The following is a 56,195-nucleotide window of genomic DNA, read 5'->3' as shown; positions in this document are numbered from 1 at the left end:
CAACGATCCGACCCTGCACGCGGCGATCGCCGAGCGCGACGCGGGTGTCGAGAACCTCGCCATCGGTCGCGCGGGGCTGTTGCCGAATCTTTCCTACCGCTACAACCGTGCCCGCAACGACTCGGAAGTGACCCAGCGCAGCCAGCTCGGTGATGTCACCAGCCAGCGCGATTACCGCAGCTACAGCTCGACCCTGACCTTGCAGCAGCCGTTGTTCGATTACGCCGTATGGAGCGACTATCGCCGCGGCGTGGCCCAGGCTGCGCTGGCCGACGAGCGCCTGCGCGGTCGCGGCCAGGAAATGATGGTGCGGGTGTTTTCGGCCTACAGCGAAGCATTGTTCGCCGACGAGCAGATTGCCCTGGCCCAGGCCCAGCGGCGCACCTACGCCGAGCAACTGCAGCTCAACGAGCGCCTGCTCAAGAATGGCGAGGGCACCCGCACCGACGTGCTGGAAACCCGTGCCCGCTACGAGTTGGCCCAGGCCCAGGAGATCGAGGCTGGCGACAACCTCGACGCGGCGCTGCGCAGCCTGCAGGCGATCACCGGCGAGGCGATGAGTGCCGAAGACCTTGCGCCGATGTTGCCGTCACTCGCCGTGCAGCCGCTGGTACCGGCGCGCTTCGAGCCCTGGCGCGACCTGGCCGTGGCGCATAACGCCGAGCTGGCCAGCCAGCGACATGCCCTGGATGTCGCTGACCAGGGTGTGGAGAGTCAGCGTGCAGGGCACCTGCCGAGCTTGAGTGCCTACGTGAGCAAGGGCATTTCCAGTTCGAGCTCGGAAAGCACCTACAACCAGCGCTATGACACCGACAGTGTTGGCATCCAACTGAGTGTGCCGCTGTTCGCCGGTGGCGGTGTATCGGCGCGGGTGCGCCAGGCACAGGCGGAGCGAGATGGCTTGCAGTTCCAGGTCGATGCGCAGGTCAGCGACACGCTCAATCAGTTGCGTCGCCAGTTCAACCTGTGCGCCAGCAGCACCGCGAAGATCCGCGCCTACGGGATGGCGGTGAATGCGGCCAGTGCGTTGGTCGAGGCGACTCGGCGCAGCGTGCAGGGGGGAGAGCGGGTCAACCTCGATGTGCTCAATGCCGAGCAGCAGCTGTACGGAGCGCGGCGTGATCTGGCCCAGGCCCGGCATGAGTACCTGCGGGCCTGGGTGCAGTTGCGCTACTTGGCGGGAGTACTGGATGCCAAGGATGTGGAGATATTGAACGGGTACTTCGTGGCGCGCGGTTGAAGGCGGTGCCGCCTTGATGGCTGCCCCGCTTCTACAGGCTTTGCATCCTGGTCAGTGCTCCGCCACCGCCTTGCGCCTGAGTACCTGTTCGCCATGTTCATCGATGTCCATCACCGGCACTTCATTGCCATCGGCATCGAACAGCTTGCCATCCTTGAAGTAGTCGCCATCGCGCAGCACCGAGATGTCCGAATACTGGATGGTGCGCTCGTACCCGGCGGCGAAGACCGACTGCTGGTCGGAATTGCCGGCCTTGAAGTGGTTGAAGATCAGGTTCAGCAGGATCGCCATGATCGCCGCCGAGCTGATGCCCGAGTGGAAGATGGTCTCGAACCAGTTGGGGAACTGATGGTAGAAGCTCGGCGCGGCGATGGGGATCATGCCGAAGCCCAGCGAGGCCGCCACGATGATCAGGTTGACGTTGTTCTTGTAGTTCACCTTCGACAGGGTACGGATGCCGCTCGCCGCCACGGTGCCGAACAGCACGATGCCTGCGCCGCCCAGGACCGGAGTGGGTACTGCGGCGATGATCCGGCCCATGATCGGCAGCAGGCCAAGCACCACCAGGATCACCCCGCCCGTGGCCACCACGTAGCGGCTCTTCACCCCGGTCACGGCCACCAGGCCGACGTTCTGGGCGAACGCGCTCTGGGTGAAGGAGCCGAAGATCGGCGCCAGGATGCTCGATGCCATGTCGGCGCGCAGGCCGTCGCCCAGGCGCTTGGAGTCGACCTTGGTGTCGATGATCTCACCGACCGCGAGGATATCCGCCGAGGTCTCCACCAGGGTCACCATGATCACGATGCACATCGACAGGATCGCCGCGATGTGGAACGTCGGCATGCCGAAGTGGAACGGGGTAGGGAAGGCGAATATCGGGCCTTCGCCGACCTTGCTGAAATCGGCCATGCCCAGTGCCCAGGCGATCAGCGTGCCGGCAACCATGGCCAGGAGGATCGACAGGCGCGAGATGCTGGCGCTGCCCAGCTTGCTCAGCAGCAGGACGATGGCGAAGGTCAGCGCCGCCAGGCCGATGTTGGCCATGCTGCCGAACTCCGGCGAGGCGCTGTTGCCACCCATCACCCAGCGTGCGGCCACCGGCATCAGGGTCAGGCCGATGGTGGTGATGACGATGCCGGTCACCAGCGGCGGGAAGAACTTGGTGATCCGCGAGAACACCGGAGTGATCAGAAAGCCGATCAGCGATGCCGCCATGACTGCGCCCAGCACCGCCGGCAGGCCCCCGCCGCCCTGGCTGCCGAGAATCGCGCCCATGGTGGCCACGCCAGCGAACGACACGCCCTGCACCAGTGGCAACTGGCAGCCGAAGAAGGGTAGTCCGAGTGTCTGCAACAGGGTGGCCAGTCCGCCAGCAAACAACGATGCGGCAATCAGCAGGCCGATCTCCGCCGGGGCCAGGCCGGCGGCCTGACCCAGGATCAGTGGCACGGCGACGATCCCTCCGTACATGGTCAGGACATGCTGCAGGCCATAAGCCAGGTTGGCACCAAGCCCGAGGTTTTCGTCCTCGGGGCGCTTGGCAGGAGACGTGCTGGTGGACGTAGTCATTGGAGCAGGCTCTCTGTTTATTGTTGTGCCGATACTGTAGACAGCTCCGACAAAATATTGCCAGATAAATTGTATACAATAATTTGATCTGGGCAGCCGCAGATCCGGCAGGGCGGTGTCTCTGACCGCAATGCAGATAGCGTTCCAACATGGGAAGGGCGGTTTAGAAGGGTGTGTACAAAAAGCTCGGCAGCCCGTGAAAAGCTGTCTAGGTAGGCAGGAAATGCGGGTGGGTCATGTTCTTAGCAAGCTAAAAGATTTCAATCTTCGATAAGTTCGCGCAGCTCGCGCATCATTTCAGTGCTGTCGGCCACGTTCAGTTCCACAAGACGGTGCAGATGGGTCATCGACTCAACGTCTATATAGAGGCAGACGAAACCCAGCCGAGTGGGTTCTTCGTGGCGTAATTCCACCTGCATGCGGACTTTGACCTCTTTGTCGAGGTGGATGAGCGCATCGAAATCCTGCGTCAGGTCGGCGTCCCAGGGCGCTGGCCGTTCGATCAGCAGGCCTTTAAGCGACAGGTCGAGCAGTTTCACTGGCCAGTGCCGGTCGCCCTGGCGCAGTTCGGTGGGGGCGTCGAAGTCGATGCGCTGGAAGCGCCTGCGCTCGTCAGTTCCAGAGGGATGGGTCATGGCGGATCCTCGTCAGTTGATCTGACTATAGACCAGCCACGCTTGTTGCGGCCTGGCGGCGACTGATGCGATTCAGCCTGCGTGCCCTACCGGGTGCTGGGTTGTTCTGCGTGCTGGCGCGGCGTGGGGGTGACCAGCGGCTCCTTGCGGGCCTGCAGCGCGAACAGAATCCCTGCCGCCAACAGCACGAGCAAGCCGATTTGTATGGCCCGGATACGGTTCTTCATTGCGACATCTCTGTCTGATCAGCGATGTCGAAATATTCGGGCGGCCTGGGCCACGGCACAACTGGTAGAAATATCAGGTCGCTTTTCGCACCCTGCCCGCGCCGCTCTAGGGCGGCGCGGGCAGGGTGCAATTCAATATGGTAAAGCTGGCAAGCAGGCCCTAGACTCAGGGAGCTGTCTATTCCAACCACTTAGCTGGAAGCATGCCATGAATAACAATAACAGCCTGCTACGTCACATTCCGTGGCTGGCGCTGGCAGTCATAGGAGCCTGTGCGCTGGGTGTGGTCGCCCTGCGTCGCGGTGAAGCCATCAACGCCTTGTGGATCGTGGTTGCGGCTGTGGCCATCTACCTGGTCGCCTACCGCTACTACAGCCTGTTCATCGCCACCAAGGTGATGCAACTCGATCCGCGCCGGGCTACTCCGGCGGTACTCAACAACGATGGCCTGGACTACGTCCCGACCAACAAGCACATCCTCTTCGGTCACCATTTCGCCGCCATCGCTGGCGCCGGCCCGCTGGTCGGTCCGGTGCTCGCCGCGCAGATGGGCTACCTGCCCGGTACGCTCTGGCTGATTGCCGGCGTGGTACTGGCAGGGGCCGTGCAGGACTTCATGGTCCTGTTCCTCTCCACCCGCCGTAACGGCCGTTCGCTGGGCGACATGGTGCGTGAGGAAATGGGCCGCATTCCAGGCACCATCGCCCTGTTCGGCTGCTTCCTGATCATGATCATCATCCTCGCGGTGCTGGCGCTGATCGTGGTCAAGGCCCTGGCCGAGAGCCCGTGGGGCATGTTCACGGTGATGGCGACCATCCCGATCGCCATGTTCATGGGCATCTACATGCGCTTCATCCGCCCGGGTCGCATTGGCGAGATTTCGCTGATCGGCGTGGTGTTGCTGCTGGCATCGATCTGGCTGGGTGGCGTGATCGCGGCCGATCCGGTGTGGGGCCCGGCGTTCACCTTCACCGGCGTGCAGATTACCTGGATGCTGGTCGGCTATGGCTTCGTCGCCGCCGTGCTGCCGGTGTGGCTGGTGCTGGCACCGCGTGACTACCTCTCGACCTTCCTCAAGATCGGCACCATCATTGGCCTGGCCATCGGTATCCTGATCATTGCGCCTGAGCTGAAGATGCCGGCCCTGACCCAGTTCACCGACGGTACGGGGCCTGTGTGGAAGGGCACCCTGTTCCCGTTCCTGTTCATCACCATCGCCTGCGGCGCGGTGTCCGGCTTCCATGCCCTGATCAGCTCGGGCACCACGCCCAAGCTGCTGGACAACGAAACCAACGCCCGCTACATCGGCTACGGCGGCATGCTGATGGAGTCGTTCGTCGCCATCATGGCCATGGTCGCTGCTTCGGTGATCGAGCCGGGTGTGTACTTCGCCATGAACAGCCCGGCCGCCGTGGTCGGTGCCGACGTCGTGTCGGTGGCGCAGACCGTCAGCAGTTGGGGCTTCACCATCACCCCCGAGCAGCTCGAGGCCACTGCCCGTGACATCGGCGAGCACACCATCCTGGCGCGTGCCGGTGGTGCACCGACGCTGGCGGTGGGGATCGCGCAGATCCTCCACCAGGTACTGCCGGGTGAAAACACCATGGCCTTCTGGTACCACTTCGCGATTCTGTTCGAGGCGTTGTTCATCCTGACCGCCGTGGATGCCGGTACCCGTGCCGGGCGCTTCATGCTGCAGGATTTGCTCGGCAGCTTCGTGCCAGCGCTCAAGCGCACCGAGTCGTGGACGGCCAACCTGATCGGCACCGCCGGTTGCGTGGCGCTGTGGGGCTACCTGCTGTACCAGGGTGTGATCGACCCGTTGGGCGGTATCAACACCTTGTGGCCGCTGTTCGGTATCTCCAACCAGATGCTGGCCGGTATCGCGCTGATGCTCGGCACCGTGGTATTGATCAAGATGAAGCGCGAGCGCTATATCTGGGTCACCTTGCTGCCGGCGCTGTGGCTGCTGATCTGCACCACAACCGCAGGCCTGATCAAGCTGTTCGACCCGAACCCTGCGGTCGGCTTCCTGGCCCTGGCCAAGAAGTACAGCGCCGCGCTGGATGCCGGTCAGGTCCTGGCACCGGCCAAGGACATCGGCCAGATGCAGCACGTGATCTTCAACGCCTACACCAACGCCGGTCTCACTGTGCTGTTCCTGGTGGTGGTGTTCAGCGTACTGTTCTTCGCCATCAAGGTCGGCATCGCCGCCTTGGGTCGCAAGGAGCGCAGCGACAAGGAAACCCCGTTCCAGGCCCTGCCTGACGCTTGAGAGGATTGCAGCGATGTTCAACGACCTGGGTCGGCTGGGTAAGTATCTGGGGCAGGCTGCCCGACTGATGGTTGGTATGCCCGACTACGACACCTATGTCGAGCACATGCAGAACAAGCATCCGGACAAGCCGGTGATGAGCTACGAGGACTTCTTCAAGGAGCGCCAGGAAGCTCGTTATGGCGGCAAAGCCGGCCCCAAGTGCTGTTGAACCTGCACCCTGCTTGAACCTGTGGGAGCCCGCGCAATCGGGCTCCCACAGTCATTTTCGGCTTCAATGGAGGCAAACGCGTGCATACCCCCATTCCCGTCACCGTGCTCACTGGCTTTCTCGGTGCTGGCAAGACCACCCTGCTCAAGCACATGCTCAAGGCCGAGCATGGCCTGAAGATCGCCGTGATCGAGAACGAATTCAGCGAGGCGGGCATCGACAGCCAGCTGCTGGGCGACGAACCGGTACAGGTGATGACCCTGGCCAACGGTTGTGTGTGCTGCAGCATCCATGGCGACCTCACCCGTGCCCTGTATCTGCTGCTCGAACGCCTGGATGCCGGTGAAATCGCCTTCGATCGTCTGGTGATCGAGTGCACCGGCCTCGCCGACCCGGCGCCGGTGGCGCAGACCTTCTTCATCGACGAGGAGCTGCGCGAGCGCTATATCCTCGACGGCATCATCACCCTGGTGGACGCCAAGCATGCCGAGTTCCACCTGACCCAGACCATCGCCCAGGCCCAGGTCGGGTTTGCCGATCGCCTGCTGCTTAGCAAGACGGACCTGGTCGAAGCAGACGTGGTCGACGCGCTGCGCGAGCGTTTGGCACGGATCAATGGCCGTGCACAGATTCGCGTGGTCGAGCATGGCCGTATCGACCTGGCCGAGCTGCTCGATGTGCGCGGTTTCAATCTCAACCCGGACTTGGGACTGAGCCCGAGGCCGACCCTGCGCCCGGTGCTCAAGCCCGAGACCCCGGACCGTATCTCCACCCTTGTGCTGCGCACGGAAAACCCGCTGGATATCGATCGGCTCAGCGACTTCATGAACGAGCTGCTGGAAGAGCACGGCAAGCAATTGCTGCGCTACAAGGGAGTACTGAACATCGCAGGCGAGGACCGCCGGCTGGTGTTCCAGGGCGTGCTCAAGCTGTATGGCTTTGACTGGGATGCCGAGTGGAAGGAGGGCGAGGCGCGCGAAAGCGTGATGGTGTTCATTGCTGATGAACTGCCAGAAGAGACGATCCGGGCGGGTTTCGGGACGTTGGCCGGTCAGGCTGAGTAAGGCGGACCAGGCCTGGTGCCCGGTCCGGATTGCGGGTATCAGCGCCTTGACCAGTCGACGCCGCGTCGCAGAATGTTCAGTCGTAGTTTGGCTTTGGGGCTGGAGCGGCGAGTGGCCAGGTAGGCACCTTCGCCTTGCGCGATCAGCTCGTTCGCTAGACAAATGCCGGTGTGCGGACATGCCAGATTGATGATGGCGAAGCTAGTCGCCAGGTCCTCCAGGGTAATTTGCTTGCCAGTGTGGTCATGGTGTATGAGCCAGGCTGAAGGGGCGCCGTCTGTTTCAGAATGCGCCATCGCTACGCCGTACTTACTCTTGCGGATGTGTTGGCCCGCATGGCTGCCATCACGCACGTACATGTAATAGCCTTCGCTGCCATGACGGAAGTAGAACTCGGTCGCGGTGGTTTCGCCTGTTACATGGAAGTCGACGAGTTTTTCCTCGCGGGCGTTATCCCATGCATCGTCCGGTGTACTTAACACGCCAAGGCTGCTGGAGACATCCAGGGTACCCAGGCTGGAGTCAGGATGGGGCACTAGAATGGGCTGGTCGGTGGCCTGTCGCAGGATGATAAGTGGAAAGCCATTCACCAGGAGTGTGGCAGTGAAGGAGAGGGAGACATCGTCGGTCATGGGGGGGTCTCGATTGGGAGCGAAGGCGTCACCTTGCCTAGACCAGTGCTCCGTACAAAGTCGGAAAAACTTACCCAGTGTGCCTGAGTGCAAGCATGTTCAGGCAAGCTAGTGGCCCATGAAAAAGCCCGGCACAAGGCCGGGCTTTTTCACATCAGGCGATTGCCAATCAGTTGCCGTACACCGGCAGCTTCTTGCAGATGGCCTTGACCTTCTCGCGAACGGCGTCGATCACCGCTTCGTTGTTCAGGTCGGCGAGGATGTCGCAGATCCAGCCGGCCAGCTCGCGGCACTCGGCTTCCTTGAAACCACGGGTGGTGACGGCTGGGGTGCCGAAGCGCAGGCCCGAGGTGACGAACGGCGAACGTGGGTCGTTCGGGACCGAGTTCTTGTTCACGGTGATGAAGGCTTTGCCCAGTGCGGCGTCAGCGTCCTTGCCCGAGATTTCCTGCTTGATCAGCGACAGCAGGAACAGGTGGTTTTCGGTGCCGCCGGAAACGACGTCGAAGCCACGCTCGATGAACACGCTGGCCATGGCCTGGGCGTTCTTCACCACTTGCTGCTGGTAGGCCTTGAACTCAGGCTGCAGCGCTTCCTTGAAGCAGATCGCCTTGGCGGCGATGACGTGCTCCAGCGGGCCACCCTGGGCGCCCGGGAAGACTGCGGAGTTCAGCTTCTTCTCGATGTCGGCGTTGGCGCGGGCCAGGATCAGGCCACCACGTGGACCACGCAGGGTTTTGTGGGTGGTGGTGGTGACCACGTCGGCGAATGGTACTGGGTTCGGGTAGACGCCAGCGGCGACCAGGCCTGCGACGTGGGCCATGTCGACGAACAGGTAGGCACCGACTTTGTCGGCGATTTCGCGGAAGCGGGCGAAGTCCAGGACCTGCGAGTAGGCGGAGAAGCCGGCGACGATCATCTTTGGCTTGTGCTCGACAGCCAGGCGCTCGACTTCGTCGTAGTCGATCAGGCCGTTGCCGTCTATGCCGTACTGGACGGCGTTGTACAGCTTGCCCGAGGAGCTGACGCTGGCGCCGTGGGTCAGGTGACCGCCGTGGGCCAGGCTCATGCCCAGGATGGTGTCACCAGCCGACAGCAGGGCCAGGTAGACAGCAGCGTTGGCTTGCGAGCCAGCGTGCGGCTGGACGTTGGCGTAGTCGGCACCGAACAGTTCCTTGGCGCGGTCGATGGCCAGCTGCTCGACGACGTCGACGTACTCGCAACCGCCGTAGTAGCGCTTGCCTGGGTAGCCTTCGGCGTATTTGTTGGTCAGAACCGAGCCCTGGGCCTCCATGACCGCTGGGCTGGTGTAGTTTTCCGAAGCGATCAGCTCGATATGCTCTTCCTGGCGCAGGGCTTCTTGCTGCATGGCTTCGAAGAGCTCGGCGTCGTACTTGGCAATGGTCAAATCACGGCTGAACATGGCGGTCCTCAAGGATCGGGGCTGAATTGGGATGGCATTCTAACCGATTGGGTCGGGGCTGGCATATGAAGTGGCATCAAGTCGCGGACCAATGGGCTTCATGTTGCAGGCCGCACCGGGACTGGGCTGAGACGGGGCGCTAGTTGACCCCGAAGTCCGTTTTTCGATGCCTGGTGGAGGCTGGATTGGTGTCCAGCTTCTTGGGGGCGGTCCACCCTGTGGGAGCGGGTTTACCCGCGAACACGGGCGTAGCCCGTGCCAGGCGGCGCGGTGTCCTTTTCGCGGGCAAGCCCGCTCCTACAGGGACTGCGTGGCGGCACGATCACTGGAACATGAACAAGGTTTCGTTGCTGAACTGCGCCTCGAACTGGTTGGCCGGCATCGGGCGGCCGAACAGGTAGCCCTGGACTTCGTCGCAGCCGTGCTCGCGCAGGAACTCCAGCTGTTCATGCGTCTCCACGCCTTCGGCGATCACCGCCAGGTTGAGGCTGTGGGCCATGGCGATGATCGCCCGTGCGATCTGCGCATCCTGCTCGCCTTCGGGCAGGCCGTCGACGAAGGTACGGTCGATCTTCAGCACGTCGATAGGGAACTGCTTGAGGTAGTTGAGCGATGAATAGCCCGTGCCGAAGTCGTCCACCGCGATGCTCAGCCCCAGGTTCTTCAGGCTGTCGAGGATCTGCATGGCCTCGTTGACCTCGCGCATCAGGATACTCTCGGTCAGTTCCAGCTCCAGGCACGCCGGCGGCAGGCCGGTCTCCTCGAGAATAGTGGCGATCCGCTTGCCCAGCTGGCCGTCGGAGAATTGCCGGGCCGAGATGTTCACCGACACCTTCGGCACCCGCACCTTGGCCTTGTGCCAGGCCTTGAGCTGGCGGCTGGCCTCGCGCAACACCCAGTCGCCGACGTCGACTACCAGGCCCAGTTCCTCGATCACCGGGATGAAGTCGCCCGGCGGCACCAGGCCGCGGCGTGGATGGCGCCAGCGCAGCAGCGCCTCGGCGCCGGTCAGGCGCTTGCCGTCGCCGCTGAACTGCGGCTGGTAGTAAAGAATGAACTCGTTCTGCTCCAGGGCGTGACGCAGGTCGCTTTCCAGCTCCAGGCGTTCCAGGGCGCTGGCGTTCATGTCGGCCTGGTAGAACTGGAAGTTGTTCTTGCCGCGCTCCTTGGCGTGGTACATCGCCGTGTCGGCGTTCTTCATCAGCTGGCTCAGCTCGTTACCGTCCTGCGGGCTGAGGGCGATGCCGATACTGGCGGTGACGAAGAACTCGCGACTCTCCAGCACGAATGGCCGCACCAGGCTGGCGAGGATATTCTCGGCGACGTGAATGGCGCGGTTCAGCGCCATTTCACGGCTGGTACGCGACTGCAGCAGCAGGGTGAACTCGTCGCCGCCCATGCGCGCCACGGTGTCGTCTTCATCGACACAGGCCAGCAGGCGCTCGGCCATGTCCTTGAGCATGCGATCGCCGGCGGCGTGGCCGAGGGAGTCGTTGATCGGCTTGAAACGGTCAAGGTCGAGGAACATCAGCACCACCCACGACTTGTGCCGCTCGGCCTGCTGCAATGCCGTGTGCAGACGGTCCTGGAACAGGGTGCGGTTGGGCAGGTGGGTGAGGGCGTCGTAGTACGCGAGGCGGTGGATGCGCTGCTCGCTGGCCTTGCGCTCGCTGATATCGGTGAAGAAACACACATAGCTGGCAAGGTCGCGCTCATCGTCAAGCACCGCGGTGATGCCGACCCAGGCCGGATAGTGCTCGCCGCTGCGGCGCTTGAGCCACACTTCACCTTCCCAGGTGCCGCGTTGGTTCAGTTGCTTGAGCACATAGCCCAGGTGCGCGTCCTGCTGGCCTTCGACGGTGAGCATGTTCGGGCGCTGGTCGAGTACGTCATCGGGCGCATAGCCGCTGACCCGGCTGAAGGCCTCGTTGACCTGGACGATGTAGCCCGCCGGGTCGGTGATCAGGATCGCCGAGGTCGAGTGCTCGAATACCGTCGCGGCCATGCGCAGGTCTTTCTCGGCGCGTCGTTGCTGGCTGATGTCGCGCGCTACCCCAAGGACGCCTTCGAAGCGCTCGTGGTCGTCCCACACCAGCACCAGGCGCAGCTCGATGGGTATCTTGCGACCGTCGGCACGCAGGCAGTCGAACAGGAACACCTGGGTCGGCAGCTGGCTGCGCAACTGGCGCAGTTGCTCGCGGTCGTCCAGTGCCTTGCTGACCCGCTCCATGAGCGTCTGCATGCCGCTGAGCTGGGAGGGGGTGGCGATGATCGATGGCCAGCCGTTGTCGAAGATGTAGTCCACCGAGTAGCCCAGCACCGTCTGCACCGAGGGGCTGATGTAGTTGAGCTGCAGTTGGTTGTCGGTGGAGAAGATCACGTCACTGATGCTTTCGGCGAGCATCCGGTAGCGCTGCTCGCTGTCACGCAGCGACTGGCTGGCCTCGATCTGCACCGTGACATCCTTGCCCACCCCGATGATCCGCGTGACCTGGCCTTCGCCATCACGGGCCAGGACCTGTTCGCGGATGTCGTAGCAGCGCCAGCCGCCGTCGCGGTGGCGGAAGCGCAGTTGGCAGTGCAGTGATTGGCTGTGACCGCTGTCGCGCTGTTGCTGGCGCAGGCTGCGGTAGTGCTCGGCATCCTCGGGGTGCAGCAGCAGCTCCCAGAAGTGATCGCCCATCTGCGCAAGTTCCGAGCGGTCGTAGCCCAGGGTTTGTCCCAGGTGGCGGTTGCTGAAGATCATGCGTCGGTTGTGCACGTCCTGAACGTAGAGCTGGTCGGGTACGGTACGCACGACGTCCGACCAGAAGCTTTCACGTTCGAGCAGCGACAGTTCGACCTGCTTGCGGCTGGTGATGTCGCTGATGCTGAGGATCACGGCCTGGTAGTCGCGCCGCTGCTGGGGCAGGCGGGCCATCAGCCACAGGTGCAGCTCGCCACCCAGTGGCGCGGGCAGGCGTACTTCGAGCTCGAACTGTGCGCGCTGCTCGATCAGCGCGTCCAGCAACTGCATGCCGATGCTCTCGCGGCCGTCGCCGCTACCCTCGATCAGCCGTTGCCAGGCACCCTCGTTGCAGGTCACGTTGAGCAACTGGCGTGCAACTTCGTTGATCTCGGTGATCTTCAGTTCCTGCAGCAGGTTGCGCCGCAGGCCCGGTTCCAGTGCCAGGCTTTGCTTGAGTGCGGCGAGGTTGCGCAGGTGGTAGCGATCGAGCTGGCCGGGCAGGCTCGACAGGTCGAGCACGCACAGGGCCACGCCGGTGCTCTCGAAGATATCCTGATAGCGCCGGCGGTCTTCCTGCAAGGCACGCTGGCGACGGCGCATGTTGATCAACGCCAGGCCCGGCAGCAGGGCGCAGAACAGCACCAGCAAACTCTTGCCCAGCAGCGCGGGCAACAGTTTCTCGCGGGCCGAGGTCGGGTCGTACAGGCCGCGGACCTGCCAGGTACTGTTGTCGATGAAGGCCAGCAGCACGCTGTGCAGCGCCGATGGGTTGGCGTGGGCGACACCGCTGCGCTCGATCACCGTGCCGTCACGGCTGTTTTCCAGCAGCCAGAGCGGGTGGATTGGCGTGTTGAGCTTGCTGGTCAGCTCCTGGTAGTAGTCGGTGGACAGGCGCAGCAGCCAGTAGCCGCGGTCCTGTTCGGCGGGCTGGCGCAGCAGCAGGTAGACCAGCTGGTTGTCGCTCGAATTGCCATAGAAGTAGGCATTACCCTGATTCAGGCGCACCAGGCCGTCGATCGTTTGACGGTCTGGGCTGTCGCGCAGGCTGTCGCCGCGGATCTGCCCATTGCTGTCCAGCCAGGCCAGGCCGCGCAAGGCCGGCAAGCGTCCCCTGAGGGTCTGCAGCAGCGCCGGCAACGCCGCCGGTGACGGTGGCTTGACGTAGGGCTGCACCAGATTCATGGCTTGCTGCGCCTTGAGCGCCATGTTCAGGGTGAGGTGGTCGGCCAGTTCCGCGCTCGTCGCCACGCTTTGCTGGCGCAGGTCGGCCTGTGTGTGGCGGAACTGCGAGAACAGTTGCCAGAACAACAGACCCAGCAGGACCAGGGCCAGCAGAGCAAGCGCACCCTTGAGCGAGCCTCGCAACGAAGCAGACGGCGCAGGGCGCTGGATGGGCGGTTGGGTGAAGTTGGTCAAGCGTTGGTCCTGCGATTGGGCTGGCGAAGGCAGGGGAGATCATGCACGCGGCATGCCGCCGTGGCGCACTATAAGGCCGGACATACGAAAGCGGCTAGGTTCAACCTCATATGTATCTGCACTCGCCCATACTGCGTTGAAACGGAGCGAGCAATGCGCATGTACTTCAGTACACTGCGCTTGCTCGCTCCGTTTCGCCTTGTCTGGCCTTCGCGCAGACACATTTTCAGACTGACCCTAGCATGCCTTGGATTATGGCAAAGTGCCAGTCCATATGTCGCCGATCCAGTGCTGACCGTGCATTCGGCAACCCGCTTCCACCTGTGCGAGAATGCCGGCCGTTTCATAGTCAATGCATCGGAGAAGTACGGTTTGGTTACTCACTATTCCACCAATGGCCTCGATTCCGCCTGTGGGCGCAGCAGTCAGACCCTGGTCAGCACTGCCGTGGCCGACGACGTATCCTGCAAGTCCTGCCAGCGCTCGTTCACCAAGCCCGACGCCGCGGCTGCGCAGCGCAAGACACCCTCGCTGGCCGAGCTGCGCAAGTCGGCCAAGGTTGCTGTCGAGCCTGTCGCGGCGGCGGTCGTCACGGCCGATTTGGAGCCCGCTGCCAAGGTTGTGAACAAGTCGGCGAGCAGGTCCGTCCAGACTCCTGCCCGTGCCGGCGGTTTCAGCGCCAAGGCTGCCTGGGCTGCGCGCCTGGCCGAACAGAGCGGGCAGTCTCGCCTGCCGCGCGGCATGGGCAAGCAACGCCACGTCTGACCCACGCTGCTTGTGGTGGCGAGGCTTGCCTGCGAAAAAGCCCCTGCGCTGTCTGGCACCCGCCAAGCCGGTGTTCGGGGCCAGGCCTATCGATCTGTTACCCGTTCGTCATTGAACGCCTGGCCCTCGATCGCGATGCGCCTGGCATACCCGACGCCCCATACCAACGCCCGGCTCATGTTTTCGCCCGGGCGTTGGACATAGGCTTGTTCGTATAACGCCGAGCCATCGGCGCGATAGACACCGATGAACAACTGTGTCGCCCCCGTACGCGACAAGCGTGCCTGCACTTCAAGGCAGGCTCCGGTGTTCAGTGTCTCCTCATGGATTTGGTGGTGCAGGATCGGGTCGTACCACTGTCGATAGGTTTTGCCTCTTTTTTTCATGTGTCTACCCTCTGCATTGTTGTCAGCGGTAGATCACTTCCTGTGCGTATTCCGTCCAATTCAAACGGCACCATCGGACAGTCGGCAGACTTGTACAAATAGTCCTTGTTTGTACACCTAAGTTGTCGTCAATCCATAAATCCAAACCCATTCCTGATTGTCATTGGACAAGACTTTCGGGCCGTTGATAAGCGTGGCTGATATGCCCGCTCGCCAGGTTTGTGTCTACAAGATTAAAGACTCAAGTTCATTAGAGCCTTTCGTCCCCGCATTCAAAATCTTTTGCACAATGAGCCGGTTGCCCCCGGTCACTCATTTACACAGACCGTTCTGTGTAACTAACGACATGAGGTGTCAATCATGGCTAACAATCAAGACAATCGTGGCAATCAGGGTGGTAATGCCAACACCAATCCGGGCAACTTCGCCAACGATCGCGAAAAAGCCTCCGAAGCGGGACACAAAGGCGGCCAGGTGTCTGGGGGCAACTTCAAGAACGATCCGGAACGCGCTTCCGAAGCAGGCCACAAAGGTGGACAAGCATCCGGTGGCAACTTCAAGAACGATCCTGAACGTGCCTCCGAAGCTGGCCATAAGGGAGGCCAGGTGTCGGGCGGCAACTTCGCCAATGATCGTGAGAAAGCCTCCGAAGCGGGGCGTGTCGGTGGACAGCATAGCCACGGCGGCGGTCGCAAGAGTGACGACAACCGCTAGCCATCCGTGAAAAGCGCAAGGGCAGCCGAGCTGCCCTTATGCGTTGATGAGGACCCGCTTATGTTCATGCACAACAAACGATTGCAGTACACCGTGCGCGTGGCGCAACCCAATCCCGGCCTTGCCAATTTGCTCCTGGAACAGTTCGGAGGCCCACAGGGTGAGCTGGCTGCAGCCATGCGCTATTTCACCCAGGCTGTCAGTGAGGACGATCCAGGACGCAAGGACATGCTCTATGACATTGCGACCGAAGAACTCAGCCACCTGGAGATCATCGGTTCGATCGTGGTGATGCTCAACAAGGGGGCCAAGGGCAACCTGGCCGAAGGCATAGAGAGCGAGGGCGAGCTTTACCGCTCGCTGACCGGCGCCGGCAACGACTCCCACATCACAAGCCTGTTGTATGGGGCTGGGGCGCCGCTGGTGAATTCCGCCGGCGTACCCTGGAGCGCAGCCTACATCGATACCATTGGCGAACCGACTGCCGACCTGCGTTCGAACATTGCCGCCGAGGCTCGCGCCAAGATTGTCTACGAACGGCTGATCAACGTCACCGATGATCCTGGCATCAAAGATGCGCTGGGTTTCCTGATGAGTCGCGAGATCGCCCACCAGATGTCGTTCGAAAAGGCGTTGCATGCCATCCAGCCAAACTTTCCACAAGGCAAGCTGCCGGGAGACCCTGAACTCAATCGCACCTACTTCAATCTGTCCAAAGGCGGTGAAATGCGCGGGGCGTGGAACGAGGGACAAGACTGGGTCTACGTCGACGAACCCCAGCCTGCAGTGGACGGCGGCGATGGATCGGCCAGTGTCCAGCTCGACGAAACCAGTGCGCAGATTGTCGAGGCAATGAAACTCCGTACTCAGTCGAATCCAGAGGCGCAACCTTTGACCGGGGCGGAGCTCGGCAAGGTCAACAATGGACAGCAATGAGAACACCCCGCGCCGGAGATGATTCGGCGCGGGGCGCTGGTCAACGCTTGGCTTCGGTGTCTGGGGGGGTGATCGGGCCGGGAACGCGCGGGTCACCTTTGGCAAGTGGTCCTTCAGCCATTCAGTCATGGCCACTTCTTCCTTGAGAGTTGAGCAGCAGGCTTGCGCAGTGGCTCTCTCTTCGACCGCAACCCTATGTGGGCCGCCCCGCAAGCGCTGCCGCGGGCGTTTGGCCAGCGACATGAGACCTCTTTTCAGACAGGGCACATCGTACCCAGCAAGCGAATTTGCGCTGAACGCCCTTAAAGCTCGACAATGGCCCATTTTGCAAAGCTGGCCAGGTAGTTGTCAGTTTTATTCACGTTTGTGCAAGAGGTCCTCAGAATGGCTCAATACGTCTACACCATGCATCGGCTGAGCAAGGTCGTGCCGCCGAAGCGGGAAATTCTCAAGAACATCTCCCTGTCGTTCTTCCCCGGCGCCAAGATCGGCGTACTGGGCCTGAACGGCGCCGGTAAGTCCACGCTGCTGCGGATCATGGCGGGTGTCGACAAGGAATTCGATGGCGAAGCCCGTCCGATGCCCGACATCAATGTTGGCTACCTGCCGCAGGAGCCCCAGCTGGACGCGAGCAAGACCGTGCGCGAAGTGGTCGAGGAAGCGGTCAGCGTGATCAAGGATGCCCAGGCGCGCCTGGACGAGGTCTACGCGGCCTACGCCGACCCGGATGCCGACTTCGACAAGCTGGCCGCCGAGCAGGCCAAGCTCGAAGCCATCCTGCAGGCCGCCGACGGCCACAACCTGGAGCGTCAGCTGGACGTCGCCGCCGATGCCCTGCGCCTGCCGGCCTGGGATGCGAAGATCGAGCACCTGTCCGGTGGCGAGAAGCGCCGTGTGGCGCTGTGCCGCCTGCTGCTGTCGGCCCCCGACATGCTGCTGCTGGACGAACCGACCAACCACCTGGACGCCGACTCGGTAGCCTGGCTGGAGCGCTTCCTGCACGACTTCCCCGGCACCGTGGTGGCCATTACCCACGACCGCTACTTCCTCGACAACGTCGCCGGCTGGATCCTGGAACTGGACCGCGGCGCGGGCATCCCGTACGAAGGCAACTACTCGGGTTGGCTGGAAGCCAAGTCGGAGCGTCTGGCGCAGGAATCCAAGCAGCAAAGCGCCCACGAGAAAGCCATGAAAGAGGAACTGGAGTGGGTGCGCAAAGGCGCCAAGGCTCGCCAGTCCAAGTCCAAGGCCCGTCTGCAGCGTTTCGAAGAGATGCAATCGCAGGAATTCCAGAAGCGCAGCGAGACCAACGAGATCTACATCCCGGCAGGTCCGCGCCTGGGCGACAAGGTCATCGAGTTCAAGAATGTCTCCAAGGGCTATGGCGATCGCGTGCTGATCGACAACCTGTCGTTCTCCATGCCAAAAGGCGCCATCGTCGGCGTTATCGGTGGTAACGGTGCCGGTAAGTCGACCCTGTTCCGCATGCTGATGGGCAAGGAGCAGCCGGACTCGGGCAGCATCGAGATCGGTGAAACCGTGCAACTGGCCTGCGTCGACCAGAGCCGCGAGGACCTGGACGGCAGCAAGACCGTGTTCCAGCAGATCTCCGACGGTTCCGACCAGATCCGCATCGGCAACTACGAGATCCCGTCGCGTACCTACGTGGGCCGCTTCAACTTCAAGGGCGGCGACCAGCAGAAGTTCGTCAAGGACCTCTCCGGTGGTGAGCGTGGCCGTCTGCACCTGGCGCTGACCTTGAAAGAGGGCGGCAACGTCCTGCTGCTCGACGAACCGTCCAACGACCTCGACGTCGAGACCCTGCGTTCGCTGGAGGAAGCCCTGCTGGACTTCCCGGGCGCCGCCATCGTGATTTCCCACGACCGTTGGTTCCTGGACCGTGTGGCGACCCACATCCTGGCCTACGAAGATGATTCGAACGTGGTGTTCTTCGAGGGCAACTACACCGAGTACGAAGCCGATCGCAAGAAGCGCCTGGGCGATGCTGCTGCCCAGCCGCATCGGGTACGGCACAAGAAGCTGGCGCAGTAAGCCGGTTTCAGTTGCACAAGGATGGGGCCCTCAGGGGCCCCATTTTTGTGCCTGGCTGGGAGCGGTGGTGGCTTCATTCGCGGGCAAGCCCGCTCCTGCAAGGGCTTGGAACTGCAAGCTTCCCTGTGGGAGCGGGCTTGCCCGCGACTGCCACACCGCGGTGACAATTTGTATACATTTATATAAAACGCACCAAAAAAATTCAGAAAAACGACATTTTGCCCTGTTCCAGTGCGATTGCTTCTTGATAGAGTCCGGAAAAAATCAATAAGTCCAATCCTCTTGGTGAGATGTCTACCATGATCGAATCCGTCGACCATTTCCTTGCACGCCTGAAGCAGCGTGACCCTGCCCAACCCGAATTCCACCAGGCCGTCGAAGAGGTGCTGCGCAGTCTCTGGCCATTCCTCGAAGCCAATCCCCACTACCTGCAGGCCGGCATTCTCGAACGCATGGTCGAGCCGGAGCGTGCGGTACTGTTCCGTGTGTCGTGGGTCGATGACCAGGGTAAGGTCCAGGTCAACCGCGGCTATCGCATCCAGATGAGCAGCGCCATCGGCCCGTACAAGGGCGGCCTGCGTTTCCATCCGTCGGTGAACCTGGGTGTGCTCAAGTTCCTGGCCTTCGAGCAGGTGTTCAAGAACTCGCTGACCTCGCTGCCCATGGGGGGCGGCAAGGGCGGCTCGGACTTCGACCCCAAGGGCAAGAGCGACGCCGAAGTCATGCGCTTCTGTCAGGCGTTCATGAGCGAGCTGTACCGCCACATCGGTGCTGACCTCGACGTGCCGGCCGGCGATATCGGTGTGGGCGCCCGTGAGATCGGCTTCATGTTCGGCCAGTACAAGCGCCTGGCCAACCAGTTCACCTCGGTGCTGACCGGCAAGGGTATGACCTACGGCGGCAGCCTTATCCGTCCTGAGGCCACCGGCTACGGCTGCGTGTATTTCGCCGAAGAGATGCTCAAGCGCAAGGGCCTGCGCATCGACGGGCGTCGCGTGGCCATCTCCGGTTCTGGCAACGTCGCCCAGTATGCGGCGCGCAAGGTCATGGACCTGGGCGGCAAGGTGATCTCGCTGTCCGACTCCGAGGGCACGCTGTTCTGCGAGGCCGGGCTGAACGACGAGCAGTGGGATGCGCTGTTGCAGCTCAAGAACGTCAAGCGCGGCCGCATCAGCGAGCTGGCCGAGCGTTTTGGCCTGGAGTTCCGCAAGGGCCAGACCCCGTGGAGCCTGCCGTGCGACATCGCCCTGCCGTGCGCCACGCAGAACGAACTGGACCTCGAGGATGCCCGCACACTGCTGAGCAACGGCTGCATCTGCGTGGCCGAAGGCGCCAACATGCCGACCACGCTCGAGGCGGTGGACCTGTTCATCGAGGCGGGTACCCTGTTTGCACCGGGCAAGGCGTCCAACGCCGGTGGCGTCGCGGTGTCGGGCCTTGAGATGTCGCAGAACGCCATGCGCCTGCTGTGGACGGCGGGTGAGGTGGACAGCAAGCTGCATGCGATCATGCAGTCGATCCACCATGCGTGCGTGCACTATGGCGAGGAGGCCGATGGGTCGGTCAACTACGTCAAGGGCGCGAACATCGCCGGCTTCGTGAAAGTGGCGGATGCCATGCTGGCGCAGGGCGTGGTCTGATTCGAGATCGTCGGGGCCGCTTTGCGGCCCAATCGCGGGACAAGCCCGCTCCCACAGGGATTGGGCTGGTCTTTAGATTTTGAGCAAGACAGTTGCTCGTACAGGAATCGCGATTGGGCTGCGCAGCAGCCCCTAACCCTCTCCCAGGATCTCGACCACCTCGATGGACAGATCCCCTGCAGGCCGCCGCCATACCACTTCATCCCCAGGCCCCGCGCCAAGCAGCGCCCGCCCCAGCGGTGAGCCCCAGTTGATCAGCCCCCGCGCTGCATCGGCCTGATCTTCCCCGACCAGCTGCACCCTGTGCTCCTCATCCTGCTCATCGACGAACCTCACCCGGCTACCGATCTGCACCTTGTCCTGCGAGGTTGCAGGTGGCACCACCTGGGCGCTCTGTACGCGTGCCCGGAAATAGCGCAGGTCGCGCTCGGTATCGGCCAGGCGCTGTTTGTCGGCATGCTCACCCTGGGCTTGCAGATCGCTGTGCAGGGCAATGAGCGCCGCCACGCGTTGCTGCAACTGTGCAAGCCCGCTGGCGGTGACGTAGTTGGGCTGGTCGCTGACCCGTCGCTCCACCGGCTGGCTGGCCTGGGCGGCGGCCTGGTCTTCGTTGACGAATGCTCGGCTCATGAACGGCCTCCTTGTTTCTGGAGACCATGGTGAGGGCTGTCGGGTTTCCCTGAATGTCTGGCTGCGACCTAATTGTGGCGATAGGCGCGCGCGGCACCGCGGTTTTTTTCCTGTTGCCAGTCGCGGTCACGCTCGTCCCAGTAGCGCTCTCGGTACTGGCGCGTGTCTTCGCTGTTCTGCATGGCATGGCACTGGCGAAAGCCGTCGTCCCAACCGCTTTCGTAGCGGCGGTCGTGGAGGTAGCGCGGCACGTCCTTGCGAAAATCACCGACCATCAGCCCGGCTGCCTGGCGGCCGCTGCTGCAGCCGTCCTGGAATCCATCGGCGTAGGCCGGTGGATAGCCCTGGTCGAGCATCTGCTCGTGGGTGGACTGGCAGCCGACCAGCAGCAGGGTTATCCACAGGGCGAACGCGTACCGCAACATAGACTCTGGACCTCCGGGTGATAGGGGAAGTCTAGGTCGCGAATTGTCGTGGCGATGTCAAAACGCCGTCGAAGGATTGCGCGTCATGATGCGAATCCCTGTGAGTGGTATCAGTACTGATACCACTTCAATTCGAGCATCACCTCGTTCTGCGCGGTGGCCAGGTGGCTGAACTCGCGCTTGGCGCTCAACCGCAGGCCCAGGTTCTGCGAAATCTCCCACTGCTGGTTCAGGCTCAGGCTGCGCCGCACTTCGCCATTGGTGAAGTAATCGCCTTTCGCCTCCAGGGTCATGTTGCCCAGCCCGTTGCGCCACAGCAGGCCGCCATTAAAACCGGCTGCCGGCGAGATGAACTCGGCGAAGTCGTTGTGGTGTTCGACCCGCACCGTACCGAGAGCGAAGCCCAGCAGGCCGTCGGCGAGCTGCCAGGTGCCACCGCCGCCACCGTTGACGTGGCTGACCAACACTTCGTCGTCATGCTTGCCCGGCACCCGCTCGAGGCCGCCGGCCACCTGCCACGACCAGGGTTTGAGCAGCTCGTTGCGCGGGGTCAGTGAGCGGATGGTGGCCAGGTCGAGGCGTTGCACCTGCCAGTCGTTGCCCTCGTACTGGCGCAGCTTGAGCTGGAGAATCTCGATCTGTGCGCCGAGCGGGAAGCCGTAGGCGTTGTCGTTGAGGTCGTGGTAGGCCATGCGCAAGCCATACTCGGCGAAGGCGCGGTCTTCGCGGGTGCCGACACCCAACTGCCAGGTCCGCGACTGGTGACCGTCTTCAGGCAGGCCGGGGCGTTCGATCTGCAGCGGTGGCGGCGGGTTGCGGTTGATTGCCCGCAGCAGCTCGAAGCTGCGCCTGGCCTGTTCGGGGTCACGCTCCTGGCCGGTGGCGCGGTAGCGTTCCAGGCGATAGGCGGCATCTTGTACCAGGGCCTGGCGTTCGCGGGGCAGGGCGGTGAACGCGGGGCTCTGCAATTGCGCGGTGTCGGCGCTGACGGCCAATACCTGCTGTTTTTCGTGATGGTCCAGTGGCTCGGCGCGGGCCAGCAGCTCGCGTTCGCGCGATGGCCGGTAGCGCACATCGGACACCAGCCCCGACTGCTTGACGGCCTTGACCGTGTCGGTGGGGATGGCGGTGAGCGGGAACTGCGAGGTCAGGTCCAGCCCGGGGCGGGCGACCTGCAGCAGCTCCAGCAGGCGGTAGGAGCAGTTCTCGTCGAAGAAGAAGTAGTCGAACTGCACCTGCTTGAGTTCCCAGACGTGCTCGACCATGCGCCCGGTCTCTTCAGGCGTCAGGTCCAGCTGGTACTCCCACAGGTCGCGGTTCTCCAGGCTGCGGTATTCGGAGAGTTTCTCCTGGTACGGCATCATCGCGAACAGCCCGGGGTAGCCGCCCATCAGGCCTTTCCAGGCGTAGAGGATGCTGTTGTCGCTGCCTTCGATATAGGCGCCGAAGTTGATCGCGTAGCTGAGCAGCGTGGTGTCGTTGCTGCGGGTGTCGGCCTTGTCGATGCGCAGCAGGGTATGGCCGAACATCGAGGACGGGCTGTTGAGGTAGGCCGCCGGGAAGATCAGCACTGCGCTGTGCGGTGCGACGTCGGCGTACCAGCGGCTGTATTCCTGGCAGTCCGGGGTCGGCAGGTCGCTGAGCTGCAGTTGCTCGCGCAGCCAGCGGGTGCGCGCCGGAAAGACGCATTGGGCGTGTTTGTCGCCCAGGCTGGCCGGGGCATACAGCGCATCGACCGTGGCCCGCAGTTCGCGATCCGGATGATGGGCGCCGTCCTCTGCGAGAAAGAATTTGTCGTCGTCCACATAACTGCGCCAACCGCCCAGCTTGGCGGTTTCGTAGTGACCCAGTGCGATCCAGTAGCGGTCGGCGGCCAACTGCTGCACGCGCGCCTCATCCAATGAAGGTGTCGCGTAGGCAGGGGCGCAGGCGCATAACGTCAGGTAGGCGAAGCGTTTGAGCATATCGGGCAACTACTTCTGAATGATGCCGAAGGGAGGCGGGCGAAACCCGCCCCGCAAGCGGGGCGGGCAGGGTCGAACTTACGCTTCGGTAGCGTATTTCGCCAGTTGCGGATCTTTTTTCAGGACCGCGATGGTGTTGTTGTGGACATCTTCGGCAGTGACGTTGGCGCTGCTGAAGATCTGCTGGAAGTGGTCGTGGGTGACCGAGGCGAAGTGCGCGCGGTCTTCGGGTTTGACGCCCAGTACCACGGCGTAGGTGGTCAGGGCTTCGCCCTGGCCCTGGGCCATGTCTTCGGACAGTTCGTTCATGGTGCCATTCATGGCCAGCCACGATTTACCGCCGTAGGTGAGCGCGGCCTTGGTGGAGCAGCCGTTGGTGCCGGAGGTCATGCCGAAGGTGGCGTTACCGGAGGTGCCGTTGGTGGTGGAGGCCAGGAAGTGCGCCGGAGTGCCGCGCTGGCCTTCGAACAGCAGGTTGCCCCAACCGCAGTTCGGGCCGCCTGGCGCTTCGGCCATGGCATTGATCGAAACCGCGGCGAACAAGGTACCCAGAAGAATCCGTTTCATAGCGTTATTCTCTTTTTCGATACGTATCAATGATCAGGGTTGTCTGGCAGTTCACTGCCAGGACGGGGAAGCGTTTTACCCACCCGCGCAGTTTGGAGTTTAGGCACGATCCAATAGTTGCGTAGTTGATTGCGAAAAAATCTTGGACAAACCTTTTTAACGCCTGCGACATAAAGTCCCGCGGAGCCTTGCAAGGCGCGCGCCCCCGGCGCCAGAATGCTGCGTATCCGCCCCGCCGAAGTAAGGAAACCCAATGCCCGATCCTGTTGCTGCGCGCCTGCGTCTCGCGCCCGAAGCCCTGACCCGGCGTTTTTCCCCCGAGCAGTTTGCCTTCACCAACACCGATGATCTGGAGCCGTTTCGCGGAGTACTGGGCCAGGAGCGTGCCGTCGAGGCCCTGCAGTTCGGCGTGGCCATGCCACGCCCTGGCTACAACGTCTATGTGATGGGCGAGCCGGGCACCGGCCGCTTCTCCTTCGTCAAGCGCTACCTCAAGGCCGAGGGCAAGCGCCAGCAGACCCCGGCCGACCGGGTCTACGTCAACAATTTCGAAGACACCCGCGAGCCGCGTGCGCTGGAGTTGCCGGCAGGCACTGCTGGCGAGTTCATCGCCGACATGAACGGTTTGATCGGCAACCTGCTGGCGACCTTCCCGGCGGTGTTCGAGCACCCGTCCTACCAGCAGAAGAAGGGCGCCATCGATCGCGCCTTCAACCAGCGTTACGACCGTGCCCTGGATGTGATCGAGCGCGCGTCGCTGGAAAAGGACGTGGCGCTGTACCGCGACGCCAGCAATGTCGCCTTCACCCCCATGGCCGACGGCAAGGCGCTGGATGAGGCCGAGTTCGCCCAGTTGCCTGAAGAGGTCCGCGAGCAGTTCCACGAAGACATCGCCGAGCTGGAGGAGCGTCTCAACGAGGAGCTGTCCAGCCTGCCGCAGTGGAAGCGCGAGTCGAACAATCAGCTGCGCGAACTGAACGAAGAAACCATCACCCTGGCCCTGCAACCGCTACTGGCCCCTCTGTCGGAGAAGTACGCCGAGAACGCTGCGGTGTGCGCCTACCTGCAGTCGGTGCAGTTGAACCTGCTGCGCACCGTGGTCGAGCAACTGGTCGACGATGCCAAGACCGACGCGGTGGCGCGCAAGATGCTCGAGGAGCAGTACGCGCCAAGCCTGGTGGTGGGGCATCCGGTCAATGGCGGCGCGCCGGTGGTGTTCGAGCCGCACCCGACCTACGACAACCTGTTCGGTCGTATCGAGTACAGCACTGACCAGGGCGCGCTTTCCACTTCCTACCGCCAGCTGCGTCCCGGTGCATTGCACCGCGCCAACGGCGGCTTCCTGATCCTGGAAGCGGAAAAAATGCTGGGCGAGCCCTTCGTCTGGGATGCACTCAAGCGCGCGCTGCAGTCGCGCAAGCTGAAAATGGAGTCGCCGCTGGGCGAGCTGGGTCGCATCGCCACCGTCACCCTGACGCCGCAGATGATCCCGCTCAACGTCAAGCTGGTGATCATCGGCTCGCGTCAGCTCTACTACGCGCTGCAGGACCACGATTCGGACTTCCAGGAGATGTTCCGCGTCCTGGTCGACTTCGACGAAGACATGCCGATGGTCGACGAGAACCTCGAGCAGTTCGCCCAGCTGCTGCGTACGCGTACCAATGAAGAGGGCATGGCGCCGCTGACTAGCGATGCCGTGGCGCGCCTAGCGACCTTCAGCGCGCGCCTGGCAGAGAACCAGTCGCGGCTCTCGGCGCGTATCGGCGACCTGTTCCAGCTGGTCAGCGAGGCTGACTTCATCCGCCAGTTGGCCAACGACGAGATGACCGACGCAGGCCACATCGAGCGTGCGCTCAAGGCCAAGGCGACCCGCACCGGGCGGGTGTCGCAGCGGGTGCTCGATGACATGCTCGCCGGCATCATCCTGATCGACAGCGAAGGCGCTGCCATCGGCAAGTGCAACGGCCTGACGGTACTGGAGGTCGGCGATTCGGCATTCGGCATGCCTGCGCGGATCTCCGCCACGGTCTACCCGGGTGGCAGCGGCATCGTCGACATCGAGCGTGAGGTCAACCTCGGCCAGCCGATCCACTCCAAAGGCGTGATGATCCTCACTGGGTACCTGGGCAGCCGCTACGCCCAGGAATTCCCCCTGGCGATCTCGGCGAGCATTGCCCTGGAACAGTCCTATGGCTATGTGGATGGCGACAGTGCCTCGCTTGGCGAGGCCTGTACGTTGATCTCGGCGTTGTCGCGCACGCCGCTCAAGCAGTGCTTCGCCATCACCGGTTCGATCAACCAGTTCGGCGAAGTGCAAGCGGTGGGCGGGGTCAACGAGAAGATCGAAGGCTTCTTCCGCCTGTGCGAAGCGCGTGGCCTGACTGGCGAGCAGGGGGTGATCATCCCGCGCGCCAACGTTGCCACGCTGATGCTCGACGAGCGCGTGCTGCAGGCGGTTGATGCCGGGCGATTCCATGTCTATGCGGTGAGCCAGGCCGATGAAGCGCTGAGCCTGCTGGTGGGCGAGGATGCCGGGACGCCGGACGAGAAGGGCGAATTCCCTGAAGGCAGCGTCAACGCGCGGGTGGTCGAGCGTCTGCGGGTCATCGCCGAGATGATCAGCGAGGAAGAGATCAAGGAGGCCGAGAAGGAACGGCTGGAGGAGATGGTGGCCCAGGCCAAGCCGGCCTGAGTCAATAAACCGGCGCTGGCGGCCAAGTGCTACCGTTCAGCGCCGGTTTTCCAGCAATGCCCACCTGTCATCTATGCTGGAACTTAAGGAGTTTTCAGGGTTCAGGATGGAAACAGCCTGTCTTGCAGGTTGAACAGGGCTTCTCAGAGGGGACGCCGCCATGCGCAACCTCAGCCTCACCCGCCAGTGCCTTGGCCTGGTGACCCGCATCGAGTGCAGCATCCGTCCGCTGGCCGGCGACAACGGCATGTGGACCTTGCTGTTTGCCGCCGGCATGTCCGGTGAACAGCCTTCGGCGATCAAGGCACAAGGGCCGTTTCATGGGCCGATGGTGGCCGAATCGGTGATGAACGCCGTTGTCGACAGCTTGACCCTGCACGGCTACCAGGTGGCTGAAGACCCGCAGATTTGGTGCCTGCACCTGCAGGCGCAATTGCGGCGGATCAACGGAGAACGTTGCCGCAATATCGGGGACTACCAGTTCCGTCCGGATAATTGAAGAGGACTCTGCGGCAACCCGCCGCAGACTTTTGCTGTCATTGATGGCTGGCTATACTCGCGCACGCTTTTCCAGTCATCTCATGAGTCCCTATCCTCCATGGAACGTATTCTCGAAAACGCGATGTATGCCTCTCGCTGGCTGCTCGCACCCATCTATTTCGGCCTGTCGCTGGGCTTGCTGGCGCTGGCGCTGAAGTTCTTCCAGGAAGTGGTCCACGTCCTGCCCAACGTCTTCGCGCTGAGCGAAGCGGACCTGATCCTGGTGATCCTGTCGCTGATCGACATGTCGCTGGTCGGCGGCCTGTTGGTGATGGTGATGATCTCCGGCTACGAGAACTTCGTCTCGCAACTGGACATCGACGAGAGCAAGGAGAAGCTCAACTGGCTGGGCAAGATGGACTCTTCTTCGCTGAAGATGAAGGTTGCGGCGTCGATCGTGGCTATTTCCTCGATCCACCTGCTGCGCGTGTTCATGGATGCGCAGAACATCTCCACCGACTACCTGATGTGGTACGTGATCATCCACATGACCTTCGTGGTCTCGGCCTTCTGCATGGGCTATCTGGACAAGCTGACCAAGCATTGAGTCGGTGTCGCCCTTCTCGCGAGTTCGCACGCGAGAAGGGCGACGTGCTTCCGACCGACGAGTGGCCCCTTGTCTAATCCCGGCTTCTGTACAAAAAATGAGCAATTATGTGGGCTTCCCACAGCGAGGTGCATCCATGAACCTGCATCAGCTCAATACCGAGGCCAGGGCCGGCCACGTCGATGAACTCAACCTGATCGCCATCGAAGGCGGCGATTACTTGCTCGAGGCCCGGATCAAGGGCCGTGCCCATCCGTTGAACGATCCCCGTGGCGAGCGCCTGCGGGTGCACTCGGTCGAAGATGCTCGCTTGCTCCTGCAAGCCCTGCCCATGCTATCGATGAACCTGGTGCACTGGTCGGTGCAGGATGAGATGTGCGGGATGGGCAGCCACCCGGAGGAAGACCTCAAGGTCCCGATATCCCAGCGTTCGGCCTGGTAGCTGCTTAGCGCGGCCCCAGTGTGCTAGGCTGCTTGCCCTTTTGACCAAGGGCGCGGATGCAGTGCGCCCTTAAGCGGAGCAAGCCAATGTCCGAACTCAACCTGTCCACCGACGAATCCCGCGTCAGCTACGGCATCGGCCGTCAGCTGGGCGGCCAGCTGCGCGACAACCCACCACCAGGCGTGAACCTGGAAGCGATTCTCGCTGGCCTGACCGACGCCTTCAACGGTGCCGACAGCCGTGTCAGCGAAGCCGACCTGTCTGCCAGCTTCAAGGTTATCCGCGAAGTGATGCAGGCCGAAGCTGCCGCCAAAGCCGAAGCTGCTGCCGCCGAGGGCAAGGCCTTCCTGGTCGAGAATGCCAAGCGTGACGGCATCACCACCCTGGCTTCGGGCCTGCAGTTCGAAGTGCTGACCGCTGGTAGCGGCGCCAAGCCGAGCCGCGAAGACAACGTGCGTACCCACTACCACGGCACCCTGATCGACGGCACCGTGTTCGACAGCTCCTACGAGCGTGGCCAGCCTGCCGAATTCCCGGTAGGTGGCGTGATCGCTGGCTGGACCGAAGCGCTGCAACTGATGAACGCTGGCAGCAAATGGCGCCTGTACGTGCCGAGCGAGCTGGCCTATGGCGCGCAAGGCGTTGGTAGCATCCCGCCGCACAGCGTGCTGGTGTTCGACGTCGAGCTGCTCGACGTTCTGTAAGACTGCGTTGTCTTCATCGCGGGACCAGCCCGCTCCCACATGTGCCCTGCAGGCTCTAATGCGCAGGTTTACTGGTGGGAGCAACTGTCTTGTTCAAAATCTAAAGACCAGCCCAATCCCTGTGGGAGCGGGCTTGTCCCGCGAAGAGGCCGGTAATGCCGGCCTCAATTCCAATCCGTTCCCCCTGGGCGCAACGCCCGCGCATAGCAGAACAGAAACAGATTCCTCACCAGCTCCTTCAGTACTCCAGGCTCACTCGAGTTCAGGCCGTTGAGGTCCAGGTCGCCCTGGTCACGCAGTTCGTCGAGCGCTTCTTCCTCGAGTACGGCACAGACTTCGCCGGTCTCGCGATGGAGGATGCGCAGGTAGGGATGGGGGCGGTCGAGCCAGGCGTCGATCAGGTAGGTCATGGCTATTCTCCTTGGAAAGCGTTCCAATGAGAATAATTCTTATTATCAAAATAGCAAGTGACTATTGGATTAATTCTGCCGAAGGGTGCAGATGATCCCGTTGCAGGATCTGTCAGGGCCACCCGAGGGCAGCCCTGCAAATAGCCTCAGACCTTGCGCACGAACTCGGACTTGAGTTTCATCGCGCCGATGCCGTCGATCTTGCAGTCGATATCGTGGTCGCCGTCGCACAGGCGGATGTTCTTGACCTTGGTGCCGACCTTGACCACCAGCGACGAGCCCTTGACCTTGAGGTCCTTGATCACGGTGACGGTGTCGCCATCCTGCAGGACGTTGCCGACCGAATCTTTTTTCACCACGTCATCGCTGGCCGTCTCGGCGTCGCCGCTGGCCGACCACTCGTGGGCGCATTCGGGGCAGATCAGTTGGGTGCCATCCTCGTAGGTGTATTCGGAGTTGCAGGCGGGGCAGGGCGGCAGAGTGCTCACTTCGTTTCCTTGGTGTACAGAGGTTTAAAGGCGCACATTGTATAAGGTTTTGCCACGAAAATGTTTTTTGTCCGCACAAAAGCATTCGCGGGCAAGCTCGCTCCCACAAAAGGCCTGATGTACTCGGGCCTTGTGGGAGCGGGCTTGCCCGCGAATGAAGACGACTCGATCTATCAGTGCGTACGCGCGACCGCAAACTCGCTCAGCTCGACCAGTGCATCACGGTATTCGCTTGCTGGCAGCACTTCCAGGCAGGCGATGGCGCGGGCGACGTAGTCGCGGGCCATCCGTGCGGTGTAGTCGAGTGCGCCGGAGGCTTCGACGGCAATGCGGATCTGCTCGAGGTCTTCCAGGCCGCCCTTCTGGATGGCCTGGCGCACCAGCGCCGCCTGCTCTGGTGTGCCTTCGCGCATGGTGTAGATCAGTGGCAGGGTGGGCTTGCCTTCGGCCAGGTCGTCGCCGACGTTCTTGCCCAGGGTTTCGGAGTCGCCCTTGTAGTCGAGCAGGTCGTCGACCAGCTGGAAGGCCACGCCCAGGTGGTCGCCGAAGGTGCGCAGGGCCTCGCGCTGTTCGTCGCTGGCGCCGGCCAGCGCTGCGGCGCTGTGGGTCGAGGCTTCGAAGAGCATGGCGGTCTTGCCGCGGATGACGTCCATGTACACCTCTTCGGTGGTGCTGGCATCACGCACGCGCGACAGCTGCAGCACTTCACCCTCGGCGATCACCCGGGTGGCCTTGGACAGGATCTGCATGACCGGCATCGAGCCCAGTTCGACCATCATTTCGAACGAGCGCGAATAGAGGAAGTCGCCGACCAGCACGCTGGGGGCGTTACCCCACAGGGCATTGGCAGTGGAGCGGCCGCGGCGCATGCCGGACATGTCGACCACATCGTCGTGCAGCAGGGTGGCGGTGTGCAGGAATTCGATGGTCGCGGCCAGCAGGCGCAGGTCGTCGCCTTCACGGCCCAGGGCCTTGCCGCACAGCAGCACCAGCAATGGGCGCAGGCGCTTGCCACCCGCGGATGTGATATAGTCGCCGATCTTCGATACCAGCGGCACGCGCGAGGTCAGCTGCTTCTTGATGATCTCGTCGACGGCGCTGAAATCGTCAGCTACCGCGCGGTAGAAGGATTGGGGTTGCATCGGCTGCTCCATTGAGGTTGCGCGGCATGCTAGGTCGCGGGTCCCGGTGTGTCAAGGCGCGCTGCCTGCACCCTCGGGGCGGCACTTGCAAGGCTTTACCGGGTTGCGTACAATCGCGCACCCTAACTTCCTGGGCAGCACCTGCCTTACGCAATTGCACCGGGCCGTTCCAGCCTTGTGCAGCCATGCCAGCCAATACTCATCATATAAAGCGCTGGGTGAGCAGGATTATCGGAGATTCAAAATGTCCTACGCAGTAATCGTTACCGGCGGCAAGCAGTACAAAGTCGCTGAAGGTGAATTCCTCAAGATCGAAAAACTGGAAGTCGCCACTGGCGAATCCGTGACTTTCGATCGCGTTCTGCTGGTCGCCAACGGTGAAGAAGTCACCATCGGTGCTCCAGTCGTTGCTGGCGCCAAAGTAGTGGCCGAAGTTGTTTCGCAAGGCCGCCACGACAAGGTTCGTATCATCAAGTTCCGTCGTCGTAAGCACCACATGAAGCGCATGGGCCACCGCCAGTGGTTCACCGAGATCAAAATCACCGGTATCCAGGCTTAATCCCCTAGGTCCCCTGAATTTATTTGGAGAATTGAACCATGGCTCACAAGAAGGCTGGTGGTAGTACTCGTAACGGTCGCGACTCAGAATCGAAACGCCTTGGCGTGAAGATGTATGGCGGCCAGGTTATCAAGCCGGGCAACATCATCGTCCGTCAGCGCGGCACCGAATTCCACGCTGGCTACGGCGTTGGCATGGGCAAGGATCACACCTTGTTCGCCAAGATCGACGGCGTGATCAAGTTCGAGAAGAAAGGCGAGTTCAACCGCCGTTACGTGAGCATCGTCGCCGCTTAATCGCGACGTCGCTCCAGAAGCCCCGTCATGCGACGGGGCTTTTTCGTTTGTGGTGAGCCTCTTGCAAAGCTGTTTGTCTGGGCTGCCGGCGTTGGTTTCTGATGATACGGGGCCGCCGCGCTCATTTTTGCAAGAGCCTCAGGGTTTTCTGGTTTTCAGCTCGTCGTCCGACGAGAGGCGGTTTTGAATGAAGTTTGTTGACGAAGTATCGATCCGGGTAAAAGCCGGTGACGGCGGTAACGGTTGCATGAGCTTCCGCCGCGAAAAATTCATCGAGAACGGTGGTCCCAACGGCGGTGACGGTGGCGACGGCGGCTCGGTGTACATGGTGGCCGACGAGAACCTCAACACCCTGGTCGACTACCGCTACACCCGCCACCACGAGGCCCAGCGCGGCCAGAATGGCGGCAGCACCGATTGCACCGGCAAGAAGGGCGAGGACCTGTTCCTGCGCGTGCCGGTCGGCACCACGGTGATCGATGCCTCCACCCAGGAAGTCATCGGCGACCTGATCACCCCGGGTCAGAAGCTGATGGTCGCCCAGGGCGGCTGGCACGGCCTGGGCAACACCCGTTTCAAGTCGAGTACCAACCGTGCGCCGCGTCAGACCACTCCTGGCAAACCAGGCGACCAGCGCGACCTGAAGATGGAATTGAAAGTGCTGGCCGACGTCGGCCTGCTGGGCTTGCCGAACGCTGGCAAGAGCACCTTCATTCGCGCCGTCTCTGCCGCCAAGCCGAAGGTGGCCGACTATCCGTTCACCACCCTGGTGCCGAACCTGGGCGTGGTCAGCGTCGACCGCTGGAAGAGCTTCGTCATCGCCGACATTCCCGGCTTGATCGAGGGCGCCTCCGAAGGTGCCGGTCTGGGTATCCGCTTCCTCAAGCACCTAGCCCGTACCCGTGTGCTGCTGCACCTGGTCGACCTCGCGCCGCTGGACGAGAGCAGCCCGGCCGATGCCGCCGAAGTGATCATCAACGAGCTGGCGCAGTTCAGCCCGGCGCTGGTCGATCGCGAGCGCTGGCTGGTGCTGAACAAGGCCGACATGCTGATGGAAGACGAGCGTGACGAGCGTGTGAAGGAAGTCGTTGATCGCCTGAACTGGGATGGCCCGGTCTACGTGATCTCGGCCATCTCCAAGCAGGGCACCGAGAAGCTCAGCCACGACCTGATGCGCTTCCTCGAAGACCGCGCCGACCGCCTGGCCAACGACCCGGCCTACGCCGCCGAGCTCAACGAACTCGACCAGCGCATCGAAGACGAGGCCCGTGCCCAGCTGCAGGCCCTGGACGACGCTCGTACCCTGCGTCGTACCGGCGTCAAGAGCGTCCACGACATCGGCGACGATGACGACTGGGATGACTTCGAGGACGACGAGGACGGCCCGGAAATCATTTACGTGCGCGACTGACCGGTTGCAGTACACTGGACGCCGCTCTTCGAGCAGTGTGCCGTGATCAGGCTTGGGCGTTGAGCCCATCGCGGGACGAGCCCGCTCCCACAGGTCCGCTGCGATCCTTGTGGGAGCGGGCTTGTCCCACGATGGCCTCAACACCCTCTCACGGTACGCCGCTCAAATGAGCGGCGTTTTGGTATCTACAGATTCGACATAGGTTGGAAGAGAAGATGCGAAGCAAGGTGACGGGCGCCAAGCGCTGGGTCGTGAAGATCGGCAGTGCGCTGCTGACCGCCGATGGCAAGGGCCTCGACCGTGGTGCGATGGCGGTCTGGGTCGAGCAGATGGTCGCACTGCGTGAAGCGGGCGTGGAACTGGTATTGGTCTCCTCCGGGGCCGTGGCCGCAGGCATGAGCCAGCTGGGCTGGACCACGCGACCGAGTGCGATGAACGAGCTGCAGGCGGCCGCCTCGCTCGGCCAGATGCGCCTGGTGCAGGCCTGGGAGTCGAGCTTCGGCGAGCACGGCAAGCACACCGCGCAGATCCTCCTGACCCACGACGACCTCTCCGACCGCAAGCGCTACCTCAATGCCCGCAGCACCCTGCGCACCCTGGTCGACCTGGGCGTGGTGCCGGTGATCAACGAGAACGACACCGTGGTCACCGATGAGATCCGTTTCGGCGACAACGACACCCTGGCCGCGCTGGTGGCCAACCTGGTCGAGGCCGACCTGCTGGTGATCCTCACCGACCGCGACGGCATGTTCGACGCCGACCCGCGCAACAACCCTGAAGCCCAACTGATCTACGAAGCCCGCGCCGACGATCCGTCGCTCGACGCCGTAGCGGGCGGTACCGGTGGCGCCCTGGGGCGCGGTGGCATGCAGACCAAGCTGCGTGCCGCACGCCTGGCTGCGCGCTCCGGTGCCCACACCATCATCATCGGTGGCCGTATCGAGCGTGTGCTCGACCGCCTGAAGGCCGGTGAGCGCCTGGGCACCTTGCTGTCGCCTGAGCGCGGCATGCTCGCTGCGCGCAAGCAGTGGCTGGCTGGCCACCTGCAGACCCGCGGCACCCTGGTGCTCGATGCTGGCGCTGTGAAGGCCCTGCGCGAATCGAACAAGAGCCTGTTGCCGGTCGGCGTGAAGACTGTGCAGGGCAGCTTCCGCCGTGGCGAGATGGTGGTCTGCGTCGGACCCGATGGCCTGGAAGTGGCCCGTGGCCTGGCCAACTACAGCGCCCTGGAGGCGCAGAAGATCATCGGTCAGCCGTCGGATGCCATCGAAAGCCTGCTGGGCTACAGCGCCGAGCCCGAGCTGGTGCACCGCGACAACCTGGTCCTGGTCTGAAGGAGACGCCCATGCTGAAAAGGATGTTTGCCGTGGCAGCGCTGATGCTGCCGATGCTGGCCGGCGCCGAGGAAATCGGCCAGGTGTCCACCGTGTTCAAGTTCCTTGGGCCCAACGACCGCATCGTGGTCGAGGCGTTTGACGATCCCAAGGTCGAGGGTGTGACCTGCTACCTGTCGCGAGCCAAGACCGGCGGCGTGAAGGGTGGGTTGGGGTTGGCGGAGGACCGCGCAGAGGCATCGATCGCCTGCCGTCAGGTTGGGCCGATCAACTTCAAGGGTGAGCTCAAGGATGGCGAGGAGGTGTTCAAGGAGCGCACCTCGCTGGTGTTCAAGACCATGCAGGTTGTGCGTTTTCTCGACAAGAAACGCAACACGCTGGTGTACCTGGTGTACAGCGACCGGATAGTCGAAGGTAGCCCGCAGAATGCGGTGACGGCGATTCCGATCCTGCCTTGGGCTCACTAAAACTTCAGTAGGTTATTACGAGGGTTTCGCCCTCGTTCGCGGGCAAGCCCGCTCCCACAGGTACAGCGCAGTCCGTGAATGCGGCGCGGTTCCTGTGGGAGCGGGCTTGCCCGCGATTGGGCCGCAGAGCGGCCCCTTGTTGCCTCAGGCCAATTCCTCGGCCTGATCCTCACGCACGATCGCCTTCACTTCATCCCGGCGGCTGATGTACTTCCAGTCCGCCTCGTCGATGTAGATCCCGTTCGGCCCGCTGCCGCCTTCCAGGTCGATCGCCACGCGCGCCGACACCTGCGGCTTCACGCTCGCCAGAATCGGCACGAAGCCCAGTTGCTGGCTGGTCTCCAGCAGCGCCGCCTGGTTGCGTTCGTCGATGTCCGCCGCTTCGTCGAGGTAGTAGGGCAGGCGGATGCGCCCGGCCAGGTCGCGGTCCATCAGGTGCAGCAACAGGTACATGTTGGTCAGCGCCTTGATGGTCATGGTGGTGCCGTTGGATGCGGCGCCGTCGATGTCGGCGTGGATCACCGGCTGGCTGTTGATCTTGGTGATCTCGAAGGCCAGCTCGAACAGGTCTTTCAGGCCCAACTGGTTGTGGTTGGCCGCTACTAGCCGCGCCAGGTACTCCTTGGCCTCTTCGTTCTTGTGATCCTGCTCGGCGCTCTGCGTGAGGTCGAACACCGACAGCGTTTCGCCTTCCTCATACTGGCCGGCACTGTGGATGATCTGGTCGATGTGCTTGAGCGCTTCCTTGTTCGGCGCCAGCACCACGCGGAAGCTCTCCAGGTTGGACACCTGGCGCTTGTTGATCTCGCGGTTGAACAGCGCCAGCTGGTGCTCGAGGCTGTCGTAGTCGCTGCGGATGTTGCGCAGGGTCCGGGCGATGTCGGTGACCGCCGCGCGGCGCGCCTTGGCCAGAGTGAGAGCTTCCTCGGTGCGGTGCGAGTAGGCGTTGATCAGCAGCATCAGGCGACGTTCCATGTCGTCTTCGCTGTCGAACTTGGCCACACCTTTGAGGCGCACCTGGGCGTACAGCGCCTCGATCTGGTTGTCGACGCGCTGCAGCGCCTGCCAGCTGTCCTGGTAGTCGTTGAGCAGCGGCAGCAGGTTGTCCATCGAGTCGTCGACCGGCTCCATGAACGGCGTGCCGAACGGCAGGTCGGCCGGCAACAGCTGGCGGCGGCGCAGGGCGTCGTCCAGGGTGCGCTGCTTGGCTTCCATGTCGGCGATCTGGCGGCCGACCAGTTGCAGCTTGGCCGACAACTGCTGGACGCGTTCGGTGAAGGCGTCGCTGGAGCGCTTGAGCTCGTCCTGGGCGGCTTCGAACTGCGCTAGTTGCTCCATCTTCTCTGGCTCTTCGGCGCTCAGGGTCTCGGTGCGGCGGAAGTCCTCAAGGGCCTTCTGCGCATCCAGCACCTGCTGGTACAGCGCCTCGGTCTGGGCCTTGCTCGCGGCGCGGTCCAGGGCCACGGCCTGCTGGGTCTTGAGCTGCTTGAGCTCCTTTTCCAGGCGTTCTTTCTGGTCGCGCAGGGCCGCACGGTCGGCCAGTGCCTGCAGCGCTGGCGGCTCGATGTGCGACAGGTCGATGGACAGGCCCGGCACTTCGAAGCGCTCGCCCTTGAAGCTGTCGAGCACGCCTTCAAGCGTCTTGACCCACAGGTCGCTGTCGTCCAGTTCGATGCCCCGATCGCCCAGCGGCAGGCTGAACAGCGCGCCATTGAACAGGCGCATCAGGCGATCGACGTCCTGTTGCGAGAACTCTTCGCGCAGGCGTGCGTAGCTGTTGTTGTCGGCGTGTTCGAGCTGCTGCTTGACCGCCTTGACGCGTTTTTCCAGGTCGCGCACGCGTTCGTCGAGGTCTTCGGCGGAGAACTGGCGCGACTGCGCCAGGGCGCCGGCCAGTTCGTCGTGGGCGTCCTTGGCGGCGAGCAGTTGCTGCTCCAGGACCTTGACGTCATCGACCAGGGCGAAGCGGTGCTTGAGCACCGACAGCTCGCCGAGCCAGCGCTGGATGCCGGTGATCTCGCGTTCCAGGCGCATCAGCTCCTGGGTGCCGCCACGCTGGTCGTTCTGCAAGCCATCCTGCTCGGCGCGGTAGTGCTCGGCCTGGATCACCAGCTCTTCCTTGCGCGCTACGGCGTAGTCCTGCCAGGTGCCGAGCAGGCTGTCGAGCAGGGGGGAGAGACGGTGCAGCTTGCCGCGCAGGATGTCGCGCTGGGCCACGCCGCCGGCAAGCGCTTCGACCAGCGGACCGGCAGCGACCAGGGCGTTGTAGTCCTGCTCCATGCGGCGCACGTCGCGGAAGGCTTCTTCACAAGCCGCAATGTAGTCGACGCTGCCCGAGCGCAGGCTGTGCTCGAAGGCATCCAGGAACAGCTGCTTGAGCTTGGCGGCAGTGATCTCGCGCATGTGCAGCAGGTTGATGAACAGCGCGCGGAAGGTCTTCAGGCTCTGCTCGCTGGTCGAGCGCAGCGGGATCAGGGTGAGGTCCAGCGGCACCGAGGTGTGGCCGCCGACCAGCAGCCGGCGCAGTTCGTCCGGCTTGAGTTCGTAGGCCTTGAGGCCGTTGCGCTCGAGGTTGGTGAACAGCTCCTTCTGGCGCAGGCAGGTGTCGTCTTTCTGGTAGTGAGCCAGGTCCAGCTCACCCTGGTAGGCGAAGAACTGGTGGCCGAAGCCGCCGCCCGGGCCGCGCCCGACCACGCCGATCACGTGCGGGCCGTGGGGCAGGTTCAGTTCGCAGAGGATGTAGCTGGTGTCGCTGGCGAAGTAGAAACGCCGCGATTGCTCCAGGCTGTACTTGCCGAAGCTCATGTCCGACATGCGCGCCAGGATCGGGAATTGCAGGGCGTTGATCGATGCCGATTTACCCAGGTTGTTCGCGCCATAGACCGACAGCGGATGTTCCAGCGGGAACAGGCCGAGGCTGTAGCCGGCGGTGTTGAGCAGTGCGAAGCGGCGAATGCCGTAGCGTTCCTGGCTCATGCGTCAATCTCCTGTTGCTCTTCGCGGATGGCCCGGGCCAGGGCGTCCTCTTCGCTCTCTTCGCCCTCGAAGGGGGTGAGGTCGAGCGGATCGTCGGTGCGGTTGAGTTGTTCCGGGGTTTCTTCCTCGACCAGCACCGGGACCGGCAGCGGCAGGTCGCTGTGCAGGGTGGCGGCCAGGTCGCGGTCCTGCTGGACCGACAGGCACACATCGAGGAAGCGGTGCATCGGCGGCAGGAAGCGGTAGATGCCGCCTTCTTCATGGGCGAAGCCCAGCTGGGTCATGCGGCGCAGGATCTTCTCTTCGAGCTCCTCGACCGTCTGCACTTCGGCCTGCAGGAACAGGTCGCGGTATTTCTCCAGCAGCGAGGGCAACTCGTCGCGGCCGATGCTGCCGCCGTCGAGCACGGCCATCGGGTCGCGGCCCTGGTCGGCCAGGTGCTCGACCAGGATGAAGGTGAACAGCGACAGGCGCTGGGCGGTCTTGTTGACCTGCGCGGCGGCCTGCTCGGGGACGAAGTAGTAGAAGCCACGGGTGTCGCAGACCAGCTCGAAACCGAGCGCCTTGAACAGGGTGCGGTACTGGTCCTGGAAGTTCGACAGTTGGGCGTACAGTTCCGGGTCGCGGCGGCTGACGTGGAAGCCCTTGAACAGCTCGCGGAAGATCGGCGCGAGCTGGGACAGTTCGGAAAGATCAAGATGCATTGGCTGGGCTCGCGGTGGATTCGGTGGCTGCCGGTTGTTGTTCGCGGCTGGATGTCAGGGCGAAGGAACGCAGGCTGACCAGGTGTTCGCGGGTGGTGTAGTCCTGGCGCTGCAGGCGCTCGCGGCTGAAGCGCTTCTCGCGCGAGAGGCGCGAGAACCAGTACAGCAACTCATCGGTGGCGCCTTCGGGTTCCTGCTCCAGCAGCCAGACCATCAGGTCCGGCAGCGGCAGGGCGTCTTCGCAGCGTTCGAGCATTTCCTTGACCGTACGCGGCGCGCGTGGCAGCGGGCCCTTGTGGGTCTTGTGCGCCTTGGGGAAGCGCGCAGGCTTGGGCTCGAAGCGGGCCAGGGCATAGACATAGGCCTCGACCTGGCTGGCGCTGCCGAGGAAGGTGCTGTGCGGACGGGTGAACATCGGCATGGCCGCTTGCGGTACGGCATCGATGCCTTTCTTGCGGATCACCGACAGCGCCAGTGCCGCGCCGCGGGTGACGGCGTTGTGCCGGCGCGCTTCCTCGCGCAGCGGCAGCAGCAGCTCGCGGGCGTGGCGCAGGGTGAGCTGGGCGCTGGTCTGCATCTCGAGGATGCGCGCGTGGGTGCGCAGCAGCATGTCGTCATCGACCAAGTGGCCGAGGCGCGCCTGCTCGCCCAACAGGCGCAGCAGCACGGTCTCGACCTTGCGTACGCCCTGCTCGAAGGCACCGTCGGCGTTGACCAGCTGGATCATCGGCTCGACGTATTCGTCCCAGGTCGCCAGCACTTCGGCGTAGCGCTGGCGCAGCGGGATCTGGCGGTTGCTGGTCTTGGCCCGTTCGGCCACCGCGACCAGCGCCTGTTCGTCGTTGTCGAGCTTCTTCAGCACATCGCGCACGCGCATGTCGAGCAGGCGCAGCTGGCGCGCCAGGTCGTCGCTGTCGCGGTTGTCGAAGGCGTCCTGGATGTGCCCGGCGAGGCGCTCGAGGTGGCGCAGATAGGCTTCGATCTCCAGGCACAGGCCCAGGCGGTGCTCGCGACGCAGGTAGGCGAGGAAGTCGTGGATCTGCGCGTTGAGCTCGAAGCGGTTCGGGCTCTTGGCCACCGGGACCAGGATATCCAGGCGAATCCACACGTCGAGCAGCTGGGTGATGTCCTGCGGCGTGCTCTCCACCTGCTGGCGGGCCAGTTGCTGACGCAGCTCGACCAGGCTCAGGGTGCCCTGGTCGAAGCGCTCGCACAGCGGCTCGATCAGGGCCCAGTGTTCGGCTAGGGCGCGCAGGACGCGCTTGGGTTCGATCATTGGCGGGTCGACTCTTGCCAAATAAAAGGGGCGATTGTACTGCATACGGGGGGGAGGATTTCACCCCTTGGTCCGGGATTTGCGTTGATCTGTGCCAGCCTCTTCGCGGGCAAGCCCGCTCCTACAGATACAGCGCCTGCCCCGTGGGAGCGGGCTTGCCCGCGAAGAGGCCGACAGAGGCAATAAATTTCCGCCAGCCTGTTGCGGCACGACGCCGCCAACAGCGTTAGAATGCCCGACTGAACCAAACCCCCGGATACCCGAGCCTTGCTGACCGAACCCCGCCGCCGCGCCTACCTTTCCGCCATGCAAGTGGTGCACTGGCTGCCGCGTGCCGAACTGCCGTTCGCCGCACCTTCGCGCCCCGAGCTGCTGTTGCCGGTGGCGCCGGTCGAGGATCTGGATGTCGAGGCGCAGCCTGTGCGCCAGGCGCCTGCGCAGGGCGAAGCGGCGCCGACCCATGCCCGCTCCGGCGAACGCCCGAAAATCGAGATCCCACGCCCCGGCAGCACACCCAAGCCCGTTGCCAAGCCGGTCGAGCGCGAAGAGGAAGCCCCCAAGGCCGCACGCCCAGCCCCGGTGCCGCCGCCGCGTTTCGCCCTGCAGCTGCTGCGTGCCGGCACGTGCCTGTTGCTGGTGGAACTCGCCACCGGCCAGCCGTTCCAGAGCCGCGACCCTTCTTACCTGTTGCTCAAGGACATGCTGCGCGCCGCCGGCCTGCCGGACGCGCCGCAGATCATCGGCGAGCCGGTGCGCTGGCCGCTGTTCGTGCGCGGCAACATGGAGCAGGGGCCGGAGGCAGCGCGTGATTTCGTCCAGGGTTTCATCCAGGCCCGCCTCGAAGAGGCCCCCTGCACCTGCCTGTGGCTGATCGGCCTGCCAGCGGTGCGTTTTGCCGGCGACGCCGATGCCCAGGCCTACTACCAAGCACTGAAGATCGATGGCCTGGGCGATGTCTGGGTGTTGCCGGGTCTTGAACTGTTGATGGACGAGCCGCAACGCAAGGCGGACGTCTGGAAAGCGATGCGCCAGCTGATGGCGCGCTGGAAGAGCGTTGAATGAGTGACTCGATCAGTTTCCGCCCGATGACCGAGGCGGATCTGGATAGCGTGCTGAAGATCGAATATGCCGCCTTCAGCCACCCCTGGACCCGCGGGATCTTCCAGGATGCGCTCAAGTCCTACGAAGTGTGGCTGATGTTCGACGGCCAGCAACAGGTCGGGCATGGCGTGATCAACGTGATCATCGACGAAGCGCACCTGCTCAACATCACGGTCAAGCCAGAAAACCAGGGGCGCGGCCTGGGTTTGCGGCTGCTCGACCACCTGATGGCGCGGGCCTGGCAGCTCAATGGGCGCGAGTGTTTCCTGGAAGTACGTGCCAGCAACCAGTCGGCCTATCGTTTGTACGAACGCTACGGATTCAACGAAATCGGTCGGCGTCGGGATTACTACCCGGCCGCTGGCGGACGTGAAGACGCCTTGGTGATGGCCTGCACCCTGTTCGAAGAGTGACCGCCTGCACGGCTACCAGCCGAACAGCTCACAAGCGTTGCGCGTACTGGCTGCGGCCAGCGCGGTGTACTCCACGCCCATGACCTCGGCCAGCGCTCGGGCGATATCGGGCAGATGTTCGGGGCTGTTGCGCGCATTGGGGTGCATCACCGGCGGCATGTCTGGCGCGTCGGTTTCCAGTACCACGCTCTCCAATGGCAAGCGGGGCAAGGTCTTGCGCAAGCGCAAGGCTTGCGGCCAGGTGGCGGCGCCTCCCAGGCCCAGTTTGAATCCGAGCTTGATGTATTCGCGTGCTTCTTCGTAGCTGCCGGCGAAGGCGTGGATGATGCCTGCGCGTACGGGCTTGTAGCGCTTGAGCGTGGCGATCACCTGGGCATGGCTGCGGCGTACGTGCAGCAGCGCAGGCAAGTCGAAGTCGCAGGCCATCTGCAATTGCGCTTCGAACAAGGCCTGCTGGCGTGTCTTGTCGAGCTCGGGCAGGTAATAGTCCAGGCCGAACTCGCCGACCGCGCACAGGCGCGGGTCGCCCCGCAGGCGTTCGAGCCACCCGCGCAGTTGCGCCAGGTGTTCGGGCTGATGCTGCTCGAGGTACACCGGGTGCAGGCCGAGGGCGGCCGGCAGGCGTGTGTCGCTGCAGGCCAGGTCCCAGACTCGCTGCCAGTTGCCCTGATCCACCCCCAGTACCACCATGCGCTCGACCCCCAGCGCCGTGGCGTTGGCCAGGAGGCGCTCGCGGTCGGCGTCGAAGTCGGGGAAGTCCAGGTGGGTGTGGGTGTCGATCAGGCGCATGTTCAGGCCGAGATGCGCTGCTTGAAGGTTCGCGCCACGGCATGTACGCCGGGGGCGTAGGTCTTCTGCTCGATGGCGGCCAGGGCCAGCTCCAGTGCGGTGGCGGCGATCTGGCCGTGCTGCTGGGCCATGGCGTTGACCGGCAGCGGCAGGAAGTCGAGCAACTGATTGTCGCCGAAGGTGCCCAGTTGCAGCTCACGTGGCTCGCTGGCACGGGCTTGCAGGGCATCGAAGACGCCTTGCAGCAACACATAGGAGGTCGTCACCAGGGCGTCGGGCAGGTCGCCGAGCTCATCGATCAGCGTTTCCATCAGGCGCTGGCCACAGGCGCGGCTGAAGGCGTCGCCTTCGTAACGGCGAACTTCGCCATCAAAACGCTGCAGGGCCTCGTCGAATCCTCCGGCGCGGGCCTGGCTGACCGACAGCTCCGGACGCGCACCGATCAGGGCGATGCTGCGAGGCTTGCTGCCCAGCAGGCTTTCGGTGAGTTGGCGGCTGGCCTCGCGATCGTCGCTGATCACCGAGCAGAAGTGCGCGGGGTCGAGGCGACGGTCAATGGCAATCACTGGCAGGCCCTTGCTCTGCATTTCGCGATAGCTGTCATCTTCCGGCGGCAGGCAACTGGCGACGAACAACGCATCGCAGCGGCGAGCGCGGAACAACTGCTGCAACTGGCGTTCGCTTTCAGGCTGGTCATCGCTGCTGGCGATCAGCAACTGGTAGCCACGGGCTCGCGCGCCTTGTTCGAGCTGCTTGGCGATGCGTGCGTAGCTGGGGTTTTCCAGGTCCGGGAGGATGAAGCCGAGGGTGCGTGTGTGCCGGCTGCGCAGGCCCGCCGCCTGGGGGTTGGGCGTGAAGTCGTGGGCCTCGACCACCGCGCGCACTCGCTCGACGGTGGCGTTGCTGATGCGCTGCTGTTCGGCCTTGCCATTGATGACGTAGCTGGCAGTGGTCACGGAAACACCGGCCAGACGTGCGATATCGCTGAGTTTCACCGCATTTTCCTTGTTATTACCGGGGCGGCCAGGGGCGCCTGATCGGGTAGTCTTACTCAGAATTGTGTCCAAGTGCAGGCGACCATTGTCGCAATTGTTCCGACAAACTGGGGCTTTTTCCTACGCAGATTATCGAGTAACGTGGCCGCCTGGTCAGATTAAACGTTTCAGCATCCGATTGAACGGGAACTGCCCCTGAGCCCGCGGGTGAAAAAACGCGTTGAATCCCACAACAATAACCTCAGTCCCGAGCGACGGGTACTGCAAAAGGAGAAGGTCATGCTCGAGCTCGCGAGAGAGCAGATAGCCATGGGCCAGGTCGCCAGCGATAAAGCGGCGGCATTGCGCTTGCTGGCCGATCGGCTGGTCAGCGACGGTCTGGTCGCCGAGGGTTACCTACAGGGCCTTGAGGCGCGCGAGGCGCAGGGCTCGACTTTTCTCGGCCAAGGCATCGCCATCCCCCACGGTACCCCGCAGACCCGCGACCTGGTATTTGCCACCGGTGTTCGCCTGTTGCAGTTTCCCGAAGGGGTGGACTGGGGCGATGGGCATATCGTCTACCTGGCGATTGGCATCGCCGCGCGCTCTGACGAACACCTGCGCCTGTTGCAACTGTTGACGCGCGCCCTTGGTGAAACCGACCTGGCCGAGGCGCTGCGCCGCGCCAGCTCTGCCGACGCACTGCTCAAGCTGTTGCAGGGGGCGCCGCGCGAACTGGCGCTGGATGCACAACTGATCGGTCTGAACCTGCCCGCCGAAGACTTCGCTGAACTGGCCTGGCGCGGTGCGCGCCTGCTGCAGCGTGGCGGCTGTGTGGACAGTGGTTTCGCAGCGCTGTTGCAGCAGGCCGAGCCACTTCCGCTGGGAGAGGGGCTGTGGTGGTTGCACAGCGAGCGCGAGGTGCTGCAGCCGGGCCTGGCGTTCGTGACCCCGCAGCAGCCCCTGCGGCATCGCGATCAGCCCTTGAACGGTCTGTTCTGCCTGGCCAGTCTTGGCGCTGCGCACCAGGCGTTGCTCGAGCGCCTCTGTCAGGTGCTGATCGAAGGGCGCGGGCAGACCCTCTACCAGGCCACCAGCAGCCGCGATGTGTTGCAGGTGCTGGGCGGCGAGGCGCCGCCCGACTGGCCCAGCGTGCGCGTGATACTGGCCAACCCCCATGGCCTGCATGCCCGCCCGGCGAAGGTGCTGGCGCAACTGGCCAAGGGCTTCGAGGGTGAAATCCGCATCCGCCTGACCGACAGCGGCCATCCCGGCGTGTCGGTGAAAAGCCTGAGTCGCCTGCTCTCACTAGGGGCCCGGCGTGGGCAGGAGCTGGAGCTGATCGCCGAGCCGGCCATCGCCAGTGATGCCCTGCCGGTGTTGCTGGAAGCCATCGAACAGGGCCTGGGCGAGGACGTCGAACCGTTGCCGGCGCTTGCCCTGCCGGTCGCCGAGGTGGTGCGCGAAACCTTGCAAGCGCCGCTGCCCGGTAGCCAGGTCCAGGGCGTCGGTGCAGCGCCAGGCATCGCCAGCGGGCCGGCCCATGTAAGGATTGAGCGCCAGTTCGATTATCCGCTGCGCGGCGAATCCTGCGCCCAAGAGCGTGCCAGGCTGCGTGCTGCCCTGGCGGCGGTCGACGCCGAGCTGCAGACACTGGTGCAGCGCAGCGACAAGGCCATCGGTGAGATCTTCATCACACACCAGGAGATGCTCGCCGACCCGGCACTGGGCGATGAGGTGGATCTGCGCCTGGCCCAGGGCGAAAGTGCCGCAGCGGCGTGGATGGCGGTGATCGAGGCGGCCGCCAGCCAGCAGGAGGCGCTGCGCGATGCGTTGCTCGCCGAACGTGCCGCCGACCTGCGCGACATTGGCCGAAGGGTGCTGGCGCAGCTGTGTGGCGTCGCCGAGCAGGCCGAGCCGCAACAGCCCTATGTGCTGGTGATGGCTGAAGTCGGGCCGTCCGATGTGGCGCGTCTCGACCCGGCGCGGGTTGCTGGCATCGTGACCGCGCAAGGAGGGGCCACCGCACACAGTGCCATCGTCGCCCGCGCCCTGGGCATTCCGGCGGTCGTCGGTGCCGGGGCGGCGATCCTGCTGGTGGAGGCGGGCACGCCGCTGTTGCTCGACGGCCAGCGCGGCAAGGTCAGCGTTGCGCCAGCTGCCGATGAGCTGCAGCGTGCGTTGGCCGAACGCGATCAGCGTGAGCAGCGTTTGCAGGTCGCCTGGGCGAATCGCCACGAGCCGGCCGTGACCCGCGATGGCCATGCCGTCGAAGTCTTCGCCAACATCGGTGACAGCAGTGGCATCGACAAGGTGGTGGAGCTTGGCGCCGAAGGTGTCGGCCTGTTGCGCACCGAACTGATCTTCATGGCCCATCCGCAACTGCCGGATGTCGCCACACAGGAAGCGGAGTATCGCCGCGTGCTCGATGGCCTGCAGGGGCGCCCGCTGGTGGTGCGCACCCTCGATGTGGGCGGTGACAAACCCTTGCCCTACTGGCCGATCGCCGACGAAGACAACCCTTTCCTCGGCGTACGTGGCGTGCGCCTGACTCTGCAGCGTCCGCAGGTCATGGAGGAGCAGTTGCGCGCCTTGCTGCGGGCGGCCGACGACCGGCCACTGCGGATCATGTTCCCGATGGTCGGCCAGATGCACGAGTGGCGCGCGGCCAAGGCCATGGTCGAGCGGTTGCGTGAGGAGATCCCGGTCAATGACCTGCAGGTGGGGATCATGGTCGAGGTGCCGTCGGCTGCGCTGCTGGCCCCGCAACTGGCCCGGGAGGTGGACTTCTTCAGCATCGGTACCAACGACCTGACCCAGTACGCCCTGGCCATCGACCGTGGCCATCCGAGCCTGTCGGCCCAGGCCGATGGCCTGCACCCGGCGGTGCTGCAACTGATCGACATGACCGTGCGCGCCGCCCATGCCGAAGGCAAGTGGGTGGGCGTGTGCGGTGAGCTGGCGGCCGATCCGCACGCTGTGCCAGTGCTGCTGGGGCTGGCGGTGGACGAACTGAGCGTCGCGGCGCGCAGTGTCGCCGAAGTCAAGGCCCTGGTGCGCCAGGCCGATTACTCGACGGCCCGCGCCCTGGCGCGCGAGGCCCTGCAACAGGACAGCGCCGAGGCGGTACGGGCGCTGGTGGAGCGTGACTGAAATGGCCAAGATTCTCACCCTGACCCTCAACCCTGCGATCGACCTCACGGTCACCCTCGAGCAGCTGCGCGCAGGCGAGGTCAATCGCACTCATGAACAGTGCAGCCACGCCGCCGGCAAGGGCCTGAACGTTGCCCAGGTGCTGGCTGACCTTGGGCATCAGGTGACGGTCAGCGGTTTTCTGGGGCGCGATAACCTGCAGCCTTTCGAAGCGCTGATTGCCCGTCGCGGCTTCGACGACGGGTTCGTTCGCGTGCCAGGCGAAACCCGCACCAACATCAAGCTGGTCGAGGCCGATGGCCGGGTCACCGATGTCAATGGCCTGGGCCCTCAGGTAGACGACGCGGCCCAGGCCGAGTTGCTCGAGTACCTGGCGCAACGGGCGGCTGGGCATGACGTGGTGGTGGTGGCGGGCAGCTTGCCACGTGGCGTCAGCGCGCAGTGGTTCTGCCAGTTGCTGGGCCAGTTGGTCACCCAGGGCCTGAAGGTGGCGTTGGACACCAGCGGCGAGGCCTTGCGCGCCGGTCTGCGAAGTACGCCCTGGTTGGTCAAGCCCAATACCGATGAGCTCGGCGAGCTGTTCGGCATCACCGTGCAGGCTTTTGCCGAGCAGCGTGATGCCGCCCAGCGCCTGCTCGACGGCGGCGTCACCCACGTGGTGGTGTCCCAGGGCGAGCACGGGGTCAACTGGTTCACCGCTGACCTGGCCCTGCATGCCCAGCCGCCCAAGGTGAGCATCGCCAGTACCGTGGGCGCGGGCGACTCGCTGGTGGCGGGCATGGTTCATGGCTTGCTGCAAGCCGAGAGTGCCGGGCAGACCTTGCGCCGCGCCACTGCCATCGCCGCCCAGGCGGTGACTCAGGTGGGCTTCGGCATCGACGACCGCGAACAGCTGTCGCGCCTTGAAGCTGCCGTGCAACTGACAGAACAACAACAAGAGGCTCGCCGATGAACATTGCGATCGTCACCGCCTGCCCGAATGGCCAGGTGTCGAGTGTATTGAGTGCACGCTTGCTGGCCGCCGCGGCCCAACGTCGGGGCTGGAGTACCAGTGTCGAGGTGTGGGATGCCGAGCACCCCGAGCGGCGCCTGAGCCCTGCACAGATCGCCGAGGCCGACTGGGTGCTGGTGGTCAGTACCGGTTCGGTGGACCTGAGCCGTTTCGTCGGCAAGCCTGTGTACCAAAGCACCCCCGCCCAGGCGCTGGCTGATCGCGAAGGTTTCCTCGATGAAGCCGCGGCCAACGCCAAGGTGCTCGAGGCGAGCGTCGCCGAGGTGCCCGGTCGCAGCGCTACGCCGCGTATCGTGGCGGTCACCGCCTGCCCGACCGGTGTGGCCCATACCTTCATGGCGGCCGAAGCCCTGCAGCAGGCCGCCCGGGAGCTGGGCTACGGTTTCAATGTCGAAACCCAGGGCTCGGTGGGCGCCCGCAACCCATTGTCGGCCGATGCCATTGCCCAGGCGGACGTGGTGCTGCTGGCTGCCGACATCGAGGTGCCGACGGCACGCTTTGCGGGCAAGCGCATCTATCGATGCGGCACCGGCATCGCCCTCAAGCAGGCGCGGGCGACCCTCGAAAAAGCGCTGGCCGACGGCAAGCAGGAAAGCGCCGGAGGCACGGCCGATACGCCCGCGAAAAGTGAAAAGGCCGGGGTCTACAAGCACCTGTTGACCGGTGTGTCGTTCATGCTGCCGATGGTGGTGGCGGGCGGGCTGCTGATCGCTCTGTCGTTCGTCTTCGGCATCGAGGCGTTCAAGGAGCCGGGCACCTTGCCTGCGGCCTTGATGCAGATCGGTGGCGAGGCGGCATTCAAACTGATGGTGCCGATGCTGGCGGGGTATATCGCCTGGTCCATCGCCGACCGCCCGGGCCTTGCCCCAGGCATGATCGGTGGTCTGCTGGCCAGCACCCTGGGTGCGGGGTTCATTGGCGGTATCGTCGCGGGCTTTCTTGCCGGCTACAGCGCCAAGGCCATCAGCCGCTGGGCGCGTCTGCCCGCCAGCCTCGAAGCGCTCAAGCCGATCCTGATCATTCCGCTGCTGGCCAGCCTGTTCACCGGGCTGGTGATGATCTACGTGGTCGGTCATCCGGTGGCGGCCATGCTCGAGGGGCTTACGCGCTTTCTCGACAGCATGGGTACCACCAACGCGATCCTGCTCGGATTGCTGTTGGGTGGGATGATGTGCATCGATCTCGGCGGGCCGATCAACAAGGCGGCCTATGCCTTCTCGGTGGGCTTGCTGGCCTCGTCGAGCTACGCGCCGATGGCGGCGACCATGGCCGCTGGCATGGTGCCGCCAATCGGCCTGGGAATCGCAACCTTCCTGGTCCGGCGCAAGTTCGCCCAGAGCGAGCGCGAGGCAGGCAAGGCGGCATTGGTACTGGGGCTTTGCTTCATCTCCGAAGGCGCGATTCCCTTTGCTGCGAAGGACCCGTTGCGGGTGATTCCGGCGAGCATCGCCGGCGGTGCGCTGACCGGGGCGCTGTCGATGTATTTCGGCTGCAAGCTGATGGCGCCGCACGGTGGCCTGTTCGTGCTGCTGATCCCCAACGCGATCAACCATGCGCTGCTGTACCTGCTGGCGATCCTGGCCGGAAGCCTGGTGACGGCGGTGGTGTACGCGCTGATCAAGAAGGCTGAGCGAGTGGAGATGGTGGTGGCCCCGGCCAAGTGATCGCCCTGGGGGCAATGGTGGAGGCTTCGCAGGCGTGCCCGCGAGGCCTCCATCAACGATCTCAACGTTTGTGCCGCAAGGGCACCAGCAACTCCCCCAGACCGTTGTGATCGATCTCATGCATCAATGCCAGCAACCCGCCCAGCTCTCCGGGCGGAAAGCCCTTGCGCGCGAACCAGGCCAGGTAGTCGCCCGGCAGATCGGCGATGATCCGGCCTTGGTATTTGCCGAAGGGCATGGTCCGTGTGACCAGCAGTTGCAGGGATTCGGGTTTCATTCGGTGAACCTGGTGCGCTGAAAACGCCGACCATACAGCAATCGCTGCGCGCATCCACCCTGCAATCTGCACGAGCGCGCAAGCGGCGATCATGCAGAACACCGCTTCCCTGCCGTTGCGCTTAAAAAATAACTATATGATTTTTATGGATTTTTCATATTTTCCAGGCTTGGCATGAAGACTGCTCCTGTCATAGGGACTATCACCTGCCAAGGAGTTACCCCATGAGCAATCCCAACAAAGACGTGATCGACGTGCTGAACAACCTGATCGAGTACAGCAAGGATGGCGAGAAGGGTTTCAAGGAGTCGGCCGATGACGTCAAGAATCCTGAGCTGAAGACATTCTTCGTCCAGCGAGCGACGGCGTGTAACCAGGCCGCTGCCGAACTTCAGGCCGAAGTACGTCATCTTGGTGGCGATCCCGAGACCTCGACCAGCTTGAGCGGTGATATTCACCGGGGCTGGGTCAACCTCAAGTCGATGGTGACCGGCAAGGATGAAGAAGCGGTGCTCAACGAAGTGGAGCGGGGCGAAGACCATGCCCTGAAGGCCTACAAGGAAGCCCGAGAAAAGCTCGTCAAGCTCAATAACCCCAACGCGCAGAACGCGCTGACCCTGGTCGATCGCCAACTGCAAGGCGTACAGCGCAATCACGACCAGGTGAAAGCACTGCGTGACGCTGCCCGCGCCCGCTCCTAAGTAACAGGCGTGACAGGCCCTTCTACCCGGTTACGGCCCCCCGCCTTGGCCCGGTAAAGGGCTTCATCCGCGGCACCCAGCACTGCTGTCAGGTCGTGCTGGGTGCCGGGTTGGTAAAGGCCGATGCCAATGCTGACCGTGATCGGTCGCTCATCGGACCCGAATCGCGGCATCGCCTCGACACTCAGGCGAATGCGTTCGGCCAGCAGCAACGCGCCGGCCAGCTCGGTTTCCGGCAGCACCACCTGAAACTCCTCGCCACCATAACGCGCTGCCAGGTCGGCCGGCCTGCGAATGCAGCGATTGATGGTGCGCGCCACTTCACGCAGGGCATGATCACCGCCGGCATGACCGTGGCGCTGGTTGAACGCCTTGAAGTGATCCACATCCACCATCAGGACCGCAAGCGCCGAGCGGTTGCGTTGCGCGCGTGCCCATTCCTGGCGCAGGACCTGATCAAGGCGACGTCGGTTTGCCAGGCCCGTAAGGCTGTCGGTGGCTGCCAGCGTGGCCAGGCCTTGCTCGGCATCGTGGCGCCGACGCAGTTCGCGCCCCAGCAGCACGGTCAGCCAGAGTATGCCCAGGCACAGCACCCCCGTGGCCAGGCCGACGATCAGCGCCGTGCGCCGCCAGGCCTGGAAGACTTCGGAAGAAGAGTGCGCCACCAGCACGATCAGCGGCAGTTCGCCCACGCGCGCAAACGTATACATGCGCCGCTCGTCGAACAGGTTCGAGTGCGCGCTGAAGCTGCCACTGTGCTCCTGGAGAATGCGCCGGAAATTGGGTTGCTGGCTGAAGTCGCTGCCGATCGCTGGGTCTTGTGGCCGGGTCGGCTCGCGAGCGAGCAACTGGCCGCTGGTGTTGAGCAGGTTGATGCTGCTGTGCTCGCCGATGTCCAGGCGCTGGAACAGTTCGTTGAAATATGACAGGCGCAGGGCGCCGGTGGCCAGGCCTGCGAACTCACCGTTGGGGCCGGGGATGCGCCGGCTGAAACTGATGCACCAGTCCAGATCGCCAAGCCGCGCCTTGAACGGTGGGCCGACCAGCAGACCGAGGTTGGCGTTGGCCTGGTGGGCCTTGAACACCCCCGTGCCGGCAAAGTTCGCCTGGCGTGGAATGATGCTGGTGGAGTCGCCCACCACATCGCCTTGGGCGTCGAGCCACAGCACATCGCCGCGGCTGCGGTCGACGAAGGCCTGGTTGAACAGCAGGCGTTGGCGCAACGGGCCAGGCACCTTCGGCAGCTCGCTGCGCCCGACCGCCCAGATCAGTCCCTTGAGCGACTGGTCATAGAGTTCGGCGTTGCGCAGGATGTCACTTTCGATGAGCTGGACGATGTTGCTTGAGGCGCGGATGGAGGACTGTTCGACACTGTCCCGTTCGCGGCCGAGCAGATAGCTGACGATGCCTACAATCGCGAGCACGGCGAGGCAACTGCCCAGGTTGAGGATCAGCTCGGGGTGAGGCCTGGGGAGGATGGGGCGCGGGGATCGGGTGTGCAACATCGGGCTCGCTACTGCATAGGCCCCTCTTTCCGTGAGGGTAGGGCTATAAAGCGGCGGCGATATTCTAGGGAAGTGGCAATTGTCGGACAAGATTAGTCCGTCGGAAATGCATCAGGGGTTCGCGGGACGAGCCCGCCCCTACAGGACTGTAGGAGCGGGCTCGTCCCGCGATCACCGGCAACGCCGGTGCCATCCGCTGAGAGAGGGCCGATTAGAACACGTTCAGCGGATAGTCGACGATCACACGCAACTCGTCGTTGTCGTTATCCACAGCCGAGTACCCCTGGCTGCCACGATGGCTGGCATAGCGCAGCAGCACCGACAGGTCCTTGAACTGGCCTTCCTGGAACACGTACTTCACGTCCAGGTCGCGTTCCCAGTGGCGCGCATCCTTGCCGTCCTCGCTGTACCAGTGGCCATAGCCGACGCTGTTCGGATCGGCCTTGGTGAGGTCCAGCTTGCCGCGCGAATACGACAGCGACGAGGTCAGCCCCGGGATGCCGAGCCCGGCGAAGTCATAGTCGTACTGCAGCTTCCAGGAGCGCTCGTTAGGGCCGTTGAAGTCCGAGTACATGCGCGAGTTGTCGAGGTAGATGCTGTCGCCCAGGTTGATGTAGTCGAATGGCGTATTGCCGTTGACCCGCTGGTAGGCGGCAGTGACGCTGTGATGACCGGCCGCCACGGTGAAGTGCAGGCTGTAGGTGTTGTTGTCGATCTTGCCCAGTTTCGACTGGCCAGTGTCCTGGGTGTGATAGAAGTGCACGCCCGGGTTGAGGCTGACCAGATCATTGACCGCGTAGGTGTAGTCGAAGTCGGCGTAATACTGGTTCCAGATGTCTTTCAGTTCGGCGGCATAGAGGTTGGCGGTGATGTTCTCGGTGCCGTTCCACGCGGCGCCAGCCCACGACAGGTGCTTGCTGCGCTGGTCGTCGGTCTGCTGGCTGTAGTAGGTGTCGATGCGGCGGTGGCCGCTCTGGTTGTAGGGCTTGGTGAAGCTCACCTGGCCGCCTTCGAGCAGCAACCCTTCGACGCTGGTGTTGGTCAGTGCCACACCACGGAAGGTCTGCGGCAGCATGCGCGTCTCGCCACCGGCGATCACTGGGTTGGTGAGGAACAGGTCACCGGCTTTCAGTTCAGTGTCGAAGCCCTTGAGCTTGACCGCGGCGCCTGCGGTGGAGAACGAATGCGGCGCGGCGCCCAGTTCGTCTTCGTTCTTCTGGTGGGTCGGCAGGATGCTGGTGCCCGCGTGGCCGCCACCGCCATCGAGCTTCAGGCCCAGCATGGCGTGGGCATCGACACCGAAACCGATCACACCGGGCGTATAGCCCGACTCGAAGCGGGCGACGGCGCCCTGGCCCCACTCGCGATTGTCGCGCACACCCTGGTTGAGCTGGTTGCGGTTGAAGTAGGCGTTGCGAAAGTGCAGGTTCAGCGACGAACCCTCGATGAAACCATCAGCTTTTTCGTCGTCCGCCTGGGCGGCATGGGGAATCGTTGCGGCCAATGCAACGAACAGAGGCGTGAAACGGAAAGCGAGGGACACGAGTAAATGCTCCTTTGGTCTAACAGTGAGGCAGTTTCTAATTGTCGGAATTGCAGTTTCTTATGAGGGACGTTACAAACCGGCTGATAATTAAAGCGCATAAAAAAAGCCGCTGATGCGCAGCGGCTTTAAAAGGCTAACATATCGACACAGGCACTGCCCATGGCGTAGCCGGGGGAAAACAGGGCGTGTTCCGGCTGCCGATCAGCTGTCGGCACTGTCATCGTTCGTGACTTTGGAAGCTGTCTGTTGCGCGTCTTTTACCGCACCTTGATGCTGCGCGGCATAGGCGTCCTGCGACTGTTGCAGGGTGGCGGCGATCTCTGCGTTACGGGCGACGAAGGCCGGCGATTCCTCAGCCATGGCCAGGGGCGACAACAACAGGGACGACAGGACGAAGACGCTGGCAATACCCATACTGTTGGACATTTGAAACAACCTTCTTGCGTGGCAAGTGTGAGTGAAGACAGGGCTAAGTTAGTCCTGAACAGGCATTTGAAACAGCGGCAGGAACGAAAATTACTCTTGCATAAAAGGTAACTATTCCGATAGACGGCCTAGCATTTCTGCCAGGTGACGCGGGCTCGGGAGGCGACGACACTCGCGGTTGATGCTTCGTTGGAGCAGGCATAAAGATGCGACCCGTCCTAGCCGGGATTACCAAGAGTGCCGCGCTGCATGCGGGCACGCCGACGCTCACCGGCTCCTACCGTACCCTGACGTTGCTGCGGAGCCCGGCCACAGCGGATGCACCACCGCGTGCGCTGGCGCAGCGTCGAGTCGATGATCGGCTTTGTCGGACCACGCGCTTGTTCGGCGCGCGCCCACTTGTCCACGACGCCACTGGTAACGCCGATGCAATTACGGTTTCGACGCTGACTGATCAACCGTTGCTGCTTCATACCGCAGACGGAGATGCCTCTCTGACTTTGCTGGACAGTGCCGGACGCGCGCTCTGGTCACTCAATTCGCAGAAGACAACGACTGCGACGATCTACGAAGCCGGGGTTCTCGGTGGGCGGCCACTGGCGTTGATGGAAATGGCGGCCGGCATTCAGGTCGGTCGCGTGCGTGAACGCTACAGCTATGCACCTGCACAGGTCGCGCAGTGGAAGGCTCGCAATCTTTGCGGGCATTTGTTGGAAACCCGCCATAACGCAGGCATCGACCGGTCACTGCGTCTCTCGTTGACCGGCCATCCTTTGGTTACCGAGCAATGCCTGTTAAAGGTCGAGATAGAACAACCCGATTGGTCTTTCGCTGTAGAAGAGGACGTCGAGGAGCCCCTGGCGGTCCTGAACCAGTTCGATGCCTCCGGCGCCCTGCTGGGCACCGCTCATGCTGCCGATGTCACTGTCATCCAGGTTTACGGTGTCAGCGGTGCGCGGGAACAGACTCGGGTCAGATACCTGAAGGGCGGCAGTGATGAGGAAGTGGTCACCTTGCGCAACGTACGCTACGCCGCCGATTCCAGATTGCTTGAGCAAACCGCCGGTAACGGCGTCGTGGAACGTTACGAATACGATCCTCGTACCCTACGTCTCAGGCGACACCTGACCGCCCGCCCGTCTGGCCATCCTCTGGGCAGCCTGGTGATCAGCGACCTGCGTTATCACTACGATCCAGGCGGCAATATCCTCAGTATCGACGATCGAGGCGCGGACCCTGAGTGGCACAACAATCAGCAGGCCACGGGGCTTCGGCACTATGTCTACGACACGTTGAACCGGCTGGTATCGGCCACGGGGCGTGAGCGGGTAGCGGCGGCCCGTCATCATCCGTTGTCGGGTATCCATGTAGATCCGAGCGCTGGCCGCGTCTGGATACCCTACAGCGAAGCGTATTCCTATGATGACGGGAACAATCTCTGGTTGATTCGGCATGACGGTGGAGCAGGCCAACGCACGCGAGAGCTTGATGTGGCCTTGGGCAGCAACCGGGCGATGATCAAGGGCGCTGGTGTGGGGCCTGAGGCTGGGTTTATGGTCGGTGGCCTGCAGAAACAACTGGCCGACGGCAGAGTCTTGCGCTGGCACGCAGATAATCAGCTGAAAGCTGTCACGCTGCTGAGTCGCAAACATGCCGCGGATGACAGTGAGTGTTACCACTACTCTACGGGTGGTAGCCGGACGCGTAAAGTCCACACGGTGACCATCGGAGGGGGCACGCAGACCCGGTTGGCCACGTATACCCACGCCTTTGAGGTGCGCCAGCATGTTGTGGCGGGTGTAGCCACTCCTCTGCACCATGTCTTGATCACCAACGTAGGGGCTGCGCGTTTGGTGAGGAACGAACTCAATGGCGAAACGCAATTGCGCTTTGGCTTCAGCGATCACCTGAACAGTTCGGAAGGGGAGACGGATGCCGCTGGCAAGGTCATCGTCCGTGAGGAGTACGCACCTTACGGCGGTACCGTTGGCAGTGATGAGCCTGCGACTGAAACCGACACTATGACGCAACGGACCTTGCGCCATGCTGGCAAAGAGCTGGATGCGACGGGGCTGTATTACTACGGTTGGCGCTACTACCAGCCACAAGTGGGGCGTTGGTTGAGTGCAGATCCTGGCGGTTTGATCGACGGTACGAATCTGTTCCGGATGAACAGGAGTTCGCCAGTCACTCTCGTTGATCTGGATGGACAAGCCCCCAAAGAAATAGCCGAGCTGGTTGATAGACAAGGAGAGGGATACAGTTATCCCGAGACGGTTAATCAGCTGATGGAAAAGACGGATGCTGCGGTTAGCGCGGGAATAGCACATTATGTCGATGAGAATGGCTACAGGGTCATATCTACCTACAAGCGGGAGATAGGACCGTATGCTTTCAAGAATAGCTTCTTTCCCGCTGCTTGGGTGATGGAGTCAAACTACAAAAGTGAGGACGAGCGTATTCACCCTTCGAGTGTCGTTATCGAACAATATAAATTAGTTGCTGAAAAAAATGCTTATCAGCTTCCTCGCACGATCTGGCGCTGGGATGTTACGAATCGTCACGCACTGGCAGCCGTTGAACCAAGAAAGTCCGAGCGTCATTTCTCTCAAGACGCGCGCGATATACTGCTGCGGGAGCGCTTTCTTGCGAGTATTGGAAATGGAAGTCACACACGATACATATTGAAAGATTTGCAGATGGTTGCCACGCGGGTAGAGGTACATAAACAATCATTCGTGGAAGGGGGGGCTGGGGATGTGACGGCAATCGCTATTCATACGCTACCTAAAAGTTTAATGCCTGAAGGGGCTCGAATATTAGCCCTGGACGGCAAAGGCTCTGTCAGCAATGAGGTGGAAAGAGAAGTAAAATTAGGGCGTCGGGAGGGGGTTTCAAGGCGGATGCACATGCTGGGGCACTCATTGAACAGGTTGCTCCGTTCAACCAGCCAGCGTTCAAGGGTGTGAACTGATTCCTCAGCCATGGTCAGGAGGCGACAACAACAGGGATGACAGGACGAAGACGCTGGCAATATCCATCCTAGGCTCTGTACGAAAAGCCTTGATACTCGGTGATGCTGCGTTGAAAACAGCCTGGTGCGCCAGCCCGGTCGGAATGCTCATTTACAACCCGTAAAGTCGAGCG

General features: G+C 63.1%; 49 protein-coding genes and 1 pseudogene (1 of these 50 running past the window's edge). 27 read left to right on the top strand and 23 right to left on the bottom strand.

Translation table 11 applies throughout. The annotated features are described in order from the left end of the window. Positions 1 to 1,240, top strand: partial view of a TolC family outer membrane protein gene (locus F6X62_RS22345; protein WP_153774735.1) — the 3' portion only. The gene continues 101 nt to the left of window position 1, outside the view; 1,240 of the gene's 1,341 nt are visible here — the last part of the coding sequence; the start codon falls outside the window, past its left edge; its stop codon occupies positions 1,238 to 1,240. A gap of 51 nt (positions 1,241 to 1,291) precedes the next feature. On the opposite strand, the gene F6X62_RS22340 is transcribed toward F6X62_RS22345, so the two are convergent. From F6X62_RS22340 to F6X62_RS22330, 3 genes are all read right to left on the bottom strand, one after another. Then, positions 1,292 to 2,809, bottom strand: a complete 1,518-nt coding sequence (locus tag F6X62_RS22340; RefSeq protein WP_112899173.1) for a nucleobase:cation symporter-2 family protein — start codon at positions 2,807 to 2,809, stop codon at positions 1,292 to 1,294. 260 nt (positions 2,810 to 3,069) lie between these two features. Next, positions 3,070 to 3,444: a PilZ domain-containing protein gene (locus tag F6X62_RS22335; RefSeq protein WP_153774734.1), complete on the bottom strand. Its 375-nt coding sequence runs from the start codon at positions 3,442 to 3,444 to the stop codon at positions 3,070 to 3,072. Between the two features lie 86 nt (positions 3,445 to 3,530). Then, entirely contained in the window at positions 3,531 to 3,671 is a 141-nt protein-coding gene (locus F6X62_RS22330; RefSeq protein WP_153774733.1) for a hypothetical protein, read from the bottom strand. Between the two features lie 208 nt (positions 3,672 to 3,879). Between F6X62_RS22330 and F6X62_RS22325 the strand changes: the two genes are divergently transcribed. The 3 genes from F6X62_RS22325 (at position 3,880) to yjiA (ending at position 7,221) form a co-directional block, all read left to right on the top strand. Next, positions 3,880 to 5,946 (top strand): carbon starvation CstA family protein, encoded by a 2,067-nt coding sequence (locus tag F6X62_RS22325; RefSeq protein WP_063546133.1) that lies wholly within the window; start codon positions 3,880 to 3,882, stop codon positions 5,944 to 5,946. Between the two features lie 13 nt (positions 5,947 to 5,959). Beyond that, positions 5,960 to 6,157 carry a YbdD/YjiX family protein gene (locus tag F6X62_RS22320; RefSeq protein ID WP_054894051.1) on the top strand — a complete coding sequence of 66 codons (198 nt, stop codon included), beginning with the start codon at positions 5,960 to 5,962 and terminating at the stop codon, positions 6,155 to 6,157. A gap of 80 nt (positions 6,158 to 6,237) precedes the next feature. Then, positions 6,238 to 7,221: a GTPase gene (gene yjiA / locus F6X62_RS22315; protein WP_153774732.1), complete on the top strand. Its 984-nt coding sequence runs from the start codon at positions 6,238 to 6,240 to the stop codon at positions 7,219 to 7,221. A 38-nt stretch (positions 7,222 to 7,259) separates the two neighbouring features. Here the strand turns inward: yjiA and F6X62_RS22310 are convergent, their stop codons facing one another. From F6X62_RS22310 to F6X62_RS22300, 3 genes are all read right to left on the bottom strand, one after another. Then, the gene (locus F6X62_RS22310; RefSeq protein ID WP_153774731.1) at positions 7,260 to 7,853 is read right to left on the bottom strand and encodes a hypothetical protein; all 594 of its coding nucleotides are present in this window, start codon (positions 7,851 to 7,853) and stop codon (positions 7,260 to 7,262) included. A 169-nt stretch (positions 7,854 to 8,022) separates the two neighbouring features. Then, entirely contained in the window at positions 8,023 to 9,276 is a 1,254-nt protein-coding gene (gene glyA, locus F6X62_RS22305) for a serine hydroxymethyltransferase (protein ID WP_054894053.1), read from the bottom strand. A gap of 322 nt (positions 9,277 to 9,598) precedes the next feature. Then, complete coding sequence (locus F6X62_RS22300) at positions 9,599 to 13,420, bottom strand: EAL domain-containing protein (protein WP_153774730.1); 3,822 nt, start codon at positions 13,418 to 13,420, stop codon at positions 9,599 to 9,601. Between the two features lie 372 nt (positions 13,421 to 13,792). Here F6X62_RS22300 and F6X62_RS22295 point away from each other — a divergent pair, with 372 nt between their 5' ends. Beyond that, on the top strand, positions 13,793 to 14,185 hold the full coding sequence (locus tag F6X62_RS22295) for a hypothetical protein (RefSeq protein ID WP_153774748.1): 393 nt from the start codon (positions 13,793 to 13,795) through the stop codon (positions 14,183 to 14,185). 86 nt (positions 14,186 to 14,271) lie between these two features. Here F6X62_RS22295 and F6X62_RS22290 read toward each other — a convergent pair whose 3' ends face one another. Next, positions 14,272 to 14,571, bottom strand: coding sequence for a hypothetical protein (locus F6X62_RS22290; protein WP_153774729.1), 300 nt, complete (start codon positions 14,569 to 14,571; stop codon positions 14,272 to 14,274). Between the two features lie 360 nt (positions 14,572 to 14,931). On the opposite strand from F6X62_RS22290, the pseudogene F6X62_RS22285 reads away from it, so the two are divergent. The 5 genes and pseudogenes from F6X62_RS22285 to gdhA all read left to right on the top strand — a co-directional run. Next, positions 14,932 to 15,192, top strand: a pseudogene (locus F6X62_RS22285) (general stress protein); the annotation flags it as partial. Further along, entirely contained in the window at positions 15,178 to 15,285 is a 108-nt protein-coding gene (locus F6X62_RS25475) for a general stress protein (RefSeq protein WP_231100338.1), read from the top strand. The pseudogene F6X62_RS22285 and the gene F6X62_RS25475, both read left to right, overlap by 15 nt. Before the next feature lie 60 nt (positions 15,286 to 15,345). Beyond that, positions 15,346 to 16,221 carry a manganese catalase family protein gene (locus F6X62_RS22280; protein WP_153774747.1) on the top strand — a complete coding sequence of 292 codons (876 nt, stop codon included), beginning with the start codon at positions 15,346 to 15,348 and terminating at the stop codon, positions 16,219 to 16,221. Between the two features lie 384 nt (positions 16,222 to 16,605). After that, on the top strand, positions 16,606 to 18,273 hold the full coding sequence (gene ettA / locus F6X62_RS22275; protein ID WP_054894058.1) for an energy-dependent translational throttle protein EttA: 1,668 nt from the start codon (positions 16,606 to 16,608) through the stop codon (positions 18,271 to 18,273). Between the two features lie 299 nt (positions 18,274 to 18,572). Then, on the top strand, positions 18,573 to 19,913 hold the full coding sequence (gdhA, locus tag F6X62_RS22270) for an NADP-specific glutamate dehydrogenase (protein WP_153774728.1): 1,341 nt from the start codon (positions 18,573 to 18,575) through the stop codon (positions 19,911 to 19,913). 132 nt (positions 19,914 to 20,045) lie between these two features. On the opposite strand, the gene F6X62_RS22265 is transcribed toward gdhA, so the two are convergent. The 4 genes from F6X62_RS22265 to F6X62_RS22250 all read right to left on the bottom strand — a co-directional run bounded on the left by F6X62_RS22265 (position 20,046) and on the right by F6X62_RS22250 (position 23,499). Then, positions 20,046 to 20,543: a GreA/GreB family elongation factor gene (locus F6X62_RS22265; RefSeq protein WP_063546126.1), complete on the bottom strand. Its 498-nt coding sequence runs from the start codon at positions 20,541 to 20,543 to the stop codon at positions 20,046 to 20,048. 68 nt (positions 20,544 to 20,611) lie between these two features. Next, positions 20,612 to 20,968, bottom strand: a complete 357-nt coding sequence (locus F6X62_RS22260; RefSeq protein WP_153774727.1) for a hypothetical protein — start codon at positions 20,966 to 20,968, stop codon at positions 20,612 to 20,614. Between the two features lie 110 nt (positions 20,969 to 21,078). Beyond that, positions 21,079 to 22,932, bottom strand: coding sequence for a DUF4105 domain-containing protein (locus F6X62_RS22255; RefSeq protein ID WP_153774726.1), 1,854 nt, complete (start codon positions 22,930 to 22,932; stop codon positions 21,079 to 21,081). Between the two features lie 78 nt (positions 22,933 to 23,010). Then, positions 23,011 to 23,499, bottom strand: a complete 489-nt coding sequence (locus F6X62_RS22250; protein ID WP_065864072.1) for a DUF3015 domain-containing protein — start codon at positions 23,497 to 23,499, stop codon at positions 23,011 to 23,013. 253 nt (positions 23,500 to 23,752) lie between these two features. Between F6X62_RS22250 and F6X62_RS22245 the strand changes: the two genes are divergently transcribed. From F6X62_RS22245 to F6X62_RS22225, 5 genes are all read left to right on the top strand, one after another. Continuing rightward, positions 23,753 to 26,191, top strand: coding sequence for a Lon protease family protein (locus tag F6X62_RS22245; protein ID WP_153774725.1), 2,439 nt, complete (start codon positions 23,753 to 23,755; stop codon positions 26,189 to 26,191). A gap of 160 nt (positions 26,192 to 26,351) precedes the next feature. Next, complete coding sequence (locus F6X62_RS22240; protein WP_054894064.1) at positions 26,352 to 26,690, top strand: hypothetical protein; 339 nt, start codon at positions 26,352 to 26,354, stop codon at positions 26,688 to 26,690. A 99-nt stretch (positions 26,691 to 26,789) separates the two neighbouring features. Continuing rightward, positions 26,790 to 27,278 carry a TIGR00645 family protein gene (locus F6X62_RS22235; protein ID WP_003247486.1) on the top strand — a complete coding sequence of 163 codons (489 nt, stop codon included), beginning with the start codon at positions 26,790 to 26,792 and terminating at the stop codon, positions 27,276 to 27,278. A gap of 136 nt (positions 27,279 to 27,414) precedes the next feature. After that, the gene (locus F6X62_RS22230; RefSeq protein WP_125931425.1) at positions 27,415 to 27,720 is read left to right on the top strand and encodes a DUF6482 family protein; all 306 of its coding nucleotides are present in this window, start codon (positions 27,415 to 27,417) and stop codon (positions 27,718 to 27,720) included. Between the two features lie 86 nt (positions 27,721 to 27,806). Next, complete coding sequence (locus F6X62_RS22225) at positions 27,807 to 28,424, top strand: FKBP-type peptidyl-prolyl cis-trans isomerase (RefSeq protein WP_054894067.1); 618 nt, start codon at positions 27,807 to 27,809, stop codon at positions 28,422 to 28,424. A gap of 164 nt (positions 28,425 to 28,588) precedes the next feature. Here F6X62_RS22225 and F6X62_RS22220 read toward each other — a convergent pair whose 3' ends face one another. The 3 genes from F6X62_RS22220 to F6X62_RS22210 form a co-directional block, all read right to left on the bottom strand. Further along, the gene (locus F6X62_RS22220) at positions 28,589 to 28,834 is read right to left on the bottom strand and encodes a hypothetical protein (RefSeq protein WP_054894068.1); all 246 of its coding nucleotides are present in this window, start codon (positions 28,832 to 28,834) and stop codon (positions 28,589 to 28,591) included. A 146-nt stretch (positions 28,835 to 28,980) separates the two neighbouring features. Beyond that, the gene (locus F6X62_RS22215; RefSeq protein WP_054894069.1) at positions 28,981 to 29,322 is read right to left on the bottom strand and encodes a zinc ribbon domain-containing protein YjdM; all 342 of its coding nucleotides are present in this window, start codon (positions 29,320 to 29,322) and stop codon (positions 28,981 to 28,983) included. 173 nt (positions 29,323 to 29,495) lie between these two features. Beyond that, positions 29,496 to 30,464, bottom strand: a complete 969-nt coding sequence (locus F6X62_RS22210; RefSeq protein WP_063546121.1) for a polyprenyl synthetase family protein — start codon at positions 30,462 to 30,464, stop codon at positions 29,496 to 29,498. Positions 30,465 to 30,708: 244 nt separating this feature from the next. Here F6X62_RS22210 and rplU point away from each other — a divergent pair, with 244 nt between their 5' ends. The 5 genes from rplU to F6X62_RS22185 all read left to right on the top strand — a co-directional run bounded on the left by rplU (position 30,709) and on the right by F6X62_RS22185 (position 34,531). Then, on the top strand, positions 30,709 to 31,023 hold the full coding sequence (gene rplU, locus F6X62_RS22205) for a 50S ribosomal protein L21 (RefSeq protein WP_003247466.1): 315 nt from the start codon (positions 30,709 to 30,711) through the stop codon (positions 31,021 to 31,023). 38 nt (positions 31,024 to 31,061) lie between these two features. Next, positions 31,062 to 31,319 (top strand): 50S ribosomal protein L27, encoded by a 258-nt coding sequence (gene rpmA / locus F6X62_RS22200; protein WP_029614211.1) that lies wholly within the window; start codon positions 31,062 to 31,064, stop codon positions 31,317 to 31,319. Positions 31,320 to 31,506: 187 nt separating this feature from the next. Further along, a complete protein-coding gene (gene cgtA, locus F6X62_RS22195; RefSeq protein ID WP_054894071.1) occupies positions 31,507 to 32,730 on the top strand; it encodes an Obg family GTPase CgtA in 1,224 nt (407 codons plus the stop codon). Positions 32,731 to 32,945: 215 nt separating this feature from the next. Further along, a complete protein-coding gene (proB, locus tag F6X62_RS22190; protein ID WP_054892485.1) occupies positions 32,946 to 34,064 on the top strand; it encodes a glutamate 5-kinase in 1,119 nt (372 codons plus the stop codon). An 11-nt stretch (positions 34,065 to 34,075) separates the two neighbouring features. Further along, complete coding sequence (locus tag F6X62_RS22185) at positions 34,076 to 34,531, top strand: CreA family protein (protein WP_063546118.1); 456 nt, start codon at positions 34,076 to 34,078, stop codon at positions 34,529 to 34,531. A gap of 144 nt (positions 34,532 to 34,675) precedes the next feature. Here F6X62_RS22185 and mksF read toward each other — a convergent pair whose 3' ends face one another. Genes mksF through mksB form a run of 3 tightly spaced genes read right to left on the bottom strand, consistent with a single transcriptional unit; the run spans position 34,676 to position 39,487 of the window. Beyond that, on the bottom strand, positions 34,676 to 37,507 hold the full coding sequence (gene mksF, locus F6X62_RS22180) for an Mks condensin complex protein MksF (protein ID WP_112899166.1): 2,832 nt from the start codon (positions 37,505 to 37,507) through the stop codon (positions 34,676 to 34,678). Further along, the gene (mksE, locus tag F6X62_RS22175; protein ID WP_054892489.1) at positions 37,504 to 38,211 is read right to left on the bottom strand and encodes an Mks condensin complex protein MksE; all 708 of its coding nucleotides are present in this window, start codon (positions 38,209 to 38,211) and stop codon (positions 37,504 to 37,506) included. The genes mksF and mksE overlap by 4 nt, the downstream gene beginning before the upstream one ends. After that, a complete protein-coding gene (gene mksB / locus F6X62_RS22170; RefSeq protein WP_153774724.1) occupies positions 38,201 to 39,487 on the bottom strand; it encodes an Mks condensin complex protein MksB in 1,287 nt (428 codons plus the stop codon). Before mksB ends, mksE begins: the two co-directional genes overlap by 11 nt. 267 nt (positions 39,488 to 39,754) lie before the next feature. Between mksB and F6X62_RS22165 the strand changes: the two genes are divergently transcribed. Then, positions 39,755 to 40,549 carry an energy transducer TonB gene (locus F6X62_RS22165; RefSeq protein WP_153774723.1) on the top strand — a complete coding sequence of 265 codons (795 nt, stop codon included), beginning with the start codon at positions 39,755 to 39,757 and terminating at the stop codon, positions 40,547 to 40,549. Beyond that, positions 40,546 to 41,001: a ribosomal protein S18-alanine N-acetyltransferase gene (gene rimI, locus F6X62_RS22160; RefSeq protein ID WP_153774722.1), complete on the top strand. Its 456-nt coding sequence runs from the start codon at positions 40,546 to 40,548 to the stop codon at positions 40,999 to 41,001. The genes F6X62_RS22165 and rimI overlap by 4 nt, the downstream gene beginning before the upstream one ends. Positions 41,002 to 41,013: 12 nt before the next feature. Here the strand turns inward: rimI and F6X62_RS22155 are convergent, their stop codons facing one another. Further along, on the bottom strand, positions 41,014 to 41,790 hold the full coding sequence (locus F6X62_RS22155; protein ID WP_153774721.1) for a TatD family hydrolase: 777 nt from the start codon (positions 41,788 to 41,790) through the stop codon (positions 41,014 to 41,016). Between the two features lie 2 nt (positions 41,791 to 41,792). Then, positions 41,793 to 42,785, bottom strand: coding sequence for a catabolite repressor/activator (cra, locus tag F6X62_RS22150; RefSeq protein ID WP_153774720.1), 993 nt, complete (start codon positions 42,783 to 42,785; stop codon positions 41,793 to 41,795). Positions 42,786 to 43,064: 279 nt separating this feature from the next. On the opposite strand from cra, the gene ptsP reads away from it, so the two are divergent. From ptsP to F6X62_RS22135, 3 genes are read left to right on the top strand one after another with little or no spacing between them, the layout of a single operon-like run. Continuing rightward, a complete protein-coding gene (gene ptsP / locus F6X62_RS22145) occupies positions 43,065 to 45,917 on the top strand; it encodes a phosphoenolpyruvate--protein phosphotransferase (RefSeq protein ID WP_153774719.1) in 2,853 nt (950 codons plus the stop codon). Position 45,918: 1 nt separating this feature from the next. After that, entirely contained in the window at positions 45,919 to 46,869 is a 951-nt protein-coding gene (pfkB, locus tag F6X62_RS22140; protein WP_153774718.1) for a 1-phosphofructokinase, read from the top strand. Then, a complete protein-coding gene (locus tag F6X62_RS22135; RefSeq protein WP_153774717.1) occupies positions 46,866 to 48,593 on the top strand; it encodes a PTS fructose transporter subunit EIIBC in 1,728 nt (575 codons plus the stop codon). The genes pfkB and F6X62_RS22135 overlap by 4 nt, the downstream gene beginning before the upstream one ends. Positions 48,594 to 48,654: 61 nt before the next feature. Here F6X62_RS22135 and F6X62_RS22130 read toward each other — a convergent pair whose 3' ends face one another. Then, entirely contained in the window at positions 48,655 to 48,870 is a 216-nt protein-coding gene (locus F6X62_RS22130; protein ID WP_054892498.1) for a DUF3820 family protein, read from the bottom strand. 224 nt (positions 48,871 to 49,094) lie between these two features. Here F6X62_RS22130 and F6X62_RS22125 point away from each other — a divergent pair, with 224 nt between their 5' ends. Next, positions 49,095 to 49,571 (top strand): PA2169 family four-helix-bundle protein, encoded by a 477-nt coding sequence (locus F6X62_RS22125; RefSeq protein ID WP_153774716.1) that lies wholly within the window; start codon positions 49,095 to 49,097, stop codon positions 49,569 to 49,571. On the opposite strand, the gene F6X62_RS22120 is transcribed toward F6X62_RS22125, so the two are convergent. The 3 genes from F6X62_RS22120 to F6X62_RS22110 all read right to left on the bottom strand — a co-directional run bounded on the left by F6X62_RS22120 (position 49,568) and on the right by F6X62_RS22110 (position 53,048). After that, entirely contained in the window at positions 49,568 to 51,073 is a 1,506-nt protein-coding gene (locus tag F6X62_RS22120) for a diguanylate cyclase (protein WP_153774746.1), read from the bottom strand. The genes F6X62_RS22125 and F6X62_RS22120 overlap by 4 nt on opposite strands. 214 nt (positions 51,074 to 51,287) lie before the next feature. Beyond that, on the bottom strand, positions 51,288 to 52,619 hold the full coding sequence (locus F6X62_RS22115) for an OprD family porin (RefSeq protein ID WP_063546109.1): 1,332 nt from the start codon (positions 52,617 to 52,619) through the stop codon (positions 51,288 to 51,290). Positions 52,620 to 52,823: 204 nt separating this feature from the next. Beyond that, a complete protein-coding gene (locus F6X62_RS22110) occupies positions 52,824 to 53,048 on the bottom strand; it encodes a hypothetical protein (protein WP_153774715.1) in 225 nt (74 codons plus the stop codon). A gap of 206 nt (positions 53,049 to 53,254) precedes the next feature. On the opposite strand from F6X62_RS22110, the gene F6X62_RS22105 reads away from it, so the two are divergent. Continuing rightward, positions 53,255 to 56,017: an RHS repeat-associated core domain-containing protein gene (locus F6X62_RS22105; RefSeq protein WP_153774714.1), complete on the top strand. Its 2,763-nt coding sequence runs from the start codon at positions 53,255 to 53,257 to the stop codon at positions 56,015 to 56,017. Positions 56,018 to 56,195 lie beyond the last annotated feature (178 nt).

Source organism: Pseudomonas sp. MNR3A, assembly GCF_009650575.1.
GTDB classification, from domain to species: Bacteria; Pseudomonadota; Gammaproteobacteria; order Pseudomonadales; family Pseudomonadaceae; genus Aquipseudomonas; species Aquipseudomonas machongensis.
The sequence above is the reverse complement of the archived record's forward strand: the minus strand, read 5'-3'. Positions and strand labels throughout refer to the sequence as shown.

What these genes read in the sequence shown, in the direction of transcription:
- gdhA (WP_153774728.1), top strand. Translation starts at nt 18,573, where the DNA reads ATGATCGAATCCGTCGACCATTTCCTTGCACGCCTGAAGCAGCGTGAC.
- F6X62_RS22135 (WP_153774717.1), top strand. Translation starts at nt 46,866, where the DNA reads ATGAACATTGCGATCGTCACCGCCTGCCCGAATGGCCAGGTGTCGAGT.
- F6X62_RS22340 (WP_112899173.1), bottom strand. Translation starts at nt 2,809, where the DNA reads ATGACTACGTCCACCAGCACGTCTCCTGCCAAGCGCCCCGAGGACGAA.
- proB (WP_054892485.1), top strand. Translation starts at nt 32,946, where the DNA reads ATGCGAAGCAAGGTGACGGGCGCCAAGCGCTGGGTCGTGAAGATCGGC.
- F6X62_RS22185 (WP_063546118.1), top strand. Translation starts at nt 34,076, where the DNA reads ATGCTGAAAAGGATGTTTGCCGTGGCAGCGCTGATGCTGCCGATGCTG.
- F6X62_RS22250 (WP_065864072.1), bottom strand. Translation starts at nt 23,499, where the DNA reads ATGAAACGGATTCTTCTGGGTACCTTGTTCGCCGCGGTTTCGATCAAT.
- F6X62_RS22280 (WP_153774747.1), top strand. Translation starts at nt 15,346, where the DNA reads ATGTTCATGCACAACAAACGATTGCAGTACACCGTGCGCGTGGCGCAA.
- F6X62_RS22105 (WP_153774714.1), top strand. Translation starts at nt 53,255, where the DNA reads ATGCGACCCGTCCTAGCCGGGATTACCAAGAGTGCCGCGCTGCATGCG.
- F6X62_RS22230 (WP_125931425.1), top strand. Translation starts at nt 27,415, where the DNA reads ATGAACCTGCATCAGCTCAATACCGAGGCCAGGGCCGGCCACGTCGAT.
- rplU (WP_003247466.1), top strand. Translation starts at nt 30,709, where the DNA reads ATGTCCTACGCAGTAATCGTTACCGGCGGCAAGCAGTACAAAGTCGCT.
- F6X62_RS22240 (WP_054894064.1), top strand. Translation starts at nt 26,352, where the DNA reads ATGCGCAACCTCAGCCTCACCCGCCAGTGCCTTGGCCTGGTGACCCGC.
- F6X62_RS22225 (WP_054894067.1), top strand. Translation starts at nt 27,807, where the DNA reads ATGTCCGAACTCAACCTGTCCACCGACGAATCCCGCGTCAGCTACGGC.
- ptsP (WP_153774719.1), top strand. Translation starts at nt 43,065, where the DNA reads ATGCTCGAGCTCGCGAGAGAGCAGATAGCCATGGGCCAGGTCGCCAGC.
- F6X62_RS22155 (WP_153774721.1), bottom strand. Translation starts at nt 41,790, where the DNA reads ATGCGCCTGATCGACACCCACACCCACCTGGACTTCCCCGACTTCGAC.
- F6X62_RS22265 (WP_063546126.1), bottom strand. Translation starts at nt 20,543, where the DNA reads ATGAGCCGAGCATTCGTCAACGAAGACCAGGCCGCCGCCCAGGCCAGC.
- F6X62_RS22320 (WP_054894051.1), top strand. Translation starts at nt 5,960, where the DNA reads ATGTTCAACGACCTGGGTCGGCTGGGTAAGTATCTGGGGCAGGCTGCC.
- F6X62_RS22260 (WP_153774727.1), bottom strand. Translation starts at nt 20,968, where the DNA reads ATGTTGCGGTACGCGTTCGCCCTGTGGATAACCCTGCTGCTGGTCGGC.
- F6X62_RS22325 (WP_063546133.1), top strand. Translation starts at nt 3,880, where the DNA reads ATGAATAACAATAACAGCCTGCTACGTCACATTCCGTGGCTGGCGCTG.
- F6X62_RS22220 (WP_054894068.1), bottom strand. Translation starts at nt 28,834, where the DNA reads ATGACCTACCTGATCGACGCCTGGCTCGACCGCCCCCATCCCTACCTG.
- mksE (WP_054892489.1), bottom strand. Translation starts at nt 38,211, where the DNA reads ATGCATCTTGATCTTTCCGAACTGTCCCAGCTCGCGCCGATCTTCCGC.
- mksF (WP_112899166.1), bottom strand. Translation starts at nt 37,507, where the DNA reads ATGAGCCAGGAACGCTACGGCATTCGCCGCTTCGCACTGCTCAACACC.
- rpmA (WP_029614211.1), top strand. Translation starts at nt 31,062, where the DNA reads ATGGCTCACAAGAAGGCTGGTGGTAGTACTCGTAACGGTCGCGACTCA.
- rimI (WP_153774722.1), top strand. Translation starts at nt 40,546, where the DNA reads ATGAGTGACTCGATCAGTTTCCGCCCGATGACCGAGGCGGATCTGGAT.
- cgtA (WP_054894071.1), top strand. Translation starts at nt 31,507, where the DNA reads ATGAAGTTTGTTGACGAAGTATCGATCCGGGTAAAAGCCGGTGACGGC.
- ettA (WP_054894058.1), top strand. Translation starts at nt 16,606, where the DNA reads ATGGCTCAATACGTCTACACCATGCATCGGCTGAGCAAGGTCGTGCCG.
- F6X62_RS22235 (WP_003247486.1), top strand. Translation starts at nt 26,790, where the DNA reads ATGGAACGTATTCTCGAAAACGCGATGTATGCCTCTCGCTGGCTGCTC.
- glyA (WP_054894053.1), bottom strand. Translation starts at nt 9,276, where the DNA reads ATGTTCAGCCGTGATTTGACCATTGCCAAGTACGACGCCGAGCTCTTC.
- F6X62_RS22110 (WP_153774715.1), bottom strand. Translation starts at nt 53,048, where the DNA reads ATGTCCAACAGTATGGGTATTGCCAGCGTCTTCGTCCTGTCGTCCCTG.
- F6X62_RS22255 (WP_153774726.1), bottom strand. Translation starts at nt 22,932, where the DNA reads ATGCTCAAACGCTTCGCCTACCTGACGTTATGCGCCTGCGCCCCTGCC.
- F6X62_RS22335 (WP_153774734.1), bottom strand. Translation starts at nt 3,444, where the DNA reads ATGACCCATCCCTCTGGAACTGACGAGCGCAGGCGCTTCCAGCGCATC.
- F6X62_RS22125 (WP_153774716.1), top strand. Translation starts at nt 49,095, where the DNA reads ATGAGCAATCCCAACAAAGACGTGATCGACGTGCTGAACAACCTGATC.
- F6X62_RS22310 (WP_153774731.1), bottom strand. Translation starts at nt 7,853, where the DNA reads ATGACCGACGATGTCTCCCTCTCCTTCACTGCCACACTCCTGGTGAAT.
- pfkB (WP_153774718.1), top strand. Translation starts at nt 45,919, where the DNA reads ATGGCCAAGATTCTCACCCTGACCCTCAACCCTGCGATCGACCTCACG.
- mksB (WP_153774724.1), bottom strand. Translation starts at nt 39,487, where the DNA reads ATGATCGAACCCAAGCGCGTCCTGCGCGCCCTAGCCGAACACTGGGCC.
- F6X62_RS22130 (WP_054892498.1), bottom strand. Translation starts at nt 48,870, where the DNA reads ATGAAACCCGAATCCCTGCAACTGCTGGTCACACGGACCATGCCCTTC.
- F6X62_RS22245 (WP_153774725.1), top strand. Translation starts at nt 23,753, where the DNA reads ATGCCCGATCCTGTTGCTGCGCGCCTGCGTCTCGCGCCCGAAGCCCTG.
- F6X62_RS22330 (WP_153774733.1), bottom strand. Translation starts at nt 3,671, where the DNA reads ATGAAGAACCGTATCCGGGCCATACAAATCGGCTTGCTCGTGCTGTTG.
- F6X62_RS22210 (WP_063546121.1), bottom strand. Translation starts at nt 30,464, where the DNA reads ATGCAACCCCAATCCTTCTACCGCGCGGTAGCTGACGATTTCAGCGCC.
- F6X62_RS22290 (WP_153774729.1), bottom strand. Translation starts at nt 14,571, where the DNA reads ATGAAAAAAAGAGGCAAAACCTATCGACAGTGGTACGACCCGATCCTG.